Here is a 57,671-nt window from a genome sequence, read left to right on the forward strand (position 1 = left end):
TACACGAAGGTGATGCGATGAAGTTCGATTTTACTCAACTGGTTAAGCCAAACAACAAACTGCGCATATTTGGAAATTTGCCTTACAATATTTCTACGCCACTCATGTTTCACTTATTCGAATTTCATAAAGAAATTCAGGATATGCATTTTATGTTGCAAAAAGAAGTCGTTAATAGACTTGCAGCAGGACCGGGTACGAAAGCGTACGGACGCTTAACGGTTATGGCACAGTACTTCTGTAAAGTAACCCCAGTACTAGAGGTACCACCGACCGCATTTGTGCCGCCACCAAAAGTAGATTCTGCGGTTGTACGACTCTCTCCTTATGAAGAGTTACCTCACCCAGCGACCAGCTTGAAGTGGCTGGACAAAGTATGCCGAGATGGTTTTAATCAACGCAGAAAAACCGTAAGAAATTGCTACAAAGGCTTGCTGGATACTGAGACGTTGGAGAGCTTAGGCGTCAACCCATCAATGAGGCCAGAAAACTTAACACTTAAGCAGTTTGTCGATATGGCAAACTGGTTAGACGCAGACAGATAACAATCGAAACGTAATGAGGTTAACATGGATGTTACTCAGCCTTGTGTAAAATGTCAGGTTCATAGCAAGTATATAGCCGAGCAATCTCAACCAGATAAGAACCGCTATATATTCGCCTACATCATTACAATTAAAAACCTCAGCAATCAACAAGTTCAATTGATGGAGCGACGTTGGGTCATTACAGACTCTAACGGAAAGCAGCTAACGGTAGAAGGGGAAGGAGTGGTCGGACAGCAACCTATTATTGACGCATACGATGAATACACCTATACCAGTGCAACAGCCATTGAAACACCAGTAGGCTCCATGCAAGGGCTGTATGTTATGCAAGATCAACATGGCGAAGAGTTTAACTGCGTTGTAGAGCCATTTAGCTTAGCCATTCCCAATATACTTAATTAGCGATCACACTGTTAATCAGCGCTTAATCAAGCAACACACTTACCAGCAGATAGAGAGATACTGTGGCGAACTATATAGTCGGAGATATACAAGGCTGTTTCGATGAATTACAGCAACTACTAAAAAAAGCCGATTTTTCGCCAAAGCATGACACTATATGGTTTGCCGGAGATTTAGTCGCTCGAGGCCCTAAATCGCTAGAAACACTTCGATTTGTAAAGTCCCTTGGTCGCTCAGCCATTACTGTACTAGGTAACCACGATCTGCACCTGCTTGCGATTTCGTTAGGGATCCACCCTGCGAAGAAAAAAGACAAAACCGGAAATATTTTCTCTGCCGACGATAAAGACGAGCTAATGGATTGGCTTCGTAAGCAGCCTTTAATGGCTGAGCATGATGATTTTGTCGTCTGTCATGCAGGTATTTCACCGCAGTGGAATTTAAAACGAGCTCGGGCAGCTGCACAGGAAGTAGAAGAGATTCTAAAAGGTGACAATTGGCCAGCGCTTATTGCAGAGATGTATTCAAATACTCCAGATCTCTGGAGTAACAAGCTACAAGGTATTGAACGCCATCGCTATATCATCAACGCCTTTACCCGAATGCGATACTGCTTTGCAGACGGGCGTTTAGATATGCTCTGCAAACAACCTCCCAGCGAGATCAATAAAGATGAGCTGATTCCTTGGTTTAAAATTAAAAATAGGAAAAAGGTAAAGAAAACGATCTTATTTGGACACTGGGCTGCACTAATGGGCTGTCAGCGCAAAGACGTCATTGGATTGGACACAGGTTGCGTTTGGGGAGGCGAACTCACCATGATTCGCTGGGAAGACAAAACCTTTTTTACTCAACAAAGCTTACAGAAATAGTGTGTGACAACAGAACGTCGACACACACTCTCCATCGTATGCAGTAAACCGAGCTACTTCTTATCTAGAATAGTAAATCTCATATCGTAGCGATTTTTCTCATCCGCTTTATAGCACTCAGAGAAACTCTCACTCCAACTTTCTCCCCAGTCTGGAAATTGGGTATCACCGTTAACGTCCAAATCAATATGCGTCAAATAAAGTCGTTCTGCTTGTGGTAAACACGCTTGATAAATGGATCCTCCGCCAATAATCATCACTTCTTCAGCATCTCTAACCTGTTGAAAAGCATCTTCTATTGAAGCCACCATCATAACGCCATCAAATGTTAAATTAGCATCGCGGCTAATAACAATGTTATCTCTTCCTGGAAGTGGTCGCCCGATGGATTCAAACGTTTTTCGTCCCATAATGACAGGCTTACCTAAAGTACAACGTTTAAACCAAGCAAAGTCAGCGGGTAAATGCCAAGGCATTTGGTTATCGATACCAATAATGCGATTTTTGGCCATCGCAGCGATCATACTAATTTTCATTCACTTACCCTTTTCATTGACTCTAGCCGACAAATTGTCTTATCAAATTCCATCATACTACGGGACGACGACGGTAAAATAGCAGACCAGGCATTGCTAAACCAATCGCCAAACCCGCTATCATAAACATGGCTTTCAAAAAGTTTTCCATCAAAATAGACAGTAATTCAGGCGTGTAGCCTAAATGATTGATCTCCACCAGAGCAATCATAGCTTTAAAGGCATACACCCCGGGAATCATAGGAATTAATGCGGCGACAGTAAATACTTTTGGATGAGCTAAAAACTTATGAGACCAGTGCACACCAATCATACCGACCATTGTCGCGGCAAAAAAAGTCGCCCACTCAATCGGAATACCAAATTCCATCATCATAAACCGTGCGCCGTGTCCTAATGCGCCACCAACCGCGCAATAAATGAGCGCCTTTTGTGGAACATTAAAGACCAATGCAAACCCCACCGCTGGGATAGCGGCAAAAAACATATCGTTTATCAGTGCGAGTAATATTTCCATTAACTGACCCATCCCCATACACCCGCTAATGTCATTGCACCAACGATACCCAAGGAAGTCGCTAACGTCAGCATGCTCCCCATAACAAAACGCGCAATACCCATATTGATATACCCTTTAACAATGTCAGAGACAGAGTTAATCAAAGGAAAACCTGGAACCAACATTAATACCGACGACGCCATGGCGATAAACGGCTGATTGCCAATATCATAAATAACCGCCTGAGCAGAGATCAATGTCGTCACAAATGCAGTAACAGCGAAATTAAGCAGTGGATTGAAATGACGATGACCGATCTCTTGCCTAACGATCATACCGATAGAGGAAGCTAAAAATGTGACAGAAAAGACTGACCAATCTCCACCAGCTAAATGACTAAAACAGGCACACGATAAACCAATCATCACCACCACTAACCAACGGTTATACCGTTCTGGGTTTATTTGATTGAGACGGTTCGCCGCAAGAGCAGCGTTAAGCACGCCCTTTTCCATCATGATACAGATGCGTTGAATTTGGGTTATCACACGCATATTAATACCACGATCCGCACAGCGTCGCGTGGTTGTCATACAACGATCGTCAATAAAGGTCGTCACAACTAACGAACTCGCAGACAAGGAGACTTCAACCTCGTCCGCTCCTCCAGCTTTCCCCATACGGCACATAATATCATTGACCAAAGTACTCTCTGCACCATGAGCCAATAACATCTGTCCCGCTTGTGCGACCAATCGTGACAAGGTTCTCTGCTTCTCTTCCTGAGCTATTTGCTCTTCCATTAAGCCTCCCAACTCTCTGCACTTAACCAACTAATTTACTAACCTAGTTATCTAATTTAAACCGATGGACTCTATTCACTCTTCAGTCAATACAGAATCCTAATTCCATGAAAAGAAAGCGACCTGAGGATCAAACGCAAGTGGGCTAAGAGAACCATTTTCTAAGCGCTCCGGCTCTCTTAAGCGATTCGCCAATTCGAGTTCATACTGACCAGATAAGCCGTGCTTTAGGTTAAATAACCGATTGATTATATATAAATAAAAATAAAAAAACCGCAATGGATTATTGCGGTTTTTATCAATCTTATTTATCAGTCACGAACGTAGATAACGTGGCCGTCATCTTCATCGTCGTCATCCCAATCATCATCCCAGTCGTCTTCAGTAACCACATCTTTTCCAGACATCGCATCTTTATGATAATCATCCCACATAAAGTCGACTTTCTCTTCTTCAGACTGTTCTATCTCTTCTCTCGGAAGTGATTCCATAAAGTCAGCTAATTTGTAGCAAAGCTCTTTGGTACCTTGCTTATTCACAGCTGAAATTTTGAAGTAGCGATCTTCCCAACCTAGCGCTTCTATGATCTCATTGATCTTCTCATCAGCCTCTTCTTCAGGCATCAGGTCTGTTTTGTTAAATACTAACCAGCGCGGCTTTTGAGATACTTTTTCACTGTATTGCTCTAACTCGTCGATTATTGTTAGTGCATTTTGTACAGGATCACTGCCATCAATTGGCAAGATATCGATCATATGCAGCAATACTCGACAGCGCTCTAAGTGCTTTAAGAAACGGATGCCTAAACCCGCGCCATCAGCAGCACCCTCTATAAGTCCCGGAATATCCGCAACCACAAAACTCTTTTCAGGAACCACACTCACAACCCCTAAACTAGGAATAAGAGTCGTAAACGGATAGTCCGCTACTTTTGGCTTCGCTGCTGAAACAGAACGAATAAATGTTGATTTTCCAGCATTAGGCAGACCAAGCATACCGACATCAGCCAATAACAGTAGCTCCAAACGAAGTTCTCTAACTTCACCTTTTGTGCCTAAGGTTTTTTGACGAGGAGCACGGTTAACTGAAGATTTAAAGCGTGTATTGCCTAAACCATGCCAGCCACCTTTTGCGACCATAATTTTTTTGCCATGCTCGGCGACTTCGCCAACCACTTCATTGGTATGAATATCAACAGCTCGTGTACCTACGGGTACTTTCATGACGATATCCTGGCCGCGCTTACCTGTGCAATTACCACCGCTGCCATTTTTACCACGCTCAGCAGCATAAAAACGCTGAAAACGATAATCGATAAGTGTATTTAGGTTTTCGTCAGCGAGAATGTAGACATCACCACCATCACCACCATCACCACCATCAGGGCCGCCTTTGGTTATAAACTTTTCACGCCAGAAGCTAACAATGCCACTACCGCCATCACCCGCTTCTACTTTAACAACTGCTTCATCAACGAATTTCATTTTTTACTCCACACAGGGGGGCAGTATCACTCTCTTTTGATACTGACCAATCATTTCAGTTATTTGATCCACAAATAATCTGCCATGATCTAGATAACCTAATTTTAGCAGATCCAAACACCAATCAGATCGATCACCTGAGATCCAATGCTATCTGCCTAATAAAACATAAAGAAAGAGACGCGAATAGTATCTCTTTCTTTATGCTTTTGGTCTGTTTCAATAAAACCCAGCTCATATAAAAAAAACATCCTCCGGCATAGCCGGAGGTTTTTCATATGCGCCTATAAGGCTCTCCTACTGGCAGCGCCCTAACAGGCGCATAATGATCTGACATTTGCATATTACTGTTACTTGCGACCCGTAAACGGGCTACCTGAATACGGGATCGACAATTGCTCTCCCATTTTATCCTGCTCTAGTTGATGCTTTATGTAATCTTGTATCTTGCGGGTGTTTTTACCAGCTGTATCTACATAGTACCCTCGACACCAAAATTCTCGGTTTCTGTACTGGAACTTCATGTTTCCAAACCGCTCATATAGCATCAAACTGCTTTTTCCTTTTAAGTATCCCATAAACGATGAAACACTCATTTTGGGCGGTATTTCTAAAAGCATATGGATATGATCTGCACAACACTCTGCTTCAATAATGTTCACATTTTTCCATTCACATAGCTTTCTTAATATCTCTCCTATAACCCTTCGCTTTTCTCCATAGAACACTCGTCTTCTATACTTCGGTGCGAAGACTACATGATACTTACAATTCCAGCGCGTGTGCGCTAAGCTCTTTTCGTCCCCCATTGGGACCCCCTTTCAATTTTTGTTTAACTCTTGTAGTTGCCAGACCACAAGGTGTTTTTAACAAATTGAAAGGGGTTTTATAACTGACTTATAGCTGTAAGCTTAACGGAACCCCCAGCCTAGCTGGGGGTTTTCTATATACAATAAAAAACCCCGCCTAATCGGCAGGGCTTTTAAATTCAGCGTGAAACCAAATTACTCAGTTTCAATGCTTACGAACTTACGGTTTTTAGGACCTTTAACTTCGAATTTCACTTTACCTTCAGATAGAGCGAAAAGAGTATGGTCTTTACCGATACCAACGTTAGTGCCAGCGTGGAACTTAGTACCACGTTGACGAACGATGATGTTACCCGCTAGAACTGATTCACCACCGAAACGCTTGACACCAAGACGTTTACTTTCTGAATCACGACCGTTACGAGTAGAACCGCCAGCTTTTTTGTGTGCCATTGTATATCTCTCCTAACCGAATTAAGCGCTGATGCCAGTGATTTTCACTTCAGTGAACCACTGACGGTGGCCTTGTTGTTTACGAGAGTGCTTACGACGACGGAACTTAACGATTTTAACTTTATCGCCACGTCCGTGCTTAACCACTTCCGCAGTTACTTTACCGCCCTCAACAAGAGGTGCACCAACAGCGATTTCTTCGCCATTAGCAACCATAAGAACAGTATCGAACTCAACTGTTGCGCCAGTTTCAACGTCTAATTTTTCTAAACGAAGGGTTTGACCTTCGCTTACTCGGTGTTGTTTACCACCAGATTGGAAAACAGCGTACATTTTTTACTCCGCTTTTTCCGCACAGCCTTTTGCTATCAAATTCAAGCATTTCGGGTGTGCGCTAAACTAATCATCAATAGGGCGCAGATTCTACGTGAATGAACGTCCCATGACAAGCCATATTTTTAAAAAATTGGCGAAATGCTAATCGCCAATGGAAAGTGGGAGGATCATGCCTACGAATTATGTATTTATCAATGTTTTTTAGTGTAAAATCTATCAAAAATTACAATCACTAAAGCCTTATATAGGTTAACCTCAGCCGGAACTAACATGGATTTTAAAGCTATCCAAGCGCTTACAGCCAATGATATGGCAAAAGTAAATGAGATAATTCAAGCTCAACTTAACTCTGAAGTCACTTTAATTAACCAATTGGGCTTTTATATTGTCAGCGGTGGCGGAAAACGCCTGAGACCGCTTCTGGCGATTCTTTCTGCCAAAGCATTAGGTTACCAAGGAAAAGATCACACAATGGCCGCAGCTTTTGTTGAGTTTATCCATACCGCAACCCTTCTTCATGATGACGTAGTTGACGAATCGGATATGCGCAGAGGAAAAGCAACCGCCAATGAAGCGTTTGGTAATGCAGCAAGTGTATTAGTGGGCGACTATATATACACCCGCTCCTTCCAGATGATGACCAGCTTAGGATCTTTAAAGATCCTCGCGTTAATGAGTGAAGCAGTAAATGTCATCGCTGAAGGCGAAGTTCAGCAGTTGATCAACTGTAATGATCCTGATACTAGCGAAGAGAGCTATATGCAGGTCATCTACTCTAAGACCGCAAGACTATTCGAAGCCGCGACCCAAATTGGTGCGATATTGACGGACTCTTCAGAAGAAATAGAAGTCGCCTTACAAAACTACGGTAAATATCTTGGCACAGCATTCCAGCTTATTGACGATGTACTCGACTACACCGCGGATGGTAAAGAGATGGGCAAAAATGTTGGCGATGATCTGGCCGAAGGAAAACCTACTCTGCCTCTATTATACGCAATGAGAAATGGCAACGAAGAACAGCAACAGGTTATTCGTGAGGCGATAGAGAAAGCAAACGGTATGGATAAGCTGGATTACATTCTTAAAGCAATGGAACAAACAGGCTCACTGCAATACACCACCGAACTGGCTTATAAAGAAGCAGATAAAGCCATTGCTGAGCTGTCCGTCGTTCCTGACTCTGAATATAAAGAAGCCTTAATCGCTCTTGCACATTTGGCGGTTAAGCGAAATAAGTAGTAATAAATAAGCAGAGAACAAAACCAAAAAAGGTCAGACTATAAGCAGTCTGACCTTTTCTTTTAGATGGTAGATATTATTTCGCGAACTCTTCGCCTTTAACAATATCGCCGTTTAGAGTATCCATCATGCCATCAAGAGCATCTTTTTCAAATGCACTTAGCTCACCGTAGCTAAGTACTTCTTCAACGCCCTCTTTGCCTAATTTAACTGGCTGAGCAAAGAAACGAGTATGGTCTCCAGGGCCTTCAACATAAGCACACTCAACAACGTTCTCTTCGCCATTTAGTGCTTTCACCAATGAGATACCAAAACGACATGCCGCTTGACCCATTGAAAGTGTTGCAGAGCCACCGCCCGCTTTTGCTTCAACAACTTCGGTACCTGCATTTTGGATACGAACAGTCAATGCTGCAATTTCTTCATCGGTAAACTCTACGCCTTTAACTTGAGACAGTAGAGGAAGAATTGTCACACCAGAGTGACCACCAATAACAGGAACACGAATGTCACCTGGATCTTTATCTTTTAGTTCTGCAACAAACGTTTCTGAACGGATAACATCCAGAGTCGTCACACCAAATAGACGACGCTTGTCATATACACCCGCCTTCTTCAACACTTCTGCTGCAATAGGTACCGTTGTGTTTACTGGGTTAGTAATAATACCCACTAAAGCTTTTGGACATACCACTGCAATTTTTTCTGCCAAAGATTTAACGATGCCAGCATTCACATTGAACAGATCAGCACGATCCATTCCAGGCTTGCGAGCAACACCAGCAGAGATAAGAACAACATCTGCGCCTTCAAGGGCAGGTGATGGGTCTTCACCAGCGTAACCTTTGATAGAAACAGGCGTAGGGATATGGCTTAAATCAGCAGCGACACCCGGTGTTACAGGTGCAATATCATAAAGGGCTAAATCAGAACCAGCTGGCAAGCGATTTTTAAGTAATAAAGCTAATGCTTGTCCAATGCCTCCTGCGGCTCCAATAACGGCTACTTTCATAGTAGTTCTCCTTGAGATTTTAAGATTAAAGTTTGTGTAGGGTTTCTAATTCTTTTGTTTTACTTGCATAAGAAGAAATTAAATGAATCATGGTTTGATTACAATTAATTAACGTCAGCTTTGCGACGTCGCGCACCTCATCTAGTACGTGCTACAAAAGTCGCATTGAAATCTGAACCTTAGCTTGAAATACTATTGTAACAATTATGTTACGCAATCACGATTAACGAGTTGTCTGATCAGTGACAGGGGCAACAAATTTATGGTGAATATTTGCTGAAATTGCAACTAATGTGAGAAAATGCAAAAACCTCATTATTACCATTGAAACTATCGATCATGCGCAATACAGATAAACAAGATAATTTAGTTAGAGCCTTTAAAGCACTGCTAAAAGAAGAACGCTTTGGATCTCAAGGTGAAATTGTTGATGCCCTCAAACATGAAGGTTTTGAGAATATCAACCAATCCAAAGTCTCTCGAATGCTGACTAAGTTTGGTGCTGTTCGTACTCGAAATGCAAAAATGGAAATGGTTTACTGCCTCCCTGCAGAACTAGGTGTGCCAACAACATCTAGTCCACTACGTGAGTTGGTTCTTGATATCGACCACAACAATGCAATTGTAGTTATCCATACTGGGCCAGGAGCTGCCCAACTTATCGCTCGTTTACTTGACTCACTAGGTAAATCAGAAGGTATTTTAGGCGTCGTTGCAGGTGATGACACTATCTTCATTACGCCGACACTTAACGTTACCACCAAGCAACTATTTGATTCGGTTTGCACACTGTTTGAATACACCGGATAGAGCAAAAAAAGCGATTTTTCTTACAATTCAGAACTTCGTTTTTATTCCGTGATCAAATTCACAGAATCAATAATCGCTTTACAGAAATCAGTCATTTAAATAAGTGACTGATTTTTTTAACATTATTAACAAATTATTTCCTATATTAGACCTTAGTAGCCCAGTTGTTCCTCCTATCGATTCACGCTTTCATATAATTTCATGCCATTTTTTTGCTATTATGCGGCCACTTTTTCAAGATATGGATTGAAAAAGATGCCGTTTCCAAACAGGAAACTCCTGCATTTACTATGCTTAGTAAACAACGACGTATAGCTCGCTGCGGGGTTCACAATGAATATAAGGAAGGAAAGTTCATGGCATTTAAAAAATTTGTCCAAGTTGGCGCAATTGCCGCCGCAGTAATGGGAGCTGGAGCTGTTTCCGCTCAAGATTTCATTACCATCGGTACCGGTTCAGTAACTGGTGTCTACTACCCAACAGGTGGTGCAATTTGTAAGCTAGTAAATAAAGGCCGCAAAGAGCACAACATTCGCTGTTCAGTAGAATCAACTGGCGGTTCTATCTACAACATCAACACTATTCGTGCTGGTGAACTAGATTTTGGTGTTGTTCAGTCTGATTGGCAGTTCCACGGATACAATGGTTCAAGCAAATTTGAAGCTCAAGGTCCGTACAAAAAACTTCGTTCAATGTTCTCTCTTCACACAGAACCATTTAACATCATTGCTCGCGCAGATTCTGGTATTAACAACGTTGCTGATTTAAAAGGCAAACGCGTGAATATTGGTAACCCAGGTTCGGGTGACCGCGCTACAATGGGTGTTGTTATGGATGCATTTGGCTGGACCAATGATAGCTTTAAACTCGCTTCAGAGTTGAAAGGATCTGAGCGTTCACAAGCTCTTTGTGATAACAAAATTGACGCATTTATCTACATGGTTGGTCACCCAAATGGATCAATCAAAGAAGCAACAACCTCTTGTGATGCAAAACTTGTATCAGCAACAGGTGCTGAAATTGATAAAATCGTTTCACAAAACCCATACTATGCATACACATCTCTACCAGCAGGAACTTACCGCGGTACAGAAGGTGAAGTGAACAGCTTCGGTGTAGCAGCAACTATGGTAACAACAACTGACGTTTCTGACGAAGTAGCCTATAACCTAGCTAAAGCTGTTTTTGAAAACTTTGATACATTCAAACGTTTACACCCAGCCTTTGCTAACCTGAAAAAAGAAGAGATGGTAAAAGCAGGTCTTTCTATCCCTCTTCACCCAGGTGCAGAAAAATACTACAAAGAAGTTGGTTTACTTAAGTAATTGATTTATCAAATTATTGCTTATACTAAGGAGGCTAACGCCTCCTTATCAATTTATAGTAAGAGCAAAATAGCCGCTCTATAACACCATAATATTTTTCAGATTCTTCAACATTTAGTTTTATTCACAGCCAAAACAAACACGATAATTTAAGCGATACTGACAGGTCTATCCTAAAATTATCTATAGTTAATTTTTAAGTAATTTTGGTTTTCGGATAAACGACCATCAAATATAAGGATAAAGTACATGACGCAGACAACCAAACCGTCTCCCGATGTGCAAGAAATGGTGGCACAAGCTGACACTGGAGCCAGAAACCCTGCCGGTATCTCTGGACGTATTTTATGGTTTGTCCCACTTTGCTGGTCACTATTCCAACTTTGGTATGCCTCTCCGCTACCGTTTATTTTTGATTTTGGTGTCCTTAATGACACCCAAGCGCGATCTATTCACTTAACATTTGCTATTTTCTTAGCATTTACTGCCTATCCAGCGTTATCCAACTCCCCGAGGGACAAAGTTCCACTCATTGATTGGGCTCTAGCGCTTGCGGGTAGTTTTTCTGCAGCGTATATCTACATATTTTACGCCGAGCTCGCTGACCGTTCTGGTGCACCAACCACTCCGGATATTGTTGCTGCTGTTATCGGTATGATACTGCTATTAGAAGCAACACGCAGAGCTTTAGGGCCACCACTGATGGTGGTTGCTGCTGTATTCCTAACTTATACCTTTGCTGGCCCATACATGCCTGATGTTATCGCGCATAAAGGGGCAAGCCTAAATAAGGCCATGTCGCACTTATGGTTAACCACTGAAGGGGTATTCGGTGTTGCATTAGGCGTATCAACCTCGTTTGTATTTTTGTTTGTACTATTTGGTGCCATGCTAGAACGAGCAGGTGCCGGCGCTTACTTTATAAAAGTCGCATTTTCACTACTTGGACATATGCGTGGTGGCCCAGCAAAAGCTGCTGTTGTCGCTTCAGGTCTATCCGGCTTAGTTTCAGGTTCTTCCATTGCAAACGTAGTGACCACTGGTACCTTCACCATTCCGTTGATGAAGCGAGTTGGTTTCCCGGGAACCAAAGCGGGAGCTGTTGAAGTCGCCGCCTCTACAAATGGTCAGCTAACACCACCAATTATGGGAGCCGCAGCTTTCTTAATGGTGGAGTATGTCGGTATTTCCTATGTTGAAGTAATTAAAGCCGCCCTACTTCCTGCGTTAATTTCTTATATCGCTTTACTCTATATTGTTCACCTAGAAGCTTGTAAAGCAGGGATGACCGGTCTTCCTCGTCGTCATACACCTAAGTTTATTCATAGCTTGTTGTCTTTCAGTGGCACCATATTGGGACTGTGTGTAATAAGTGCCGCTGTATATTACGGTGTAGGTTGGACTAAAGACGTATTTGGTGCAGCAGCAACCCCAATTGTGACTGTCGCTCTGTTACTGGCATATATTGCTCTGGTTCGCATCTCTGCGGCTTACAGCGAGCATGCTCAAATGTCTATCGATGAAGAACTCATCGAAGTACCTGACGCAGGGCCAACCATCAAATCAGGTTTACATTTCTTACTGCCAATCGTGGTATTAGTCTGGTGTCTAACCGTAGAGCGCTTCTCACCAGGATTATCCGCTTTCTGGGCAACGGTATTTATGATCTTTATTTTGATCACTCAACGTCCGTTGTTGGCCTTTTTTGCTAAAGAAGGTGATTTAAAAACGGAGATAAAACGAGGATTTATCGACCTTTCTGAAAGCTTGGTTTCAGGTGCTCGTAATATGATCGGTATCGGGGTAGCAACCGCAGCGGCAGGAACCGTTGTTGGAGTAGTCACCTTAACGGGAATCGGCTTAGTGATGACTGACTTTGTCGAGTTTATATCCGGTGGTAGCGTTATTCTGATGTTATTGTTTACCGCCGTAATTAGCTTGGTTCTTGGTATGGGTTTACCCACTACCGCCAACTACATTGTTGTCTCAACGCTAATGGCCCCAGTCATTGTGACTCTTGGTGCTGCTCACGGGTTAATAATTCCGTTAATCGCCGTTCACCTATTTGTCTTTTACTTCGGTATCTTGGCGGATGACACGCCACCTGTTGGTCTGGCCGCTTTTGCTGCCGCAGCAATCGCAAAATCTGATCCAATAAGAACCGGTATTCAAGGCTTCACCTACGATATCCGAACCGCGATATTACCGTTCATGTTTGTTTTCAATACCCAGTTATTGATGATGGGCATTGATACTTGGTGGCACTTGCTGCTGACTGTACTGTCAGCCACCTTGGCGATGTTGATATTCTCAGCAGCAACACAAGGTTGGTGGTTCACTAAAAACAAATGGTGGGAAACGCTATTACTTCTTGCTCTCACCTTCACCTTCTTCCGTCCCGGTTTTTGGTGGGATATGCTTTATCCTGAAAAAGAACTTCATCCAGGAGTTGAGATAGCTCAAATTACTGAAAATCTCGATGTGGGACAATCACTTGAACTTCGTGTCTCTGGTGAAAACTTAGAAGGTAATTATCTAGAGAGAACGGTACTGTTACCATTTGATGATCATGCTGAAACAGCGGATGAACGGATATCTTCGATGGGGCTAATGCTACTAGAATCAGACGGCAAAATGATTGTCGATATGGTCGAGTTTGGTAGCCCTGCAGAGTCCGCAGGTATCGATTTTGATTGGGAGATTCAGTCTGTAATAATAGATGCAGAACGCCCAATGAAAGAGTGGGTATTTTTACCTGCAATGCTATTGCTCATTGGTCTAGGCTTTAATCAGAGACGTCGCGCAAGTAAGGATGAACTTCGCGCGTAGAAGGGGTTGGAACCAATAGTAACGATATTGGTTCCGCTATTTTACCGGAAAGGGATGCTTTAGAGCGAACCGCTCTTCCCCCCCATAATGAGAATATAAAAATGTATAAACAGATCCTTGTTCCAGTAGATCTTAATGATAAAGGCTTTTCAGATAGAGCTGTTGAGTTAGCAGTATGGCATGCAAAGAACTCCAATGCAGAAGTACATTTGCTCACAGTGTTACCGGGAATACATATGTCGATGGTTGCGACCTACTTCCCTAAAGATGCAGCAAAACAGATGAAAACGGATGTGAAAAATCAGTTACAAAAGTTTGCTGAAACACATATTAAAGAAGATGTTATCTATAAAACTCACGTAGCAGAAGGTAAGCCTTATGCCACCATTCTTAAATATGCGGTTAAGCTTGGCGCAGATCTTATCGTCATGCCTAGCCATAAGCGTTCTAAAGTGGACAAAGTCGTACTGGGGTCTGTTGCTAGCAAAGTGGTACAGAACTCACCGATCAACGTTTTGGTCGTTAAACCGCAAGGATAGATAGTGACACAGTGAGTACAACTACAGTTGTGCTAACTGTTTATAATCAGGCAGTGTTGCGGCAGAAGAAAAATGTTGCAACACTTCTGGCTTAGCTTGTTTGTAAAACTCACACTCGACAAACTGCACTGTTAACTGATCATTTTCCGGATGATAAAAACTCAACTCCGTAGAGTGTAACTGTAATCTTTCTGAATACTCCCTCGCCTCTTCATTGGCATAAAATTCATCACCGACGATAGGATAACCGAGCGCCATCATATGAACTCTTAGTTGATGCGAGCGTCCAGTAATGGGTAATAGACGAACCAAACTGGTCTCACCCTCTCTGCAAACGACCTGATAACGGGTTTGAGAAGGCTTACCATGCTCATAACACACTTTCTGTCTCGGTCTATTTGGCCAGTCACATATTAACGGAAGATCTATCAGTCCTTCGTCATTCTCTACCTCTCCCCATACACGGGCATAGTAGACTTTATGGGTTAGTCGATATTGAAACTGTTTTTTCAAATGACGTTCTGCATCTTTATTTAACGCCAACAGCATCAATCCTGACGTCGCCATATCTAACCGATGAACCACTTGAATGTTAGGGAAATCAACCAACAGCCGACTCCATAAACTGTCATAATGCTCTGCTAAACGCCCTGGTACAGAAAGTAATCCAGCGGGTTTATTAGCAACAAGAATTGCCTCATCTTGATAGCATATTTCAATCGGTGCGCCTGAAGGTTTGTAATCGATCATGGTAGAAAAAATTTCACTTTGTTAACAATAAAAAAGGGCCATCTCTATAGAAAGTAGCCCTAATAAAACAGACCCTAGTTATGGCTAACCACAATCACTCTCAATGAGTCCAACTGAATCTGCGCGTTATCAATGTAATCCGTCAACTGAGCAATTTGCTCATCAATGGCTTGTAGCTCTTCATCACGAATATTTGGATTCACCGCTTTTAGGGCTTGTAGACGCTCTAAATCGCCATTCAGTACTTGCATCATCTCCTGCTTAGCCGACTCTCTGACCGACTGGAGTTTTGCACCGATATGCTGTTCACCCGCGTCAATAAGCGTATGCAGATCATTTTGTACCGATGTCACTAACTTACTCGCAATATGTCGATTCACAGGGCTCAACTGACGGTTAAAGCTTTCAAATTCAACCTGTTCAGAAAGATCATTCCCCCGGCCATCAATCATTAAACGGATAGGTGTTCTAGGTAAGAATCGGTTGATCCCACTGCGCTTTGGTGCCTGAGCATCAACCGTGTATATCAGCTCCAGTAATAGCGTTCCAACAGGTAGCGCTTTATTTTTCAGTAACGACACCGCCGATGTCCCTACACCTTCGCTTAATAAAAGATCAATACCACCTTGAATCATTGGGTGTTCCCAACTGATAAAGTTCATATCTTCTCGAGATAGAGCGGTTTCACGATCAAAAGTGATCGTCGCACCATCATAAGGTAACCCGGGATAACTCGGTACCATCATATGCTCTGAAGGGGTCACGACTAATGCATTCTCTCCCTTGTCATCTTGATTTAATCCTATGGTATCAAATAGATTCAGTGCAAAGGTCACCAGTTGTGTGTCGCCATCTGTGGCCGATATTTTTTCAACAATCTGTTGTGCAGCATCACCACCGTTAGAGTGCATCTCTAATAGACGGTCTCTGCCCTGCTCCAACTGAGACTTCAACTGTTTATTCACTTTATTTGACTGTGTGATAACGTCATTCAATGCGTCATTGTCGCCGCTAGCCAGCATATCAATTAACGCATCAGAGAATTGATCATAAACCGCACGACCAGTTGGACACGTTTCGGAGAAGGCTTGTAACCCTTCTTCAAACCAACGAGCCAATATTCCCTGAGATGAACCTTGCAAGTAAGGGACATAAATGTCGATATCTCGCTGCTGACCAATTCTATCGAGTCGACCTATACGCTGCTCTAATAAGTCAGGGTTAAATGGAAGATCAAACATCACCAACTGATTTGCAAACTGGAAGTTACGCCCCTCTGAACCGATTTCTGAACAGATCAATAACTGAGCGCCACCCTCTTCTTGAGCAAAATAAGCAGCAGCTTTGTCCCGCTCTAAAATAGACATCCCTTCGTGGAACACTGTTGCTCTAATGCCTTCACGTTCACGCAACGCCTGCTCTAATTGCAATGCTGTTGCCGACCTAGAAGCAATCACCAAGATTTTTTCTGAACGTCTATTTTTTACTTTATCAATCAACCAATCGACACGAGAGTCAAACTGCCACCATGATGAGCTGCCACCTTCAAGCTCTTGGAAAATCTCTTCAGGGTAGAGCATTCTCATCGCTTTTGCTTCAACCGCTAAGTCCGCATCCAGCATCTTAGAAACACGCAAAGCTCGGCCATACTGTTCTGGCATCTCCATAGGTAACAAGTGCACGTTGCGCTTTGGAAAGCCTTTTATCGCCGATCGTGTATTACGGAATAGCACTCGCCCGGTTCCATGTCGATCCATTAGATTGTCGATTAGCTCAGAACGTGCTTTCAGTTTTTCATCTTCTTCAGCATCACTAGCAATAATTCGGAATAGCGGTTCAACATCCTGCTCCGATAGCAGTTCGCTAATTTGATTTTTTGCCCCATCAGGTAACAACTCACCACTAAACAAGGTACTTACCGCATCGGCAACCGGCTCATAGCTTTTCTCTTCTTCAACAAAAGCGTGATAGTCATAAAAACGGTCTGGATCAAGTAGGCGCAAACGGGCAAAGTGGCTTTCATGACCTAACTGCTCAGGGGTTGCCGTTAACAGCAGAACCGCCGGCGTTTTTGAGGCAATGCTTTCGACAACTTGATATTCACGGCTTGGATTTTCTAAGCTCCACTCAAGGTGGTGAGCTTCATCTACCACCAGTAGATCCCAATTGCCATCAACAATCTGTTCAAATCGACGTTGGTTTTTCGTTAAGAAGTCCAAAGAGCACAATACATACTGTGCGGTATCAAATGGATTGGCGGCATCCGCAAGAGACTCAATACAGCGCTCTTCATCAAAAATGGAAAAATGAAGGTTAAATCGACGCATCATTTCCACTAACCACTGATGCTGCAATGTTTCAGGCACAACGATTAATACCCGCTCTGCCGCACCAGATAAGACCTGCTGATGGATAATCATTCCGGCTTCAATGGTTTTACCTAAGCCTACTTCATCAGCCAGTAACACTCGTGGCGCATAGCGACGCCCAACTTCGTGAGCAATATACAGTTGATGAGGAATAAGCCCGGCACGCATACCGCATAAACCACGCATTGGGCTCTTATGCTGCTGATACTGATTGGTTAATGCGCTATAACGCAAAACAAAATTGTCCATACGGTCAATTTGTCCAGCAAACAGCTTATCTTGTGGTTTATTGAAACGAATTTGATTGCTCAAAAATATTTCTCTTAGCACCACCTCTTCTTCACCAGAATCTTGTCGTATTCCTGTGTAGGTTAGAAGCCCTTTCTCTTCAGCTACTTGCTCTATTTTTAACGACCAGCCTTCTTGACTATCGACAATATCACCTACGTGAAATATCACTCGGGTCACCGGTGCATCCTTCTGGGCATACACTCGATTTTCTTCAGATGCGGCAAACATAATCGTTACCGTACGAGCATCAAGCTCTACTACCGTTCCTAAGCCTAAATCACTCTCTGTGTCGCTTATCCAGCGCTGACCCAAAGCAAATGCCATAAAGTTGATTACCTCTTATTTCGTCATTCAGCCAATTAAATATCACCATGCTAGGGTCTACTGACCTAATAACAACTAAAATAGTCATGTTTGCATATAAAGCATAGTTTAATTGTAATCTTGTTTTAATCTTTCATCTCTCTTCGTAAAGGCACAAAAAGACCATTGCTCAGAAAGGGCGGCAATAGTACTTGATGCGGCAATACAGGTCACGGAGAAAGGTGAGATTTCACCATTCTTTTTTAACACTAGCGGCTAAAAGCACCTGCAAATAAAACGTGATTTAAATTTGCTCTTCAACACGCTTCATTTTCCGACTGCGCGAACGAATAGAGTGAATCATTGCTGATGCTGTTATGAGTGTCCACCAGCATGGACAAACTCATTGAGTAGCTCGTTATTATGATGATCCTGCAGTCTTGCTATTTTATCGCTCACCTGAACGTTACCTTGAGCTAAAAATACAAAATCTGAAGCAATTGAGAGCGCATCTGCTAGGTGGTGAGTCACCATTACAATGGTAATATCACGCTCTTTTGCTAGCTGTTTCACCAGTATTAGCATCTCTTCTCTTAATATAGGATCAAGAGCGGAAAAAGGTTCATCCAGTAACCAAATAGAATGGGGTTGAACAAAACAGCGAGCCAGAGCCACTCGTTGCTTCTGCCCACCAGATAACTGTTCTGGTTTTCTATCTAACAACTGTTCAAGCCCAACTTGTTGACTTGCCTCTAGCACTTGCTGCTGCTGTTGCGTTGACAGTTTTAATCCGGGATGAAGCCCTAACGCGATGTTCTCTCTTACGGTAAGGTGAGTAAAAAGATTATGTTCTTGAAACAGCATGGCAAAAGGACGTTGATGAGGCTCTTGAGCTAATATCGAATCACCATTCACTGTAATATCGCCTTTTTTCGGCAATATAAATCCTGCGATTAACGCCAGCAAGGTTGATTTTCCTGCACCACTTGGCCCCATCAATGCGGTAATGCTGCCTTTTTCAATAGAAGCATTAAATTGAAACAACTCTTGATGATACTGATAACTCACTTCATCAATATTTAGCATTAACTTCTCCTAAAAAAACGTTCTACCGCACTAAAACAACCTAGGCTTAGAATCAATAAACTCAAGGCAACAACCGCAGCCGCATCCATTTGATAGCTGCCTAATAACTGGAAAAGATATAAGGGCAACGTTTTGAACTCTTGGCTGCCAAATAGCGCAATAGCACTTAGATCCCCTACAGAGAACATAAAACTGATGGAAAAGGCATAAGCAATGGGCTTATGAAGCGCTCTCCACTCGAGTAAATAAAAGCGAGAAAACCCCTTCATTCCCAAACTTGCAGCCAATAGATGATACTGCTGGGCAAGATGCAGCATAGGCTGAGACAAGGTTTTAATCACATAAGGAAGCGCCATTAAACTGTTCACCACCACCACAATAATCGCTGCGTATTGAAATACATCTCCGAGGTAGCGTAGCAACAAAAACAATCCAACGCTGATCACTAAGCTGGGGGTCACCAGAATAATGGTCCCGACGAGCTCAATACCATCTGCGTGATGATGTTTGTTATTCATACGCCATGCTCGGCTGGTCATCAAAATAGCCATTCCGCTAGCCAAGGCTAGCACGGATGCCGCGAGTGCGATCAGTATTGAAGCGGTTAACGCTGACCAAAAATCACTGCTGGTTATGACGGTTACTAACTGTGAATTCATTCCGCTGATCACCACCATTATTAATGGTGGAATCACCAGTGTCACTGCGAACAGTATCCAAAATGCATCCCAACACTTAGCTTTAACATTATCTTTTGTTACCGCAATGTTTCCGCCTGAGTGGCTAGAAACAAAGGTACTAGACTTGGCTAACCGCTGGATAGACAAGGACAATAAGGCGCACAACAGCATCTGCCAGATCGCTAAGATAGCGCCAGCTTGCAGATCAAAATCAAATTTAATGGCCTGATAAATGGCCAACTCAATGGTGGTCGATTTAGGCCCACCACCTAGCGCCATCACGGTAGCGAAACTGGTAAAGCACAACATAAACACTAAGCCACAGACATGAGGAAGTTGTTGTCTTAGTCTTGGCCATTCAACCCATCTAAATTTGTACCAGTGGCTCATACCTAAATGCGCACACAGTTTATGCTGCTCCTCTGGGATAGATGCTAAAGAATGATATAAAAGACGACTAGCATAAGGAAGATTGAAGAATAGATGAGCAAGTAAAATGCCGTTTAAACCATAAATAGAAAATGGCAACTTACTATCAAACCAAACAAACAGTTCTGCCAATAAACCGCTATTACCATAAATAGCCAGCAGTCCAAACACCCCCACCAACACAGGCAAAACCAATGTAGTAGAGAACACTTTAAGCAAGATGGATTTACCGTAAAAATTCCGCCGAGAGAGGGAGTGAGCAACAGGAACAGCCAAGCCAACACTCAATAAAGTTGAGAGAAAAGCTTGGTAAAAGCTAAATACCGTGACATGGCGATAATAACTGTCTTGCCAAAAACCAGACACCTGAATGTCTGGAGTATAAAACAGCAGTGCGCTTAATGCGGAGAGCACAAAGGTTAAAATGATGATGGCAACAGCGACACCCAGCTTAGGAGTTTTCTGCATAGCAACTTATATCAACGACATTAATTATCTTGTAAAAATACATTCTGTTCCGGAAAACAACTAAGTACGGTACTACTCACCTCAATTCGAAATACACTAAGCCTCTCGTTAGCATTTTTTAGCGTCTAGGCCCATGACGATACGAGCGGTTCTAATTTTTTATCTCGACCTGAGGTTTTTAAAGCCATCACTAGGGTCTGTTGACTTTTCAAGTACAAATGTTGTTCAGTCTAAAAGCGTTTTGAGCAAGGCATGAGGAGAGTAGCATAGTTATTCTATGCCAACGACTCATAGCACAGCTCAAGGCGCTTTTAGATGAACCCTTCGGGCAGTATTTGTTGTCATTTTCTACTGCGTTACCGCCTGATTGCGTAGTTGACTACACGGCACTAGGCTTACATTACTTCGTTAATGCACTCTGCCATTCACGAATCCACGGTTTACGCATCTTTTCTACCTGTTGTGGTGTAAATGTAAGAGCTTGTTTTGGTACCGTTAGTGATTCAAACCCGTCTGGTAATGCCACATTCGTCACTGGATACATCCAGTTACCCGTAGGCATTACCGTTTGAAACTCATCTGACAAAATGAAGGCCATAAACTCATCGGCCAATGCTGTGTTTTTGCTGCTTTTCACTTTAGCCGCAACTTCTACTTGCATGTAGTGACCTTCGGCAAAATCTGCAGCCTTATATTTGCTCTCATTTTCTGCAATAAGGTGATAGGCCGGTGATGTGGTATATGAGAGCACCATGTCGGACTCACCTTTCAAAAACATAGAGTAAGCTTCAGACCAACCTTTGGTGACTGTGACTGTCTTAGCAGATAGCTTAGTCCAAGCTTCTGAGGCTTTATCGCCATATACAGATTTCATCCATAGCATTAAACCTTGTCCGGGAGTCGATGTTCTTGGATCTTGGTAGATCACTTTTAACTCATCATCTCTTTCAACCAGCTCTTTTAAACTTTTTGGCGGGTTAGTTAATGTCTCTTTGTTATAAACAAAGGCGAAATAACCGAAATCGAATGGTACGAAAGTTTGATCAGACCAACCATTTGGTAATGTAATGTTCGATGTATCTACGTTGTGTTGCTCAAGCAAGCCCGTATTGGTCGCTTCTGCCATTAAATTGGTGTCCAAACCAACAATAACATCCGCCTTGCTATTCTTTCCTTCTAATCGCAGACGATTAAGGATTGAAACACCATCATCTAAGGCGACAAACTGTAAATCACAACCACACTTTTCTTCAAACGCTTTTTCAATTTTCGGGCCAGGACCCCAATCAGAAGCAAATGAGTCGTAGGTATATACAGTTAAGGTTTGTTCTGCGGAGGCAGAAAACGATAGGGCTAGTGCAAGTGCGGAAATAGTATATTTCACTGGACGCTCTCCTTGTTATGAGCGGCACAGGGTTGAGTGAGGATAAACACAAACATCCTGCCTCAATTCCTACGCCAGTATTATCTGGTTCAGGTGTTCGGGTTCTAATTGCTTAATCTCAGCCACAAAAATTCTTTTTGCAGCACCCCGTTGAGTCAGAAAGATTGTAATCGGAATTGACGTCAGTAGCTATTGTTTACTGTGAAAACATCGCTAGCGATAATAACTGATACGATGATGAAATAGAGTTAACTCTGAAAAAACGCCTTTCATGGTTGATCGAATCCACTTACCTTTGATCGTATCCCCAGCGAGGAACCAGTCCTTGCTCCACACCTAAATGGTCTAGAATTCTGGCCACCATAAAATCCACCAAGTCATCAATGGTTTTAGGCTGATGATAAAAACCAGGAGCAGCGGGCATAATAGTGACTCCCATCTGAGACAGCTTGTGCATGTTTTCTAGGTGTAGTGTTGAAAATGGCGTTTCTCGCACAACCAATAACAACTGACCTCGCTCTTTAAGCACCACATCTGCTGCTCTTTCGATCAAGTTATCAGACATACCGTGAGCAATGGATGCCACACTACCTGCTGAGCAAGGGCAAACAACCATCTGTTTCGGTGCTGCACTCCCCGATGCAACCGGTGAAAACCACTCTTCTTTCCCACAAACAACAAGTTTCTCGGCATCACAAGACAGATGCTCAAGCAAAACATCTTTTGCCGCTTCAGGTGAAGCTGGCAACTTTAAGTTGTGTTCCGTCGCCATCACAACTCTGGCCGCCGATGAGATAAGTAAAAACACTTTATAGTCAGCCGCAAGCAAACACTCTAGTAGCCTCAATCCATAAGGCGCACCCGACGCACCGGTAAATGCCAGCGTGATGCATTTTTCTTTACTCATTGTAGTTTCGCCTTTTTATCTGCAAGTTTTGCTAACAACTTGTCATGAATGCCTTCAAAGCCGCCGTTACTCATGACTAGAATTTGATCCCCGCACTGAGCTTGTGAGACGATCTGTTCAACCAACTCATCAACACTAGCACCAACAGAAGTTGGCTGAGTACAATGTTGTGCCACCTCATCAACAGACCAAGAAAGCGTTTCTGGCTGGAAAAGGTAAACAGAGTCTGCCTTTGCTAACGAGTTAGCTAACGCCTCTTTATGAACACCCATTTTCATGGTTGCTGATCGTGGCTCAAGCACCGCAATAATATTTGCTGATGGCTTGTTATTTCTTAGGCCATCTAAAGTCAGCGCTATAGCGGTAGGATGATGAGCAAAATCATCGTACACAGAAACATCGCCAATCACCCCTTTTAACTCTAAACGACGCTTAGTATTAATAAATTTGCCAAGGGATTCACAAGCGAGATCAGGCGTGACTCCCACATGTCGAGCCGCAGATATCGCCATAAGAGCATTGCTAACATTATGGTCACCAACCAAGTCCCAATGAACTTCACCAACTTGTTCACCATTGAACAGCACCTTAAACTGGCTACCATCTTTCGTGATTTTCTCTACATCCCATTCAACATTATTACCCGAAAACTCAAGCTCACTCCAACAACCACGTTGTAAAACATCCTGCAACGCCTCATCTTGCTTCGGTGATAAAATACGACCATTACCCGGAACCGTTCGTACCAAATGATGAAATTGTTTTTTAATCGCTTCCAGATCATCAAAAATGTCAGCATGATCAAACTCAAGGTTGTTCATGACGAGTGTTCTAGGATGGTAGTGAACAAACTTAGAACGCTTGTCGAAAAAAGCACTGTCATACTCATCAGCTTCAACAACAAAAAACATGCTGTCTCCAAGACGAGCCGATACTCCAAAGTTCCCTAATACCCCGCCAACCAAGAAACCAGGCGCGTATCCACAATCCTCTAGAATCCATGACAGCATACTAGAAGTGGTTGTTTTTCCATGAGTTCCTGACACCGCAAGGACCCATCGGTCGTGCAATAAAAACTCCTGAAGCCACTGAGGTCCAGAGGTATATTTTAGGTTTTTGTTAAGAACATACTCAACACAAGGGTTGCCACGACTCATGGCATTACCAATGACAATCAAATCTGGAGCAGGCTCTAACTGCTTGGGATCAAAGCCTTCAATAATCTCTATTCCTTGGGATTCGAGTAAAGTGCTCATCGGAGGGTAAACATTCGCGTCACACCCCGTCACTTTATGCCCAAGTTGACGAGCAAGCACAGCTGCGCCTCCCATAAACGTGCCGCAGATACCCAATATATGAATGTGCATTAAAAACAGTTCCTAACTAAAATGATTGAAAACGTGATCTAATCCACGTCAATGCGTAATGCTCTACCTTCGTTTCAATTTAAATGTGATAAGTCACTAAAACAAATTGAATATCAGGGAGTTACTTCATTACTCTTAATAAGTTTAATGTCATACAATTCGTTATTATTCAACCTAATTAGATCTATTCGCTTAACTTATCATCAGGTTGGATAAGGTTACTCTGAAACTATAATAACGAACATATGTACATTGTAACCAAAACTCCCCCAAATAATCAGCAACGTTAAGGATATAACATGTCTGAATTTCGCACTCTTGGCGAATATATTGTAGAAAAACAGCACGACTTTCCACACGCAAGTGGTGAGTTATCTTCTCTTTTGGCTTCCATTCGTCTAGCCGCAAAAATTGTAAACCGTGAAATCAATAAAGCGGGTCTTGTTGATATTACTGGTGCAGTTGGCAGCGAAAACATTCAAGGTGAAGAACAGCAAAAGCTCGACCTCTACGCTAATGACAAATTTAAAGCAGCACTTGAAGCCCGAGATCAAGTATGTGGCGTTGCCAGTGAAGAAGAAGATGAAGCCGTCGCGTTTAATAAAGAACTGAATCAAAACGCAAAGTATGTGGTATTGATGGATCCATTAGATGGTTCCTCCAATATTGATGTTAACGTTTCGGTAGGGACCATCTTCTCTATCTACAGACGTGTTTCTTCAGTAGGCACACCGCCAACAGAAGAAGACTTCCTGCAACCAGGTGATAAACAAGTCGCTGCCGGATATGTCATCTACGGTTCATCAACAATGCTTGTATACACCACCGGGAACGGTGTTCACGGCTTTACTTACGATCCATCCATTGGTTCATTCTGCCTATCTCATGAAAATATGATGATCCCTGACGATGGAAAAATTTACTCCATCAACGAAGGTAACTATATTCGTTTCCCGATGGGAGTTAAAAAGTACATAAAATATTGTCAGGAAAGTGTGCCTGAAGATAACCGACCATACACGTCTCGTTATATTGGTTCTCTTGTGGCAGATTTCCACCGAAACTTACTTAAAGGCGGTATCTATCTCTATCCTAGTACAGAGAGTCACCCTAAAGGTAAATTGCGCCTATTATACGAATGTAACCCAATGGCATTCTTAATAGAGCAAGCAGGTGGTATAGCCTCTGATGGCAAAAATAGGATTATGGAGCTCAAGCCTACTGAGCTGCATGAACGCGTTCCGTTCTTTGTCGGCAGCACAGATATGGTTCGTAAAGTAGAAGAGTTTATTGAAAACAACCCTGAATAGTCTCTTTCAATAATAAAAACCTGCACTCATGACTGTGCAGGTTTTTTTATTTTCATACAACGAAGGGCCAAAGCCATCTCGCCATATTGACGGCAGCAGAGATTAGCTATGAATCACATCCGTTAAAATTTTTATATAAACCCACGCTAAGCCGTATGGTGTTTCTATCGACTCACGATGAAAATCAACAGAAACATCCTCTAAAACATCCAGCTTAGATAACACTTCATCATCAATTCTGTAGATTTCTCCCTCAATTCGGTTACTGCCATGGGCCAAACCCGGGTAGTCATCATGATCATAAAGTTGATAATTTGGTTCCGTTTCAAATAGCCCCAAATACTCGCATGAAGAGAGTAAGTGATGATTACAACCACCATCTCTTAATGTGCCGTAAACAAAAATTAGATGCTGCATCCTAGCCTCAATCAAATTCAAATTGGTATAAAAGGTCCACTGCGCCATTCACCCCAGAAACGGCTTCTAAATAAAGATCTTTCACTAACTGGTAACGAACGGTAAATTCCCCAAACGAATCAAAGATACCCACACCATATTGCACTTGCAGTTTAGGTGTCAGATAACCACTTACCGTGACTTGAGAATCATCTCCCGATCCCGCTGTATCTAATTGTAGGTCAGAAACTCCAAATGCTTCGCCTAGTTTTCCTACCACTCTACCGCTTTTCGCCAAACTCAAGCTTATGAGTGCCGTCGTCATGGCATTACCACCCGATTTCGCATCAATATTCTGTCCGCGAAGAAGATAGGATAAGGCGTTTGCCTGCGGCATTGCCGGCTCAGAAAAAATCGTAGTTACCGGTTCATTTACCGGCCCAGTGACTTGAATACCAGCAATAACATCATCTTGTGTATTCTCTGGATTACGAATCGCCTTCACCGCCAAATAGGGCTGATCGACCGGGCCATTCATCAAGATCTTACCTTCCTTGATAATCAAGTCTTGTCCAAAGGATGAATATTGGCCGTTCTTGATTTCTATCTCTCCAACAACATATGGGCCTTTATCTTTTTGCGCCACATTGAGTTGACCGTTTAAGTTGCCCGTTAAACCAAATGCCGACAATCGGAAATCATCACCAACATGAATGTTGACGTTGGTCTCCAACGCCATTGGCAATTCTCTGCTCTGCGGTTGAGGTTTATAATCTTCATTTAACATGATCTCATCGCTAGAGACACCGATGGCACTTGGCGGAAGTTCTGCAACACTTATTCTTCCCCAAGGTAAGTAAACATCCCCTTCAATTTTTGCCAACGTTGGTGTTAACGATATCTGCATATTTGGGCTTACTTTCGCCTTAATCATAGGCGGCACTTCAACCTTTAACTCTTCTGCGTGCACTTTAAGGTTACTGCTCCATGCACTGAGATCTTTCCAATTTGCATCACCATTGACTTCCAAAACGCCATCTTTACTGTTAATCGCCGCATCCAGCAGAGCTTGGTATCCATTAAACTGAACGGTTAACTCTCCCTTCTCTACCTGAATGGGTGTTATGTCTCCCAGCATGACCATTTCATCGATCACAAGTTGACCATTAACATTGGGGTGTTTTATCGGCCCTGACACCTTAATATCGGAGTTAATTAATGCCTCTATACGGCCATATTCACCGGCGATTGGTTTTAACATGTCTAAGTTTATATTTTTTAGCACTAAGGCAGCATTAAGCTCCTGCTTCTGCTGCTTTTGCAAAACATCATCAATCACAAGTTGACCAGAAATATCACCATTGTCCGTTAAGTTAATTCGCCACTCTCCTGATAGTTTGTCATCAACTAACCGCGCATCAAATGCCATATCTTGCCAGCCAACGGTAACTGGCTGGTCAATGGTTTGAATTAACTTCCCTTGTGGTAACTGAACAGAGACATCAACTTTAGGTTTACTGCCTGATCCCCAACGAACCAAGCTCTTCAAATTGATTTCACCAAATAGCTGAGTTTGCTTAGGGATAAATTTCTCAATCTGTTTAAAACTAAAGTGGTTAACTTCAATATTAGCAACCCCCGACTTTCCAGCTGTAAGGTCTTCCGTTAAACAGATATCAGAGTCAGCTTGGAGCCAGCAATGCGCCTGTACGTGAGCGATCTGTTCTTCGACTAAGAAACGAATATCAACTTTCTTATCTAATTGCCAAACACCTTGCTCGGTGGAGAGTTGGCCTTTATTTAATGCCCCTTTCCATTCCAGTTTAGGCTCTTTAGTCACTCCACCATTAACCTGTAAAGAGGTCGTTAATAGATCCGAGTTCACGGCCAAATTCAAGCTGTGCTTCGCTTCTGTTCCCGCTAACTGTACGTCCACTGACTGAATATCTTGATCTTGAATACGCGCTTTTTTAACAAATAGCTGTAACTTGCCTTTGGGAGAGGGGAGCGGAGACAAGTCAGCAGACAGGGTCAGTTTTGAGACTTGCAACTCATTTTTTACATCAAGTCGATTTGCCGCTAAATCGGCCACTATTTTCGGTTGTGCTAGCTCACCACGCAGTGACAAAGATCCTTTAATGTTGCCTTTCACATCAGCGATGCTTTTACTCAACTGTGGAAACTCAATACGCGTATCCAGATTCCACTCCTTATCAACTTGCCCCATCACTGTTATTCCATTGGGGCCATGTTTGACATTCAACCCTTCGGTCACCAACGAGATATCACCTTTCCCTTGGGGATCTTTCGCGTGTAAGTTGCCTTGCACATTAAGTGGATAGCCTCTAATCACCCCTTCAATATCTAAGGTAGGCAAGTCAACCTGCCAGCCACCACTGGCCAGAAGCTCACCTGAATTCACCAGTGAACCAGACAGTGAGCCTTCTGCTTGAGGCCATTGTAATCCGGGTTGAATATTGTCTAACTCAAGATTCGCGTGCCAATTAATCGGTGACTGCCAATTCGCCATCACTTGACCAGATACGCTTCCACCCAATGTTTGCATCAGCAAACTGGATAACTCTATCTGCGTTAAATCTCCTTTCCCAGCAAGAGATACCGCGACATTGGGAATAGCGTTTCCTGCCACTGACGTCTCTAAATTAAGCTGATAACCAGACAAGGAACCACTGCCTTTAAACTCAGAGATATCAACTTGATAATCAGAGTCTCCTTGCAGAGGCCATTGTAATTTTCCTTCGGTTAATAATAGAGAGAATGGCAAGTCAGAGTTTAAAGGCTGTAGCTCTCCGCTAAGCTTTGCGGCAGCAACACCTGACAACACGCTACTAAATGTTAAGTTAGTTAAGCTTCCAGACGTAGAAAGTGCGATATTCTGACCATTTAGAGGCGGTTGCTTAACCTTTACTTCTGCTTGTAAATTCAGTGGGTATTCTTGTCCCAGAGTAACATCGGTTTTAACAGATAGATCAGCCTGCTCGGTATTCAGTCGCAGATCTGAAATATTTACCTTCTGGCCAACCGCATGAGCCGAAATAGAAAACTGTGAAACAACAAAAGGCGACGCTCCCTTTAAAGTAAAGTCAACCACGTCAAACTGTTGTAGATCCACTTCCAGCGGAATGGTTACCTCCGGCAATACCATGTTGGACGGCGCTTTATCTTCTACAGCCGTTTTTTCATTTGCTGTAACGTCTTTGGCTATTGCCTCATCTTTTCCCGCATCATCATTTGTGGTCGCTAACTGCACATCAATGGTTTGTAGCTTAGTGGGAAAAAGGGTTAAAGTGCCTCCTTGCATAGCCAATGAGGAAGTAAACTGTTGCCAGTTCACTTTATTGCCTAGGATATCTAACGATACCGCTTCAAGCTCAATATTATTAAGCCGAATATCGACAGGAGTGGTGATTTCTGTCACTGGAGGAGTTTGAGAAACGTCATTTTCATTACTGGCAGTAGAGGCCGGCAAGGTGGGCAAAAGTAAAGTTAGCCCTTTAATTTTTAGCTGTTCCACACAAATTGAAGGCTGCAATAAACACTGGGCATCGATGGCAAGCGTCACTTCTTCACTATCTAATTGCAGTTGTAGTGCAGAATCATGGTAAGAGAGATTTTGAAGTGTAAATGAGGGAAATAGTGCGCCAGTTGCATTAGCTACTTTTAGTTGTGGTAACGCCTTTTCCGCTCCCCACAATACCGTTTTTAATCCAACATGGGTAAACAGCGCTGCAGCGACCATTGATACTACAAGCAAGAGCAAAACAAGAAGCGAAACCAGGCTTCTTTTTAACCATTTAATCATCGCAACACTCATAGCTCAGGCCCCAAAGTGAAGTGAATTTTAAACTCTTCTCCTGGTTCTTCATCCAGTCCCCAAGCAAAATCAAGTCTCACCGGCCCAACAGGAGAAGCCCAACGCACCCCTAAACCAGTACCGGTTTTCATTTTTGCCGTGTCATTCCATGCGTCGCCATAATCAACAAACGTTGCCAACCACCAGTCACTCACCAATCGATATTGGTACTCTAACGTGCTGGTTGCCATATATTTCGCACCAATTAACGCATTGGTTTCATCTCGTGGAGAGATGGATTCATAATCGTAACCTCTGAGATTATTGTCACCACCAGCAAAGAAACGAATGGACGGCGGAGCATCTTTAATATCATCCATTATGTTAGCTGATACTTCCAACCTAGCTAAACCTCGATGGTTTTGACCGAGACTTCTAATCCACGCGGTTTTGCCAAGTATTCTAGTGATACGAGCTCTAGAAGTGAGGTTTTCGTCAGAGTATTCTAGCGCAATAGACTGCTTATCTCCTCGCAAAGGCATAGCGCCGCCAGACGTGGTTGCTTTGGAAAAAGAGATGCCAGGTAGCAGCATGGTTAACTCGTCATCCTGTGCGCCTTGCTTAAAATCTTCATGAAGATAACGAACATACAGGTTGCGATGCCAACCCGACTCTAGCTGCCAATGCCGTTCAACCACCGTTGACGCTTTTAAGCTTTCAGTATCCTGCTTATTTTCATAGTTCATACCGTACTGAAAACGGTAGTACTCGTTCATTACATCTTCAAGAGGGATCTCATAACCCACAATAATGGTCTGCTCGGGTACTGAAAGAGAGAGACTAGAGTCAAAACTGTGGCCTCGGCTATTCACCCACGGCTTCTTCCATTTGAGCGTACCTTTAGGTCCTACATCTGTAGAGTAGCCTAAACCAGTTTCAATCTGATTCTTTGATTGCGGAGCTAAGTTTACCAACATAGGTAACTCATCTCCCTCATTTACCTTGCTTATATCCGGTTGCACGTATACTGATGAAAACCAATCCGTGTTTGATAGACGCTGGTTAAACACCCCCACGGTAGAGGCGAGGTAAAAATCCCCTTTTTCATAAGGAAGCAAAGAAGTGACTTTATCATCGTCTATTTGACTTCCGGTTATGAGCGTATCGCCAAACCGATAGCGGACACCACTGTCAAAATGTATAAAAATAAACGCCTGCTGTTTCTCTGCGGCAACGGCAATAACTGTTTTACTAAAATCTCCATTAAAATAGCCTTTCGACAAGGCTAAATTTCTGATACTCGATTTAAGCGCATCGTATTTGCTGTGGTTTAATATTGCCCCTTTCTCTAGCCCTGAGTTTGCAACTAATGCCAAGAAATCCTTGTCATCACTCGCGGCGCCAAGTAACTGAATATCTGACTTCTCTATCAGTACCGGAGGCCCAGGTTCTATCTCCACCGTGAGCGATGTTTGATCGTCTGCAATAACAAAATGAATGCTAGGTTGATAATAACCGAGCGCTTTCAAGGCCGTTGAAATGCTCTCTTTAAGTCGCGATTGAAAACGCAATGATGTGGAGTAGTCTTCTTCAGAAATAGCAGAAACATATGCATCAACATTTGCTTTAAGTTCGCCATCAAGACCATTGATAGTGAGTGATACATTTGCCCATGCACAAGAAGCAAACAAACCACAAACCAAAAAAATACATTTTTTAATCATGCGTAACCGTCAAAAAAACACGTTTTGAAAAAGAAGATATCACTCAATGTCCCTAGCTTTTAACTATTGAAGCCTCTAACCGTTGCTTTAGGTTATATTTGCTAAAACTATGAGTTCTACAACGCTAGCAGAAATACGCTTTTAACAAAAGCGTAACCAATCAGAGCGACAAAAATTACTGCTGTTGCAGAGCTTAAATTAGAGTATACCCTCAAATAGAGTGTCTCAGTTCATTCTCACTATTTTTGTTACAACAAATTCAAATATGCCAATCGGTGTTTAGAGTGAGAAGCTGGAGATGTGATTTAAGGCAATTGGGTAAGAAAACCAACATAGACCTATATAAACATTTCTTTGAAGATAGCGAAAAACAATATAAACAAAGCAGATAAAAGGCCTTTATACTCAACTGAGCTCAAATAGACTGAGAAAAACAATAAGGATAATCCATCATGCTCAACAAACAGACCTTAGTTACTGCCGAGACAGCTTTAAAAGGAAGAGAAACGGCCATTGCCATTACTCAGCCTCATTTTGTAAATCAAACAGATATCACTCTTGCGGCTACAGAGTCACAGCAAGAATTGTTACTTGGTATGGGATGTTTCTGGGGAGCTGAACGTCTGTTTTGGCAGCTAGAAGGGGTTATCTCTACCTCGGTTGGTTATAGTGGCGGTTTTACGCCTAATCCTAGCTATGATGAAGTTTGTTCGGGAAAAACAGGACATACAGAAGTCGTTAAAGTGATATTTGATCCTGCACTAATATCATTACAACAGCTACTCAATCTGTTTTGGGAAAGACACGATCCAACTCAAGGTATGCAACAAGGCAATGACATTGGCACACAGTACCGCTCTGCTGTTTATGTTTATACCGAACAGCAACTCACTATTGCATTAGAGAGCAAGCAGCAATACCAACAAGCATTAAGCATAGAAAACAGAGCCAACATCACCACTGAGATAAAGCAGGCAGAACCGTATTACTTTGCAGAAGAGTACCACCAGCAGTATCTAGCCAAAAATCCACAAGGTTACTGCGGTTTGGGCGGCACCGGAGTTTGCTTCCCAGCTTAAACTGAAAACAAAAATAACAAGATAGAACTGGATACAAGGATGTATTTTCTTGTATCCCTATTGTTTTACGCCAATCGCAATTGATTAAAAATAATACTATTTACTTCCTTCATAATGGTTAGCATCTTTTTATTCGAGACATCAGGCAACAACACTTTGCCTTGATCAAACGTAAAAATACCCACTCCATGAATAAAAAACTCACCTTTAAATAAGGTTTTTACAAACCGAGCTATTTGTATCGGACGATAAGTTTTAAACTCTCTAGGCATAGAAAAACCACCTTTTATAACATGTTAAAAAATGACGCATACTCAAATCACTTCAGAGCACTGAGTATATTGAGAATTAGCCAGCCAAAGTCATTGCCATGTAAAAATGATGTGAACAAAAATGCAAAATTGAAGCCAAGAATTACAAATTAGTGCCACTTTTTTAAGAATTGAACTAGGCTGTCTATGTTTGATGGAACGGCGGTTAATGTAGGTTCTCATCAACTTAAAAAACATAAGAAAAGGATTATTTCAATGAACGTAAAGTCTCTCATCGCTCTATTACTACTCAGCACACCTCTAACATTACAGGCGCATAACTTAACAACCGGCCAAACATTGCCTGCAGTAAGCGTCGAAAAACATGGCGAACTGTTATTGGAAAATAATGACATCGTCTATAAACCGTGGTCAGAAAGTCAATTAATTGGCAAAATTCGAGTCGTTCAAGCCATCGCTGGACGCAGCAGCGCCAAAGAAATGAACGCCGAGTTAATGAAAACCATCACAGCTTCTGAGTTCGATCAAAATAGTTACCAAACAACCTCCGTCATCAATCAAGATGATGCCATGTGGGGAACCAGCTCTTTTGTTAAGTCTTCAGCCGAAGACAGTAAGAAAGAGTTTCCATGGTCATCAATGGTGCTAGATAAAAATGGTAGCGTGGCAAAAAGCTGGCAGCTAAGCGAAGAGAGCTCCACTATCATTTTATTAGATAGAGATGGCGTCATTCAGTTTGTGAAAGAAGGGGCACTAACCTCAGACGAAGTGAATCAAGTGATCGATTTGATCAAAAGTAAGCTATAACGCATATCATTCTACGGCAAGAATCCGTAACACAGAGCAGGAGCCAATAAAACTCGACACTGTGGCTGTCATAGTAAAGTCATCACAAGATAGTATTTTATTAAGAGTGCCTGTTATTGCTTAACAGGCACTTTCAGTTTTCAGCGGGCAGTTAACAACGTCGCTCTCAACAGGAACTGCAAAACAACAATTGTTATATTATTACAATTAATTTATATTCTCGATGATGGCTTAATGACAAGTCGTCAATTTTTGTTTCTAAATGGCAGCGTTATCCTGATGAAATTATCTGCACATCAAACACATTCTACTCAATCTAGAATGTTCGCTTTTGCCTTAGCCATTGTGCTATGGGCGAGCTTTGCCTATGTAGAACATCAAGTAGACTTTGACCACTCTCACCATCAACAACATCAGTGTGAACTCTATGCTGCAGTCGGTAATGGCTTAAGTTTTGTTCCTGTTACTCTCCCTTTAGTACCACAACAGACAACCGCTTACTCCACAACCAGTATGCAGCGCACTGAGCGTTCAATTCCCACCCAAAAGGCTCGTGCCCCACCTCTATTATCATTAATAAGTTAGTCACCTATTCAGCAAAATTAATGACACCCAATCCGAGGTTTATATGCACCATTCATTTAAGTTATCGCTTATTTCATGCTTAATACTCTCTGCCCCTGTGATGGCAGAAGAATCATTTCGTCAACATGACGCTCACCTTCATGGCCATGTAGAGTTAAACATTGCACAAGACGGCAATGAGCTACTGGTAGAAATCACCGCTCCCGGCTCTGATATTGTGGGTTTTGAACATGCCCCTGAGAATGAAGCACAACATCAACAAATTGAAAATGCTGAAGCCCAACTAGCAAAAGCGACAGAAGTACTGATGCTGCCGGCGTCAGCGCAATGCCAAGTTGAACATGTGTCAATCAAGAACACGCTAGAGTCTCACGATTCTCATGACGAACACGCCCATGATGAAGACGATCATGACCATGACCATGACAAACATGATCACGACAAACACGATCACGACAAACACGATCATGATGATCACAAATCACACTCTGACGAGTCTGACAAAAAAGGTGGGCATGGTGAGTTTGCGGTGGAATATCATTTTGAATGCGCACAAATCAGCAAGATTACTGAGATCAAAACTCAATGGTTTGAGCTATTTCCTAACACTGAAGAAATCACGGTTAACTTGTTGACTGATACAGCTCAAACAACCATGGACTTAACCAGTAAACAGCCCGTTATTAAACTTTAACATTGAAAAGATAAACTGGATGTAAAAGTCCAGTTTATCACTAACAGTAGTGTAAATATGAATAGTGAAAATAGGGTTGTTTCTCTAACTGATATTTCGTTTAGCTGGAATGATCAACAGAGCCCAATATTAAAGTTCGATTCCCTACACATCGCTCAAGGTGAACATATTTTTGTTAAAGGCCCAAGTGGCAGTGGTAAATCCACTCTGCTCGGCTTGTTAACAGGAATCATCGCACCACAGAGTGGTGAAGTTAATATTCTGAACACCGATATCCATCGTTTAAGTGCCAGTGAAAGAGACTGCTTTAGAGCCAATCACATTGGTTATATTTTTCAACAGTTCAATCTACTTCCTTACCTATCAGTGATCGAAAATGTTGTGCTTTCTTGTCATTTTTCAAATCGACGAAAAGAAAAGACCTCTGGCACTTTAAAAGACAATGCTCGCCATCTGTTAAACCGACTGCATTTGGATAGCAGCCTAATTGATAAAGCCGTCACTGAGCTTAGCATTGGTCAGCAGCAACGTGTCGCCGCAGCAAGAGCCCTTATTGGTCAGCCGGAACTCATTATTGCCGATGAACCAACATCTGCGTTGGATTATGACAACCGAACAGCCTTTATTGAACTATTAATGGATGAAGCACAAAAAGCGCAATCGACACTTATTTTTGTTAGCCACGACCCAACATTAGAGAGCATGTTTGATCGCACGATTAATCTAACCGAACTCAACCAGCAAGTTTGTGGAGGCCATTTATGATTGCCATTGCTCACCTTGCGTGGAAAAGTGTTCTTAATCGCAAAACGACCGCTATTTTAAGTATTTTAACGGTAGCAATATCAGTGATCCTGCTTATGGGAGTAGAACGAATACGCACTCAGGCCAAGTCCAGTTTTGCCAATACTATTTCGGGTACTGACCTCATTGTTGGTGCTCGTTCTGGTTCTGTGAATTTGCTGCTTTACTCTGTGTTTCGCATTGGTAACGCTACCGCAAATATAGACTGGAAAAGTTATCAAGAAATCAGCCAAGATAGCTCCGTTGATTGGGCGATACCTATCTCTCTAGGTGACTCTCATCAAGGCTTTAGAGTCATGGGAACCAACCAAAGCTACTTTGAACACTTCAAGTATGGTCAAAAGCAGCCACTCACATTCCAACAAGGTCGTCCATTCAACGGACTATTTGAAACGGTTATTGGAGCTGACGTAGCCAAAGAGCTTAACTATAAAATAGGCAGTGAAATCATCATTGCTCATGGTATTAGCGATGTCAGTTTTAGCCGACATGACAAATTACCATTTACCGTTGTCGGTATTTTTAATCCAACTGGCACACCGGTTGATAAAACCGTTCATGTTTCTCTGCAAGCGATTGAAGCCATTCATGATGGCTGGGAGTCCGGCGCCAACTTGGGTGGAGAGAAAAGCCCTGAATATCTGGCGCAGAAAGAGTTTAAGCCTGAACAGATCACCGCCATTATGCTTGGGCTAAAATCTAAGATTCGCACCTTTGCGCTACAACGTAAAATTAATACCTATAAAAAAGAGCCACTTAGCGCCATTTTACCCGGTATAGCACTTCATGAGCTTTGGGGCATGATGTCCGTTGCTGAACAAGCTTTAATGGCGGTATCTGGTTTTGTTGTTGTGGCAGGTTTGCTTGGTATGTTGAGTAGCTTACTAACCAGTCTGCAAGAAAGAAGACGAGAAATGGCGATATTACGAGCCATGGGAGCTCGCCCTAAACACATATTTATGTTGCTGGTTAGCGAGGCTAGCGCACTCACCTTCATCGGTATTTTATTTGGTGTGTTATTGCTATATCTACTATTAATGATCATTCAACCCGTCATTCAGCAATGGTATGGTATCAATATCGTTTTATCCCCCCTTAGTTATTATGAATGGGAATTACTGGCTATAGTACAGCTGGCAGGAACAATAATCGGCTTTATTCCAGCACTTAGTGCCTATCGTCAATCGCTTGCCGATGGAATGACAATAAGAATTTAATCAATGGAAAACAGAATGAAAAACATAATAGCGCTGGTCGCTTGCTGCTTAGCTCTTTTTAATCCTTTAAGCACATTGGCGACAGAGAAGTCAGATGATGTATTAACATTAGAGTGGCTAGATTTGATCCCGATGGATGAACGTAATTTAGTAGACAGTGTTGGTATGCCTCTAAACCATGAATTGGATGCGCCGGAGCAATCTAAATTGGGAGGCGTTCGACAAGAACTCAATGGTAGCCAAGTAAAAATACCAGGTTTTGTTATTCCTTTGGAAGGTGACCAAGATGTTGTGACAGAGTTTCTGCTCGTTCCCTACATGGGAGCTTGCATCCATGTTCCACCACCACCACCGAATCAAATCATCTACGTTCGATTTGAAGGCGGAGCACCGATTCAGGATCTTTGGGATGTGGTAAATGTCATTGGTGAGCTAAAAACAGAAACGGTGAGTCATGAGCTTGCTGAAGTCGGATATGTTATTGAAGGGACAGCATTAGCTCCCTACGAAGACGAATAACTCTTTCTTGGCTTATCTGTTACACCAAGAAGTTTGACAGATAAGCCAATACTCCAACGTAAACAACTAACAGTAGAGTAACGGATAACTGCTTCTTAAAACGATTGTCCTCTGGCTGTGCCATGACACCCCTCAATTCCCTTAACATTTTTAACATTTCCTTATCAATCATACCAGATTATCGTAACAACACGAATACAAAGCGCAGATTTTAACCGAATTAGTGCAATAGACTTTGATTAATAACAAATTTATAACTATTTATATAAGTTATTTTTTCTAAAAGGTTATCAAGTTAAATGTATACCCAAGTAACACGATGTGATGAAAAATGAACAAATGAGACTTTCTGTTTAAAAAAACAAAAGCAAAACCATAAGCATTGAACTCATGTAACGATGGATCTATGCTATAACCACTGTTGCCAAAATGAAGAATTGTTTGCACCATCAATGAGTTCAGCAACAGCATTCTCTATGACTCAACTTAATCAATAGGCAATGGAATGGCAGGAAAAAGAGAAGCGGTAACGATTGATCAAAACAGCGCTTATTCACAAAAAAGTTACTCAGGAAACAAGTCTCACTATATTAAAGACAGTGGTAGCCGAGTAACTAATATAGCCACAACTTATGGCCTCGATGCCATGTTGCATTCCACCACACCTAAAAGCTCCTTATTGGAGCGATCATTAAGCCGAGATAAACAGAGAAGAGAACAGCGTCAAAAAAACTTAGAGAAAATCATTAAATTTGCCTACGGTTTTTGTAAAGATGAAACCGCAGGAGATCCCGACCAAGATTGGCTTTATCGATTTTTTGATATGGCTCAGGATATCCACAACAGTTCGATGCAACGCCTTTGGGCACAGGTATTAAAACTAGAAGTCACCAACCCTGGCGCTACCTCCATGAAAGCGCTGCAAGTTTTAAAAGATATGACACCAAAAGAGGCGCAATACCTACAAAAAGCCGCCTCCCTCTCTTGCAGTTTTGGTAGCGATAACAGCAAAAAATTACTTTATGGGTATAAAACTCAGGCGGGTATTTTTAGTTTAAATCGACGAGATAAAGAGAGCTCTGTTAACTTAGGCAGCCACAAACTTCCTTACTCCAGCCTATTAGTACTATTTGAATTAGGGCTAGTACTAAATACGGAACTGGAATCAGGTGAAATTGAATTTGATCCTGCATTGGTGATTGACTATCAAGGCGATATTTTCTCTCTACAGCCAATGAGTAAAGGCTCTCGCTTGCTTTATTATCGCTTTAGCCCGGTAGGAAATGAACTATGTAAACTGCTAGGTAATAAACCCAACATAGGTTACCACGATCAACTGGTTAGCCTACTTAGCCAAAAGTTTACGGTTCAAACTTCAGTAAAAGGCTCCATTGATCAAGTCGTGTAAATAGAAACGAGAAAAAAGCCGACGCATTGAAAGTGATACTCAATGCTTCAGTCACCTTTGCTCCTCTAACTAGAGAACTTTTAGCTCTATACTTTGTTAGCTCTATGCTTTGTTCCCGCCAACTAGAACGTCACCCTATTTGGTAATAATTCCGCTATCACGCAAATAGGTTAAACACTGTTCAAGCAAAATATCGATACTGGTATCGTTATTGATCAGTTCTATCTGTGGCTTCTCTGGTACCTGATAAGCCGAGTCGATACCAGTGAAGTTGCTTATCTCACCAGCCCTTGCTTTCTTATATAGGCCTTTAGGATCTCGTTGTTCGCACACTTCAAGGGAGGCATTAATATACACTTCAATAAACTCTCCTTCAGGCAGCAAAGAACGAACCAGCTCCCTCTCTTTTTTTTGCGGAGAGATAAATGCAGACAATACAATCAGCCCTGCATCTGCCATTAGTTTACACAACTCTCCTACCCGACGAATATTCTCTTTTCTATCCGCGTCACTAAAACCAAGATCTTGGCATAAGCCGTGTCGAACATTGTCTCCATCGAGCAAGTAAGTGTGGTACCCCTTACTTGCCAACGCTTGCTCTAACGCTCCGGCAAGCGTTGACTTACCCGAGCCTGACAGACCGGTAAACCACAATACCGCCGGCTTCTGTTGTTTCAACTCCGCTCGGCTATTTTTGTCTACCATATGGTGATGCCAGACAATATTTTCATCAACAGCCATCTGAGTACTCCTACAATCTTTAATAAAGGTAACTTGTAATTAAATCAGCTCGAAATTGATCATGATTTATCACAAAAATAAAAACTAAAATGGAAAAAAATAGGGAATTAAGACTAGCACCAGTGTCGAATAAACCAACGAAATTGGGATGCCAATTCGCAGATAATCGAGCAAACGATAGTTACCAACGCTGTAAACCAGCAAGTTAGTCTGGTAACCGTAAGGGGAAATAAAACTGGCACTGGCGCCAAACAACACCGCCATAATAAATGGCATAGGGTCAACACCATAACCAACTGCCATGCTATAACCCAAGGGAAAAGAGAGCGCGGCGGCAGCGTTATTGGTGATCAGCTCGGTCAAAATTAAGGTAAGGAAATAGGTGGCCACCAGAGCGCCAAACACTCCCCATCCATTTAGAGTTTCAATAAAAAACTGCCCCATACTTTCCGATACACCAGACGAGATCATCAGTTGTGCCACGGTTAATGCCGAACCAACAATCACCACGATATCGAGAGGAAATCGCCGTCTTAGCTCCGTAATGGAAATAATGCCCCCCAAGATCATAAATAGTAGGTAGCATGACAACCCTTTTACAATAGGAACAACATCAAACAGTGACAGCAAAATAACCGTCATAAAACCAAGCAACACAAGGTTAGAGCGAGTCACATCTAGCTTGGCACTGGAGTCCAAGTCATTCATCAACAAGAACTCGCGGTTATGTTGATTAAGTTGCTGCTCAAATCGTTTTCCAGGCACCAATATCAGAGTGTCACCAGCCGCGAGTTGAATATCACCAAGGCCACCTTCCAGTCGTTCGTGCCCCCGACGAATCGCCACCACAACTGCGTCAAACTTATCTCGAAATCGAGAGCTTATTAATGTCTTATTACAGATAGAAGCCGAAGAGCTGATCACCACTTCACGAAAGCTTTGGCCGTTTAGATGGTGTTGACCAAATAGAGTTAAGCCATTTATCTCTTGCAAAGTCGCAACACTTTCAATGTCACCACAAAACAGCAATCGATCTTTCGCCTGTAATATAAAATCAGGAGGAACAGAGACAATTCGCTCACCATTGCGTACAACTTCTGCAAGAAATAGCTTACGTAGTGAACGCAAACCGTTGGCACTAATACTTCTGTCCACTAACGGAGAGCCCGGCTCTACTTTCGCTTCAAGAAAATAAGAGAGCTCTTCCAACGACTGATCTTCTGTTTTAGGCAACAGATAACTTAGCGGGATAAGTACAAACAAGCCACCAACGAGCACCGCCAATCCAATGGCGCTGGGAGCAAAGAACCCTAAACTAGGCAACCCGACATCCACCACAAAACTATTAATAATCAAATTAGTAGAAGTGCCAATGAGTGTTAAAGTCCCGCCTAAAATTGCGGCATAAGAGAGTGGGATAAGCAGTCGAGAAGGCGAATGCTGCTGATTGCGCTTTATTGCCCCAATAAGAGACACTACAACCGCTGTATTGTTGGTAAATGAAGAGAGCACCGCAGTAGACAGACCGAGCTTTGCCACTACGGTTGCCAGTTTTCCTTCTGAGATTTGGTAACTTACCCAACCAATTAGGCGTGTTTTTTCCAAGGCCGCAGAGCTTAAAATCAACAACACTAATGTCAGCAACGAAGAGTTGGTGAAATTATTTGCGATACTCTGCAGCTCAATGGCACCGCTAATGAAAGCACTAAATGCCGCCGAAGCAAAAATAAAACTTGGCTTAATATTGGTCAGTAGCAAGCAGGCAATAACACCAAGTAATAGTGTTAAAACAAGTCCTTGTTCCCACATAGTGTCTCCTCCCTGCTCTGCTTGTTAAACTTCCAACCCATTAAAGAATAAGTACAGCAATTAAGTGGCATCATAGACCTTCCGTCTAGTTCACTCGACACCACTCAATCACCAGTGGACGATCAGTCGCTAAATTTTTGCATCCCAAGAAGGAAAATACTTCACAATCAATGCTTTTAGTTCCTGTTCAAACGCCGTTATATCCCCCACAGAATGGGTGTTGTTCTGATGATCTAACCGCTCTCTAACAAGGCCGGCACCTACGGTTACATTGGTTAATCGGTCAATAATAATAAAGCCACCGGTATCAATGGATTCACTATACTTATCGATAGCAATAGACTCTGTAAGTGACCACTCACACAGGCCAATACCATTTAGTGGCAAGCTATCTGTATCAAACCTTGAAAGGTTATTAATGTCATACTGATGGCGAATCACCTCTACTTGACCCAATGTTTTCTTACCCGCAATTTTAATATCATACTGTTGGTTCAGCTGTAGCGGTTGCTCAGTCATCCAGACAACATCGGCTAATACATGGTTACTCGACTCAATTGCAGCGCCGTCAGAAACGAGCAGGTCACCGCGACTAATATCAATTTCATCTTCCAGCGTTAACGTTATTGCCTGTCCCGCAAACGCCGTATCAAGCTCCTTATCAAAGGTCACTATCTTAGCGACTTTTGAGGTTTTGCCTGACGGCAAGGCTTTTATTTCATCACCAACAGAGATAGAGCCTGTGGCCAGTGTTCCACAAAAACCTCTAAAATCGAGATTCGGTCGGTTAACATACTGAACAGGGAATCGAACATCCTGATTCTCATTACCCACGTTTAGTTCAATATCTTCCAGCAAGCTGAGAATAGGCTCTCCTTGGTACCATGACATATTGCTGCTGTTCTCTACTACGTTATCGCCTTCTAAAGCTGACAAAGGAATCAACTGAATATCAATATCGCCTTTCAACTTTTCAGAGAATGCCAAATACTCATCGCGAATCTCTTCAAAGCGTTGTTGAGAGTAGTCAACTAAATCCATTTTATTAATTGCCACAATAAAATGACGAATGCCCAGTAGACTTGCGATAAACGAATGACGGCGAGTTTGATCCAGCACTCCTTTACGGGCATCCACTAAAATGACAGCCACATCACAAGTTGATGCTCCTGTTGCCATATTACGAGTGTATTGCTCATGCCCCGGAGTATCGGCAATAATAAACTTACGCTTTTGAGTCGAGAAATAGCGATACGCTACATCAATGGTAATCCCTTGTTCTCTCTCTGCTTGCAAGCCATCCACCAGCAAAGCCAAATCAGGTTTCTCTCCTGTGGTGCCCACCCGTTGACTGTCAGAATGAACCGCTGCTAACTGATCTTCATAAATCTGTTTAGAGTCATGAAGCAAACGACCAATCAAAGTACTTTTACCATCGTCGACAGAGCCACAAGTTAAAAATCTAAGTAACGATTTATGTTGATGTTGGCTTAAATATCCTTCAATACCCAACTCTTCTAATTGAGCTTCTACTGCACTATTCATATTCTTTCCTTAGCTTTCCTTGAACTAAAAGTACCCTTGACGCTTTTTAAGTTCCATGGAGCCTGACTGATCATGGTCTATCGCTCTACCCTGACGCTCGCTTGATGTCGCCACTAGCATCTCTTCAATGATTTCCGGCAATGTATTGGCGTTAGATTCAATCGCACCGGTTAACGGGTAACAGCCTAATGTCCTAAAGCGGACACTTTTATGCTCAACCACTTCACCTTCTTCAATCGGCATTCGGTCGTCATCCACCATGATGAGCATGCCATCTCTCTCAACCACAGGGCGCTTTTCTGCTAAATAGAGTGGAACAATCTCAATACTTTCGAGGTAGATATATTGCCAAATATCTAACTCGGTCCAATTGGAGAGAGGAAACACTCGAATACTCTCGCCTTTATTTACTTGTCCGTTATAGGTATGCCATAACTCTGGCCGTTGATTTTTAGGATCCCAAGTGTGGTTTTTGTCCCGAAATGAGTAGACACGCTCTTTGGCTCGTGACTTCTCTTCATCACGACGTGCTCCGCCAAATGCGGCATCAAAACCATATTTATTAAGCGCTTGTTTTAACCCTTGTGTCTTCATAATGTCGGTATGCTTCGAAGAGCCATGCACAAACGGGTTAATCCCCATATCCAAACCTTGTTGGTTTTTATGAACAAGCAGTTCAAATCCATACTTTTTCGCGGTTCGATCACGAAACTCAATCATCTCCTTAAATTTCCAATCGGTATCGACGTGGAGAAGAGGAAAGGGAATTTTGCCCGGATAAAACGCTTTTCGAGCTAAATGCAACATCACCGCCGAGTCTTTACCGATGGAATACATCATCACAGGGTTATCAAATTCAGCAGCCACTTCACGAATGATGTGGATACTCTCAGCTTCCAGCTGTTGTAAATGAGTAAATTTATCTTTATCCATTGGTTATTTCCTTTTGGCTCTTTGAACCTGTTATTACTCTGCGATCAACTATTTGCTAATCTGTTGTTAGTCGGTGATTTCTGGAGCAGCAACCTATCGCTATGCGTTACTCACTAACTGCTCTATTTGCTCATTACGGGTAAACCAACTTAGCTTCTTCGATAACCGAACTACTTCGCCTATTACAATAAGTGACGGTGATTCCGCCGTAGCAGCAAGTTCACTTAACTCAGCTAACTCACCTTCTATCACCCGTTGAGTGGCGTGTGTGCCTCGTTCAATGATGGCAACAGGCGTGTCAGCACTTCGACCATGAGTGATGAGCTGTTGTTGAATATGTTCGGATTTCATCAACCCCATGTAGATCACTAAGGTCTGGTTTTTTCTTGCCAGAGTGGACCAATCTTGCTGATCGCTATCAGCCTTTAAATGGCCAGTAATAAAAATGGCCGACTGAGCATAATCTCGGTGAGTGAGTGGAATACCAGCATAAGCGGTTGCCCCCGCCGCTGCGGTAATGCCCGGAATAACCTGAAAGGTAACATTGGCATCAACTAAAGCCTCTAGCTCTTCGCCTCCACGACCAAATACAAACGGATCTCCGCCTTTAATTCTGGCAACTCGGTAGCCTTTTTGAGCAAATTCAACCAGCAGGCGATTGGTTTCTTGTTGAGAAACACTGTGGTAACCGGCTCTTTTTCCTACGCAAATAGACTGAGTATCACTTGATAACAGAGAGATAATCTCATCAGAGACTAGGTAGTCATATAAAACCACATCCGCTTGCTGCAAAAATTTAAGCGCTTTAACTGTCAGCAATTCAGGGTCACCGGGACCGGCACCGATTAGAGCGACTTCACCAAATTGAAATAAACTCCGATTTAGAATGGGAGATGGATTAAAATTGACTAATCGAGGCTGTTTTTTTGAAAAATCCGATGATCTATCCATGCTTAATGTTCATCCATTCATTTGCGGGTACTGAATGCATTATGTACAGGGATTTATATTACTGGAAATTCTAAAAGTTTATTTTTTATTCTAAAAGCTACTAAGCAAGTATTCACGGGATTGATAGTCGACAGTAGAACGACAAAAAAAGACAAAAGTTAAACAATAAACAGTCGATCTATGTTTCAAAAATCGACATTCATCCATTTGATGTCACAGTTTTTATATTAGATAAACATGTTTTTCACATAAAATTGATACATTAAACGAAACAATACCCCCCCCCATAAAAATGGATTTGGAGTAATACAATGACAATCAAACCACTTTCAATTGCAGTATTAACTGGCATGCTAACCATGTCTGGCTCCGTAATGGCAGACACCATTAAACTGCGAATTGTCGAAACGACTGACCTGCACGCTAACGTAATGTCATATGACTACTACAAAGATAAACCTTCTAAAAAAATCGGTTTATCTCGCGCTGCAACATTAGTGAAAAAAGCCGAAGCCGAAGCTGAAAACTCAATTTTGGTGGATAATGGTGACCTTATTCAAGGTAGCCCAATGGGTGACTACATGGCATCTAAAGGGATAAAATCCGGCGAAGTTCATCCGATATTTAAAGCGATGAATACCTTAGACTATCAAGTAGGAAACTTGGGGAACCATGAATTTAACTACGGCTTAGAGTTCCTACGTGAGTCCATCAATGATGCTGACTTCCCGTATATCAATGCCAATGTTTATGATAAAGAGAGTGGCGAGAACTTCTTCACACCATACATCATTAAGCAGTACGTATTTAAAGATACCAACGGCTTCCCGCACACAATCCGTGTCGGTTATATCGGTTTTACGCCTCCTCAGATCTTAACTTGGGATAAGAAAAACCTAGAAGGCAAAGTCATCGCTAAAGATATTAAGCAAACAGCTGAGAAGTTTGTTCCTAAGATGAAAGCTGAAGGCGCAGATGTCATTGTTGCGATTCCTCACTCAGGCATCTCTACTGACCCATACAAAAAAGGGGCAGAAAACTCAGTTATTTACTTAACAGAAGTTGAAGGTATTGATGCGGTAGCATTTGGCCACTCACACTCTGTTTTCCCTGGAAAAGGCTTTGACGGAATCCAAGGGGTAGACAATAAAAACGGAACCATTAATGGTGTAACTTCAGTAATGCCAGGACGTTGGGGTAGCCACGTAGGTGTAATGGACCTCGTGCTAGACTTTGATGAGAAGAAAGGTGAATGGAAGGTTACAAGTGGCAAAGCAGAAGCTCGCCCTATCTACGACAGAAAAGCTAAGAAGTCACTTGCTGACGTTGATAGCGACGTAGAAAAAGCACTTGCTACCGCGCATAAAGAGACGCGTGATTTCGTGAACCAACCAATTGGTAAAGCGAATGACGTAATGTACAGCTACTTAGCGCTAGTGCAAGATGATCCAACCATTCAAATCGTCAATGCTGCTCAAAAAGACTATGTTGAACAGTTTATCCAAGGTGACCCAGATCTAGATGGTATTCCAGTATTATCAGCGGCAGCACCATTTAAAGCTGGAGGCCGTAAAAACGATCCTTCAGGCTACACCGAAGTAGAGTCTGGTCAGTTAACTTTCCGTAACGCAGCCGATCTATACCTGTATCCAAACACACTTGTTGCACTAAAAGTAACAGGTAAAGAAGTTAAAGAGTGGCTAGAGTGTTCTGCAGGACAGTTCCAGCAAATCGATACCAACAGTGAAGCTCCACAAACACTGATCGATTGGGATAACTTCCGTACTTATAACTTTGATGTTATTGACGGTGTTAACTATCAGATCGATGTGACTCAACCTGCTAAGTATGACGGCAGTTGTAAAGTGATTAACCCTGATTCTCAACGTGTGGTTAACCTAACTTTCCAAGGTAAGCCAGTGGATATGAAGCAAGACTTCATTATCGCGACAAACAACTACCGTGCCTATGGTAATAAGTTTGCAGGAACAGGCTCTGACTTTATTGCATTTGATGCACCAGATGAAAACCGCAGCGTATTAGCGGCTTACATCAGTGAAGTAAGTAAAGAGAAAGGCCAAGTAGAACCTAGTGCCGATAATAACTGGTCGTTCGCGCCAATTAGCAGCAACAAAGCTCTGGATATCCGCTTTGAAACATCACCAAGTGACAAAGCCGCCCAGTTCATTAAAGACAAGGGCCAATATCCAATGCAGAGAGTTGCAACGGACGAAGTTGGTTTCGCTGTTTACAAAATTGACCTACAAAAATAGTTGTAAAGTCAGTTAAAATACAAAAAAACACCACTTTTTAGTGGTGTTTTTTATATCCATAGCCTATCTGCTAGGTGAGCCATGTATCGGTGTAAACGCAAAATATTCGGGGAGTGACAATGGTCAATAACAGTACATTTGTGCAGCAGCTAAAAGAGGGTGGCTTTACCGAGCAACAGATTGCCGAGCTGGTAGATATCAGCTCTCCACTTGAACTACCTACCCGACATATTTTAGTGAATCAAGGTGAACTTACAGAGTCTGTCTATTTTGTATTAGATGGTCTTTGCCATGCCTGTTATTTAACTGAGGATGGCAAGCAGTACAGCAAAGAATTTTATTGGGAAAGTGACTGGATACTTGGCTTTGAAAGCCTGATTAACCACCAAGCTTCACCATTTTTATTAGAAACACTCACACCAGCTACCCTACTGTGCTTCCCAGTGGATACTCTCGCACACTGGCGCAAGCAAGGTAATCCTCTTTATATAAAACTATTAGAGACCCAACTGCTATATAAAGAGGCCAAGGAGCGCTTTATGTTGCTCTACTCACCACAGCAACGTTATCAACTCTTTTGTGACAATTATCCTCAACTGGAAAACCGACTAACTGACTACCAAATCGCCGCGTATTTGGGGATTAGTCATGTCAGTCTAAGTCGGATTAAATCTCGTTTAAAAGAGTAAAATTACCAATTACCCACTGCTCGGGACTATTTTAACCAGTGAGAAAAGTTGTAAGCCACACCAACAGTTACCCCCCAACCGTTATCTCGCTGAACAAGAGGGCTAGAGCTGTCGTGATGTTCAAACTCTGCTTTCACTAAAGCGATCCACTCTGGGGATATAGTATAGATACCAATTAATCCCGTTTGATAGCGCCATGAACTACCGGATTGATATGCGTTAACAGTCGAAGCCGCCGCTTCTTTGCTTGTCACGGTATACAAATGAGAGGACAACTTTTTATCACGATAGTCTGCTTCAATATAAGGAGTTAACGTGAAATCGTTAATCGCGGTGTCGAATGACCGTCCCAGGTGCAACTGAACTTCATAACCATCAGTCACGTTTGATACATCGTGTAGATATGTCAGCCTTGCCCCTACTGTTCCGATAGTGAAACCAAGCTCCGCATTACCATCTCTATCGTCAATGCCTGCTGGGATATCGTTCACGTCATCAGACACTTCAGCAAAACGCCATTGACCACTGATTCCCAACCAAGGAAGAATAGCGACATTAACTAAACTTCCATCAATAAACCCATAATCACCATTGTAAAAAACATTCGGCTCTAAGCTAAATTGAGGGCTGTCTTTTTCAGAAAAAACGGACTGGCCATATACGCTGCTGGCTCCAATAAATCCATAATTGCTATAGTCAGCGTCAGCCCACGCCATTGAAGAGGTTGATGCTATGCCTGCAAGCACAACTCTTTTCAATACCTTATTTGTCATCATTATTGCTCTCCTCATTATCGCTCTTCTCATCTGAAAGAAGGCATTTATCGTCTTCCATATATTTAATGATGCGTTGAGCTATAACATAGATGGTGAGATCGGTTTCTAGCTCAATAACCTGATAGATAAGAGCCGATAAAGACAATATTTCTTTCAACATTGATGAATTAATACTCTGAAAGCCGTTTAAAGCTTGTTTATTAGCGGTCAATCAAAGTTCTGTTTTGGATCCAACAACAATACGCTTATTTGATCTGTTTTTTATTTTTCATTATTTAACAATAGTTAACGAATCAGGCAGAGTTTATTGGTACAGTCGGACAAGAATTATTTTTTATATCGGAATTATTTTATGATCAACTGGCAAGTCGCTTCGCTTAATCAATTATCAACCATCCAGCTGTATCAACTGCTGAAGCTGAGAGTCGATGTTTTTGTGGTGGAACAGCAGTGTCCATACTCAGATTTAGATAACAAAGATATTAAAGACGGAGTGATGCACCTTGTCGGCTATTTAGATGATGAACTGGTTGCATGTGCCAGACTAATGGCTCCAGGAATCAATTACGACAATGTCAGTATTGGCCGTGTGGCAACTAAAGAGTCTCATCGCGGAAATGGCTTAGGACATGAGTTGGTTGTTGAGTGCTTAAAACAGTGCCAACGCCTTTGGCCTAACGCAACCATCGATATAGGAGCCCAACAGTACCTTTGCGACTTCTATCGACAACACGGTTTTGTCGCCATTTCCGATATGTATTTGGAAGATGATATTCCACATATAGATATGAGACTAGAAAAGTAACCATGGCAGCATGGTCCCCTGTTACTCTGGCGATTATAAGTTTGATTGTCGGCAACCTAATGGCGTCATTAAGTGATGTGGCAGTAAAATTATTGGAGGGTGACGTTTTTGCTTTTCAATATATTTTTATTCGACAATCTATCGCGACATTGTTAGTGGCACCTTTTTATTTTCGTCAACATGGTAGCTTTAGCACTAAAGGACTCAACTGGCGCATTACTGCAGTACGGGCAAACCTGATTATTATTGGGGCAGCCTGCATGGTTGTCGCAATTACTCACTTACCATTAGCGACTGCCAATGCGATCTTCTATGCTGCGCCATTGATAATGTTACCTTTGTCTTGGTTCATTCTAAAAGAGCGAGCGACAAAAAAGCGCATCATTGCTTCTTTGATCGGTTTTTTAGGGGTGTTGATTGTATTGAGGCCGTCGCAATTTCACTGGGCAGCGTCCTTTGCCGTTGGCACAGCTATCACCATCGCGCTTTTTTCTGTATTGGTTCGCAAGCTACCAAGCGAACACAATGTTCTACATACTCTGTTTTGGACCAGCCTGTTCTCACTCCCCATCTCTGGCGGCTTAGCGCTGTTCAATTGGCAAGATCTCGATTGGTCTCAGTCAGGTTGGATAATACTCAGTTCCGTATCCGTATTGGCTTATAACGGCTTATCGGTTTTTGCTTATAAGAAAGCCCCCGCAAATCAAATTGCGTTGTCTGAGTACACAGGATTGATATTTGTCACTCTATTCGGAGTATGGTGGTTTAATGAAGTGCCTGACCTATTAACGGTATTTGGGATCAGTATGATTATCTTGCCGTTGCTACCAATAACTCGTTTAAGGATAAAAGCTCGCGCTATGATAGAAAACAGGCAATGAGCAGCGCATGGGTCGTTACACTTTAGCAGTCAGAACTACTTACTTCTTCCAAACCCGCCACCAGACAAACGGAAAAACATGACGGCATCATTTTTCTTCTCTAACTGAAGAATGTCCAAGTCGCCATTGGCGGTTAACTTATAGCGAATAAGTTGACCTTGTTTGATCTTACTTAGCGGCTTATCTAAACCTTCTACTTTCACCAACTCATTGAAGTCCGTCATTGATAGCTGATTGGTACGAAATACTTTCGCTAATGTGTCACCTGATTTGACCTGATACTCTTGCCAGTCTTCAGATTTTGCTACAAATTTTTTCTCTTCATTATCAACAGAGCTTAAGTCGGTAGTATCGACGGATATCTCTTTGCGCTCACTCTCGGTCGCGGCAATAGACTCTTCATCGTTTTGGGGAAAAGGAATCATAATTAACACTATCAATAGTGGTGTGATAACCATCAGCGCTTTTTGATGAAATTTGGGTAGATCTCGCCACATTTGTAGATATTTTTGGACACTTATAGAGCTTAGTGATGAACGTATATCATCGAGCACGCTAGCTTGTTTCTTATTTCTTTTGCGACGATCCATAAATGGCGGTTCCTTGAGTGCGACTATTACTTAGAGTATAAAATTTATTGCGCTAGGTACATAGCGATTAGCAATTGCTTTCATCCTTATGACATTCGACCTTTCACTACCATGATTCAGCCGTTTATTTGTACGTTATTATACGCAGCACCTTGATGAGTTGCCGTCTACATCAATTAGCTATACCGCACGCTCCATGCCTTGCGAAGGTGACTTTCAGATTGAACAAAATTTCGCTTGAAAGATCAACACACCTTGACACAAGTTAACTTTAATAATGTTTCTTCGCGTTGCTAATGCTGCTATGCTTTGGCCTTTATTTAACGAAATAATGAAGAGTTATAAAATGTCTGATATTAAATTAGAAACTGTAGAGCACAAAGCAAGCTACGGTATCGGTTTACAAATGGGTCAACAACTAGCGGGTAGTGGCCTTGAAGGTTTAAACGTAGACGCGATTGCTAAAGGTATCGCTACTGCACTAACAGGTGCTATGCCTGAGATCGAAGTTGATGAAATCAACAACGCTCTACAAGAAATTCATTCACGCGCAGAATCTGCTCGTGCAGAGTTAGCAAAAGTTGCCGCTGCTGATGGCGAAGCATTTTTGAAAGATAACGCTCTTCGTTCAGAAATCACAGTTACAGAGTCTGGTCTTCAGTATGAAGTTATCACAGAAGGTACTGGCGAAATCCCAACATCTGACAAACAAGTTCGCGTTCATTACCACGGTGAACTTACTGACGGTACCGTTTTCGACAGCTCTGTTTCTCGCGGTCAACCTGCTGAGTTCCCTGTAACTGGCGTTATTCAAGGTTGGGTTGAAGCTCTTCAACTTATGCCTGTTGGTTCAAAATGGAAACTTTATATCCCTCAAGATCTTGCTTATGGTGAGCGCGGCGCAGGTGCAGCAATTCCTCCATATGCAGCGCTAGTATTTGAAGTTGAGCTATTAGCAATTCTTTAATATTATTAGCTTTGTCTGATAAATAAAGCGGTGATTATCACCGCTTTTTTTTGCATGCAGCAAACTGAATTTACGACTATTCTTGTAAAGCCAATAACAATCTCCATCAAAGGAAAGGTATATGAAAAAAACAACAGGGCTGTTGGCGATTATTGCGCTAACCACGTCACTTTCGAGCCACGCTTTTTTAAGCCTAAAATCCGATGACAGCGCAAAAACAAGCGCTTCAATCTCTTCTTTAACTGGTGCTTTAGATGGGCAGGTGTCATCTCAAGTTAGCTCACCTATCGTTGACGCACTTACGAGTAAACTGAACGTTTCTCCTGAACAAGCGACCGGTGGTGCAGGTGCGTTACTTGCTCTTGCGTCTAACTCGCTTTCATCCAGTGAAAATAGCGAGCTAGGAGAGTTAATTCCTTCTATGGGTTCATTACAAAGCGCCGTACCAGGATTGATGCAGATGGCAACAAGCAATAGCGCGGTGACCGATGTCTTCTCCACTTTAGGTTTGGATCCATCTATGGTGGCACAGTTCGCTCCTATTATTCTCCAGTACCTAACTTCGCAGAATGCATCAAGTGGCCTTATTGGTTCACTTTCTAGCCTCTGGAGTTAACTCAGTTCTCTCATTGTATAAAGGTGCCGCTGTCGATAAAGCCTCGATAGCTTACTTCGAGCAGCGCTTATCCTATCTGCTTTGTGCAAATAGTTATAGAAAATGACAAGTGCTTATATATAAGACCTTGTCTAATTTGCACAAAATATGACATGCTGTTGTTTTGTTCATGGATGAGAGAAATATAATGAGAGACGAAACCCTTGCAATACATTTTGGTTATGAGACGGACCCAACAACCAAATCAGTTGCTACACCAATCTATCAAACCGTCGCCTATGAGTTTGATAACGCCCAACACGGGGCCGATCTATTTAACCTAGAAGTTCCAGGTAATATTTACACCCGTATCATGAACCCGACCAATGATGTGTTAGAGAAGCGCATGGCAGCGTTAGAGGGCGGTATTGCCGGATTGGCAGTGAGTGCTGGCAGTTCAGCAATTCACTACGCCATACTCACACTGGCGCAAGCTGGGGATAACATTGTATCTACGCCTCAACTCTATGGTGGCACCTACACCCTATTCGCTCACATGTTCCCTAGCCTTGGTATTGAAGTGAAGTTTGCCAAAGACGATTCACCGGAAAGCTTAGCTGAACTGATCGATGATAAAACCAAAGCGGTATATTGCGAATCCATTGGTAACCCTGCTGGTAATATCGTCGATCTAGAAGCTATTTCGACGCTGGCTCATGCCCAAGGCGTTCCTGTCGTCGTTGACAATACCGTTGCGACTCCCGCGGTCTGCAAGCCAATCGAGTTTGGAGCAGATATCGTTGTTCACTCATTAACTAAGTACGTTGGTGGGCATGGAACCACGCTAGGTGGCATAATTATCGACTCGGGTAAGTTCCCATGGGCAGACCATAAAGAACGTTTCCCGGTATTTAATTCACCAGAGCCCTCTTATCACGGTGTTGTTTATGCGGAAGCATTTGGCCCTGCCGCATTTATTGGTCGCGCTAGAACAGTACCTCTGCGTAATACAGGCTCTGCGTTATCGCCAATGAATGCCTTTATGCTTATGCAAGGATTAGAAACCCTTAATTTGCGCATGGAACGCCATTGCGACAACGCACTGAAGGTAGCAAACTACTTACAACAACATGAGAAAGTGAGTTGGGTTAGCTATGCTGGCTTAGAAGAGTCTGAGTTTTATCCGTTGGCACAAAAATATATGAAAGGAAAACCTTCGGCCATTTTGTCATTCGGGTTAAAAGATGGTTATGACGCGGGTGTGCGTTTTTATGATGCGCTACAGATATTTAAACGTTTAGTAAATATTGGTGATGCAAAATCACTGGCTTGCCACCCTGCATCGACGACTCACCGTCAACTAGACGAAAAAGAACAGAAGCAGGCGGGTGTATCTCCAGAAATGATTCGCTTGTCGGTAGGTATCGAACATATCGACGATATCATTGCAGATTTGGAGCAAGCTCTGAGTAGCTAGTCACTTTTATTTCAAACACAAAAAAGCCGAGCATAATTCAATGCTCGGCTTTTGTTTTAGTAGAACGTTACTTATTCAGCAGCAGCTTCTTCAGATGCTTCTGGGCGATCTACAAGCTCAATGTAAGCCATTGGAGCTTTATCACCTGTACGGAAACCACATTTAAGAATGCGAGTATAACCGCCTTGACGGCTCGCAAAACGTGGACCTAGTTCATTAAATAGTTTTGCTACAACTTCGTTATCACGAGTGCGAGCAAATGCTAGACGACGGTTAGCAACACTGTCTGTCTTAGCTAGTGTAATCAAAGGCTCAATTACGCGACGTAGTTCTTTTGCTTTAGGCACGGTAGTTTTAATAACTTCGTGACGAACAAGAGAGCTAGCCATGTTGCTGAACATCGCTTTACGATGACTGCTGTTGCGGTTGAGTTGACGACCACTCTTACGATGGCGCATGACCTAATCCTTCTAACTAGTATTGATTAATCTTCAGCGATGGACGCTGGCGGCCAATTTTCTAGGCGCATGCCCAGAGAAAGACCACGTGAAGCAAGAACATCTTTAATCTCTGTAAGAGATTTCTTACCAAGGTTTGGCGTTTTAAGTAGCTCAACCTCAGTACGCTGTACAAGATCACCAATGTAGTGAATCGCTTCTGCTTTCAAACAGTTAGCAGAGCGAACTGTTAGTTCAAGATCGTCTACAGGACGCAGTAGGATCGGATCGAATTCTGGTTTCTCTTCCTTCTCCTCAGGTACACGTACATCACGAAGATCTACGAACGCATCCAGTTGTTCAGCTAAAATAGTAGCTGCACGACGGATTGCTTCCTCAGGTTCCAGAGTGCCATTCGTTTCCATATCGATAACAAGCTTGTCTAAGTCAGTACGTTGCTCAACACGTGCAGCTTCAACTGAGTAGGCAATTTTGTCTACTGGGCTGTAAGTTGCATCGACAAGCAAACGACCGATTGGACGCTCATCTTCTTCGGTATGAATACGAGCAGAAGACGGAACATAACCGCGACCACGTTCTACTTTGATGCGCATAGCGATCTCAGCACTATCATCAGTTAGATGACAGATAACGTGTTCAGGGTTAGCGATCTCTACATCACCATCATGGGTGATGTCACCTGCAACAACAGGGCCTGAGCCTGATTTATTCAGTGTAATAAACACTTCATCTTTGCCTTCAGCTACACGTACAGCCAAACCTTTAAGGTTTAAAAGGATTTCAAGAATGTCTTCTTGAACGCCTTCTTTTGTGCTGTACTCGTGCAAAACGCCTTCAATCTCAACTTCTGTCACCGCGCAACCTGGCATAGACGAAAGTAGGATACGACGAAGCGCATTACCTAGAGTATGGCCAAAGCCACGCTCTAATGGCTCAAGAGTTACTTTTGCGTGTGTCGTGTTAATCTGTTCGATGTCAACAAGACGTGGCTTAAGAAATTCTGTTACAGAACCCTGCATTGTGTCCTCTCTTTAGTTTAAACCTTACTTAGAGTAAAGTTCGACGATCAAGTGTTCGTTGATGTCAGCTGATAAGTCAGAACGTTCAGGCATACGCTTGAATGTACCTTCCATTTTGCCAGCATCTACTTCAATCCAAGTTGGTTTTTCGCGTTGTTCTGCAACTTCTAGAGCCGCTTTAATGCGAGATTGCGTTTTAGCTTTCTCACGAATAGAAACAACATCGTTAGCCGAAACTTTAAATGAAGGAACGTTTACAACTTTACCGTTTACTAGAATAGCTTTGTGGCTAACCAATTGACGGGCTTCTGCGCGAGTTGCGCCAAAACCGATGCGGTAAACTACGTTATCAAGACGACCTTCAAGAAGCTGAAGCAGGTTTTCACCTGTATTGCCTTTAAGGCGTGCAGCATCTTTATAGTAGTTACGGAATTGCTTTTCTAGAACGCCATACATACGACGAACTTTTTGCTTCTCACGAAGCTGAACGCCATATTCAGATAGACGGCCTTTGCGAGCGCCGTGCACACCTGGTGCGTTATCAATTTTACACTTGGTATCAATCGCGCGGACACCAGACTTAAGGAATAAGTCAGTACCTTCGCGGCGACTAAGCTTCAGCTTAGGACCCAAATATCTTGCCATGATTCTTCTCCAATATTCCTAGAAACGTAACGTTATACGCGACGTTTTTTAGGTGGACGACAACCGTTATGAGGGATCGGAGTTGCATCTACAATATTTGTAATGCGGTATCCAGCAGCGTTTAACGCGCGGATAGTTGACTCACGACCAGGACCTGGGCCCTTAACCATAACTTCCAAGTTCTTTAAACCGTACTCTTTAGCCGCTTCGCCTGCGCGCTCTGCTGCAACCTGTGCTGCGAACGGAGTAGACTTACGAGAACCACGGAAACCTGAACCGCCTGCAGTAGCCCAAGCTAGTGCGTTACCTTGACGGTCTGTAATCGTAACGATTGTATTATTGAAAGAAGCGTGGATGTGCGCTACGCCATCAGCTACTTGCTTGCGTACGCGCTTACGAGCGCGTGTTGGTTGTTTTGCCATTGTACTCTCTACCTTATCCGATTATTTTTTGATCGGCTTGCGCGGACCCTTACGGGTGCGAGCGTTGGTTTTAGTACGCTGTCCACGTAGTGGTAGACTGCGACGATGACGAAGTCCACGATAACAACCAAGGTCCATAAGACGTTTGATGTTCATCGAAACTTCACGACGTAGATCACCTTCTACAGTGTACTTGGCGACACCATCACGCAGTTGATCAATCTGCTCTTCAGTTAGTTCACTGATCTTAACACTTTCAGCAATACCCACGTCAGCTAGAATAGCTTGAGCGCGTGTTTTACCAATACCGTAAATAGCAGTTAATGCGATTACGGAATGTTTTTGATCAGGAATGTTAATGCCAGCTATACGGGCCACTATTCACTCCTAGTACTTTATAAGAAATTATCCGCAGCAAAGCCCGTACAGGATACGCTGCGGTTTACTACTTCTTTTGCACGCAAAAGGTAGGCCGAGCAATATACTCGACCAACTCTCACATTTCAAGTAAAAATTTCTGCTTAATTAACCTTGGCGTTGTTTATGCTTTGGTTCACTGCAAATTACGCGAACGACACCGTTGCGCTTAATTACTTTACAGTTACGGCAGATTTTTTTAACGGAAGCACGAACTTTCATTGCTAAACTCCGTAAATGGGAATCTGTATTAAATGGTTAGGCGCTAAATTAGCGACCATAACCTTTCAGATTCGCTTTTTTCAACACAGAATCATACTGTTGTGACATCAGATGAGTCTGTACCTGTGCCATGAAATCCATGATAACAACCACTACGATTAGTAGTGATGTGCCGCCAAAATAGAACCTTACGTTCCAGGCGATCATCATGAACTCTGGGATCAGACAGATAAAGGTAATATATAGAGCGCCCGCTAAGGTCAATCTCGTCATCACTTTATCAATGTATTTCGC

At 42.6% G+C, this 57,671-nt stretch carries 58 protein-coding genes and 1 riboswitch (2 of these 59 only partly in view); of the genes, 24 read left to right on the top strand and 34 right to left on the bottom strand.

What is annotated here, in order from left to right; translation table 11 throughout:
• The 3 genes from rsmA to CHJ_RS13135 form a co-directional block, all read left to right on the top strand.
• Positions 1-545: the 3' portion of a 16S rRNA (adenine(1518)-N(6)/adenine(1519)-N(6))-dimethyltransferase RsmA gene (rsmA, locus tag CHJ_RS13125; protein ID WP_171754234.1), read on the top strand. Its footprint begins 259 nt before the window's first position; 545 of the gene's 804 nt are visible here — the last part of the coding sequence; the start codon falls outside the window, past its left edge; the stop codon is at positions 543-545.
• Positions 546-569: 24 nt separating this feature from the next.
• The gene (gene apaG / locus CHJ_RS13130) at positions 570-950 is read left to right on the top strand and encodes a Co2+/Mg2+ efflux protein ApaG (RefSeq protein WP_317917890.1); all 381 of its coding nucleotides are present in this window, start codon (positions 570-572) and stop codon (positions 948-950) included.
• 62 nt (positions 951-1,012) lie between these two features.
• Positions 1,013-1,822: a symmetrical bis(5'-nucleosyl)-tetraphosphatase gene (locus CHJ_RS13135; protein WP_317917891.1), complete on the top strand. Its 810-nt coding sequence runs from the start codon at positions 1,013-1,015 to the stop codon at positions 1,820-1,822.
• Positions 1,823-1,875: 53 nt separating this feature from the next.
• Here CHJ_RS13135 and folA read toward each other — a convergent pair whose 3' ends face one another.
• From folA to rplU, 7 genes are all read right to left on the bottom strand, one after another.
• On the bottom strand, positions 1,876-2,358 hold the full coding sequence (gene folA / locus CHJ_RS13140; protein ID WP_317917892.1) for a type 3 dihydrofolate reductase: 483 nt from the start codon (positions 2,356-2,358) through the stop codon (positions 1,876-1,878).
• Positions 2,359-2,410: 52 nt separating this feature from the next.
• Entirely contained in the window at positions 2,411-2,893 is a 483-nt protein-coding gene (locus CHJ_RS13145) for a threonine/serine exporter family protein (RefSeq protein ID WP_171754230.1), read from the bottom strand.
• Positions 2,875-3,660: a threonine/serine exporter ThrE family protein gene (locus tag CHJ_RS13150; protein ID WP_317917893.1), complete on the bottom strand. Its 786-nt coding sequence runs from the start codon at positions 3,658-3,660 to the stop codon at positions 2,875-2,877. Before CHJ_RS13150 ends, CHJ_RS13145 begins: the two co-directional genes overlap by 19 nt.
• Before the next feature lie 311 nt (positions 3,661-3,971).
• The gene (gene cgtA, locus CHJ_RS13155; protein WP_317917894.1) at positions 3,972-5,144 is read right to left on the bottom strand and encodes an Obg family GTPase CgtA; all 1,173 of its coding nucleotides are present in this window, start codon (positions 5,142-5,144) and stop codon (positions 3,972-3,974) included.
• Between the two features lie 350 nt (positions 5,145-5,494).
• Entirely contained in the window at positions 5,495-5,953 is a 459-nt protein-coding gene (tnpA, locus tag CHJ_RS13160) for an IS200/IS605 family transposase (RefSeq protein WP_317917278.1), read from the bottom strand.
• Positions 5,954-6,148: 195 nt separating this feature from the next.
• Positions 6,149-6,406 (bottom strand): 50S ribosomal protein L27, encoded by a 258-nt coding sequence (gene rpmA / locus CHJ_RS13165; protein WP_171754227.1) that lies wholly within the window; start codon positions 6,404-6,406, stop codon positions 6,149-6,151.
• Between the two features lie 21 nt (positions 6,407-6,427).
• A complete protein-coding gene (rplU, locus tag CHJ_RS13170) occupies positions 6,428-6,739 on the bottom strand; it encodes a 50S ribosomal protein L21 (protein ID WP_171754226.1) in 312 nt (103 codons plus the stop codon).
• Positions 6,740-7,012: 273 nt separating this feature from the next.
• On the opposite strand from rplU, the gene ispB reads away from it, so the two are divergent.
• Positions 7,013-7,984: an octaprenyl diphosphate synthase gene (ispB, locus tag CHJ_RS13175; protein WP_171754225.1), complete on the top strand. Its 972-nt coding sequence runs from the start codon at positions 7,013-7,015 to the stop codon at positions 7,982-7,984.
• A gap of 76 nt (positions 7,985-8,060) precedes the next feature.
• Here the strand turns inward: ispB and mdh are convergent, their stop codons facing one another.
• Complete coding sequence (gene mdh / locus CHJ_RS13180; RefSeq protein WP_171754224.1) at positions 8,061-8,996, bottom strand: malate dehydrogenase; 936 nt, start codon at positions 8,994-8,996, stop codon at positions 8,061-8,063.
• Between the two features lie 339 nt (positions 8,997-9,335).
• Between mdh and argR the strand changes: the two genes are divergently transcribed.
• From argR to CHJ_RS13200, 4 genes are all read left to right on the top strand, one after another.
• Positions 9,336-9,806, top strand: coding sequence for a transcriptional regulator ArgR (gene argR, locus CHJ_RS13185; RefSeq protein ID WP_171754223.1), 471 nt, complete (start codon positions 9,336-9,338; stop codon positions 9,804-9,806).
• Between the two features lie 356 nt (positions 9,807-10,162).
• Positions 10,163-11,131 (top strand): TAXI family TRAP transporter solute-binding subunit, encoded by a 969-nt coding sequence (locus tag CHJ_RS13190; protein ID WP_171754222.1) that lies wholly within the window; start codon positions 10,163-10,165, stop codon positions 11,129-11,131.
• Positions 11,132-11,380: 249 nt separating this feature from the next.
• Positions 11,381-13,960, top strand: a complete 2,580-nt coding sequence (locus CHJ_RS13195; RefSeq protein ID WP_317917895.1) for a TRAP transporter permease — start codon at positions 11,381-11,383, stop codon at positions 13,958-13,960.
• A 101-nt stretch (positions 13,961-14,061) separates the two neighbouring features.
• Positions 14,062-14,499: a universal stress protein gene (locus tag CHJ_RS13200; RefSeq protein ID WP_171754220.1), complete on the top strand. Its 438-nt coding sequence runs from the start codon at positions 14,062-14,064 to the stop codon at positions 14,497-14,499.
• Positions 14,500-14,520: 21 nt separating this feature from the next.
• Here the strand turns inward: CHJ_RS13200 and CHJ_RS13205 are convergent, their stop codons facing one another.
• From CHJ_RS13205 to mpl, 7 genes are all read right to left on the bottom strand, one after another.
• The gene (locus CHJ_RS13205) at positions 14,521-15,249 is read right to left on the bottom strand and encodes a pseudouridine synthase (RefSeq protein ID WP_317917896.1); all 729 of its coding nucleotides are present in this window, start codon (positions 15,247-15,249) and stop codon (positions 14,521-14,523) included.
• 74 nt (positions 15,250-15,323) lie between these two features.
• Positions 15,324-18,233 (bottom strand): RNA polymerase-associated protein RapA, encoded by a 2,910-nt coding sequence (gene rapA, locus CHJ_RS13210; protein WP_317917897.1) that lies wholly within the window; start codon positions 18,231-18,233, stop codon positions 15,324-15,326.
• 354 nt (positions 18,234-18,587) lie between these two features.
• Positions 18,588-19,298 carry a thiamine ABC transporter ATP-binding protein gene (gene thiQ, locus CHJ_RS13215; protein WP_317917898.1) on the bottom strand — a complete coding sequence of 237 codons (711 nt, stop codon included), beginning with the start codon at positions 19,296-19,298 and terminating at the stop codon, positions 18,588-18,590.
• Complete coding sequence (thiP, locus tag CHJ_RS13220; RefSeq protein ID WP_171754216.1) at positions 19,298-20,875, bottom strand: thiamine/thiamine pyrophosphate ABC transporter permease ThiP; 1,578 nt, start codon at positions 20,873-20,875, stop codon at positions 19,298-19,300. The genes thiQ and thiP overlap by 1 nt, the downstream gene beginning before the upstream one ends.
• Before the next feature lie 400 nt (positions 20,876-21,275).
• On the bottom strand, positions 21,276-22,259 hold the full coding sequence (thiB, locus tag CHJ_RS13225; RefSeq protein ID WP_171754215.1) for a thiamine ABC transporter substrate binding subunit: 984 nt from the start codon (positions 22,257-22,259) through the stop codon (positions 21,276-21,278).
• A 49-nt stretch (positions 22,260-22,308) separates the two neighbouring features.
• Positions 22,309-22,419, bottom strand: a riboswitch (TPP riboswitch).
• 129 nt (positions 22,420-22,548) lie between these two features.
• Positions 22,549-23,166, bottom strand: coding sequence for a flavin prenyltransferase UbiX (locus CHJ_RS13230; protein WP_171754214.1), 618 nt, complete (start codon positions 23,164-23,166; stop codon positions 22,549-22,551).
• Positions 23,163-24,533, bottom strand: a complete 1,371-nt coding sequence (mpl, locus tag CHJ_RS13235) for a UDP-N-acetylmuramate:L-alanyl-gamma-D-glutamyl-meso-diaminopimelate ligase (RefSeq protein WP_317917899.1) — start codon at positions 24,531-24,533, stop codon at positions 23,163-23,165. Before mpl ends, CHJ_RS13230 begins: the two co-directional genes overlap by 4 nt.
• A gap of 299 nt (positions 24,534-24,832) precedes the next feature.
• Between mpl and fbp the strand changes: the two genes are divergently transcribed.
• On the top strand, positions 24,833-25,843 hold the full coding sequence (fbp, locus tag CHJ_RS13240; protein WP_171754212.1) for a class 1 fructose-bisphosphatase: 1,011 nt from the start codon (positions 24,833-24,835) through the stop codon (positions 25,841-25,843).
• A 102-nt stretch (positions 25,844-25,945) separates the two neighbouring features.
• Here fbp and CHJ_RS13245 read toward each other — a convergent pair whose 3' ends face one another.
• From CHJ_RS13245 to CHJ_RS13255, 3 genes are read right to left on the bottom strand one after another with little or no spacing between them, the layout of a single operon-like run.
• Positions 25,946-26,260 carry a gamma-glutamylcyclotransferase gene (locus CHJ_RS13245; protein WP_171754211.1) on the bottom strand — a complete coding sequence of 105 codons (315 nt, stop codon included), beginning with the start codon at positions 26,258-26,260 and terminating at the stop codon, positions 25,946-25,948.
• Between the two features lie 7 nt (positions 26,261-26,267).
• The gene (locus CHJ_RS13250) at positions 26,268-30,062 is read right to left on the bottom strand and encodes a translocation/assembly module TamB domain-containing protein (RefSeq protein ID WP_317917900.1); all 3,795 of its coding nucleotides are present in this window, start codon (positions 30,060-30,062) and stop codon (positions 26,268-26,270) included.
• 8 nt (positions 30,063-30,070) lie between these two features.
• Positions 30,071-31,777, bottom strand: a complete 1,707-nt coding sequence (locus tag CHJ_RS13255; RefSeq protein ID WP_317917901.1) for an autotransporter assembly complex protein TamA — start codon at positions 31,775-31,777, stop codon at positions 30,071-30,073.
• A 452-nt stretch (positions 31,778-32,229) separates the two neighbouring features.
• Here CHJ_RS13255 and msrA point away from each other — a divergent pair, with 452 nt between their 5' ends.
• Positions 32,230-32,856 carry a peptide-methionine (S)-S-oxide reductase MsrA gene (gene msrA, locus CHJ_RS13260; RefSeq protein WP_317917902.1) on the top strand — a complete coding sequence of 209 codons (627 nt, stop codon included), beginning with the start codon at positions 32,230-32,232 and terminating at the stop codon, positions 32,854-32,856.
• A 65-nt stretch (positions 32,857-32,921) separates the two neighbouring features.
• Here the strand turns inward: msrA and CHJ_RS13265 are convergent, their stop codons facing one another.
• Positions 32,922-33,128 (bottom strand): DUF1107 family protein, encoded by a 207-nt coding sequence (locus tag CHJ_RS13265; protein WP_171754207.1) that lies wholly within the window; start codon positions 33,126-33,128, stop codon positions 32,922-32,924.
• Between the two features lie 255 nt (positions 33,129-33,383).
• Here CHJ_RS13265 and CHJ_RS13270 point away from each other — a divergent pair, with 255 nt between their 5' ends.
• From CHJ_RS13270 to CHJ_RS13300, 7 genes are all read left to right on the top strand, one after another.
• Positions 33,384-33,935: a YtfJ family protein gene (locus CHJ_RS13270; RefSeq protein ID WP_171754206.1), complete on the top strand. Its 552-nt coding sequence runs from the start codon at positions 33,384-33,386 to the stop codon at positions 33,933-33,935.
• A 234-nt stretch (positions 33,936-34,169) separates the two neighbouring features.
• On the top strand, positions 34,170-34,520 hold the full coding sequence (locus CHJ_RS13275; protein WP_317917903.1) for a DUF2607 family protein: 351 nt from the start codon (positions 34,170-34,172) through the stop codon (positions 34,518-34,520).
• 43 nt (positions 34,521-34,563) lie between these two features.
• Positions 34,564-35,214, top strand: coding sequence for a zinc uptake protein ZrgA (zrgA, locus tag CHJ_RS13280; protein WP_317917904.1), 651 nt, complete (start codon positions 34,564-34,566; stop codon positions 35,212-35,214).
• 57 nt (positions 35,215-35,271) lie between these two features.
• A complete protein-coding gene (locus CHJ_RS13285; RefSeq protein ID WP_317917905.1) occupies positions 35,272-35,979 on the top strand; it encodes an ABC transporter ATP-binding protein in 708 nt (235 codons plus the stop codon).
• The gene (locus CHJ_RS13290; RefSeq protein ID WP_317917906.1) at positions 35,976-37,235 is read left to right on the top strand and encodes an ABC transporter permease; all 1,260 of its coding nucleotides are present in this window, start codon (positions 35,976-35,978) and stop codon (positions 37,233-37,235) included. The genes CHJ_RS13285 and CHJ_RS13290 overlap by 4 nt, the downstream gene beginning before the upstream one ends.
• Before the next feature lie 15 nt (positions 37,236-37,250).
• Positions 37,251-37,754: a DUF3299 domain-containing protein gene (locus CHJ_RS13295; RefSeq protein WP_171754201.1), complete on the top strand. Its 504-nt coding sequence runs from the start codon at positions 37,251-37,253 to the stop codon at positions 37,752-37,754.
• 505 nt (positions 37,755-38,259) lie between these two features.
• Positions 38,260-39,162 carry a TIGR03899 family protein gene (locus CHJ_RS13300; RefSeq protein ID WP_171754200.1) on the top strand — a complete coding sequence of 301 codons (903 nt, stop codon included), beginning with the start codon at positions 38,260-38,262 and terminating at the stop codon, positions 39,160-39,162.
• A gap of 135 nt (positions 39,163-39,297) precedes the next feature.
• On the opposite strand, the gene cysC is transcribed toward CHJ_RS13300, so the two are convergent.
• The 5 genes from cysC to cobA all read right to left on the bottom strand — a co-directional run bounded on the left by cysC (position 39,298) and on the right by cobA (position 45,141).
• On the bottom strand, positions 39,298-39,903 hold the full coding sequence (gene cysC, locus CHJ_RS13305; RefSeq protein WP_317917907.1) for an adenylyl-sulfate kinase: 606 nt from the start codon (positions 39,901-39,903) through the stop codon (positions 39,298-39,300).
• Positions 39,904-39,987: 84 nt separating this feature from the next.
• Positions 39,988-41,712 (bottom strand): SLC13 family permease, encoded by a 1,725-nt coding sequence (locus CHJ_RS13310; RefSeq protein WP_317917908.1) that lies wholly within the window; start codon positions 41,710-41,712, stop codon positions 39,988-39,990.
• 129 nt (positions 41,713-41,841) lie between these two features.
• The gene (gene cysN / locus CHJ_RS13315) at positions 41,842-43,257 is read right to left on the bottom strand and encodes a sulfate adenylyltransferase subunit CysN (protein ID WP_317917909.1); all 1,416 of its coding nucleotides are present in this window, start codon (positions 43,255-43,257) and stop codon (positions 41,842-41,844) included.
• A gap of 24 nt (positions 43,258-43,281) precedes the next feature.
• The gene (gene cysD, locus CHJ_RS13320; protein ID WP_171754196.1) at positions 43,282-44,190 is read right to left on the bottom strand and encodes a sulfate adenylyltransferase subunit CysD; all 909 of its coding nucleotides are present in this window, start codon (positions 44,188-44,190) and stop codon (positions 43,282-43,284) included.
• Positions 44,191-44,289: 99 nt separating this feature from the next.
• Positions 44,290-45,141 carry a uroporphyrinogen-III C-methyltransferase gene (gene cobA / locus CHJ_RS13325; RefSeq protein WP_317917910.1) on the bottom strand — a complete coding sequence of 284 codons (852 nt, stop codon included), beginning with the start codon at positions 45,139-45,141 and terminating at the stop codon, positions 44,290-44,292.
• A 311-nt stretch (positions 45,142-45,452) separates the two neighbouring features.
• Here cobA and cpdB point away from each other — a divergent pair, with 311 nt between their 5' ends.
• Together cpdB and CHJ_RS13335 are read left to right on the top strand one after the other, a co-directional pair.
• Positions 45,453-47,414: a 2',3'-cyclic-nucleotide 2'-phosphodiesterase gene (gene cpdB / locus CHJ_RS13330; protein WP_171754194.1), complete on the top strand. Its 1,962-nt coding sequence runs from the start codon at positions 45,453-45,455 to the stop codon at positions 47,412-47,414.
• A 119-nt stretch (positions 47,415-47,533) separates the two neighbouring features.
• Positions 47,534-48,103, top strand: coding sequence for a Crp/Fnr family transcriptional regulator (locus CHJ_RS13335; protein ID WP_171754193.1), 570 nt, complete (start codon positions 47,534-47,536; stop codon positions 48,101-48,103).
• 26 nt (positions 48,104-48,129) lie between these two features.
• Here the strand turns inward: CHJ_RS13335 and CHJ_RS13340 are convergent, their stop codons facing one another.
• Positions 48,130-48,876 carry a MipA/OmpV family protein gene (locus CHJ_RS13340; RefSeq protein ID WP_411861565.1) on the bottom strand — a complete coding sequence of 249 codons (747 nt, stop codon included), beginning with the start codon at positions 48,874-48,876 and terminating at the stop codon, positions 48,130-48,132.
• Entirely contained in the window at positions 48,866-49,039 is a 174-nt protein-coding gene (locus CHJ_RS13345) for a hypothetical protein (RefSeq protein ID WP_171754191.1), read from the bottom strand. Before CHJ_RS13345 ends, CHJ_RS13340 begins: the two co-directional genes overlap by 11 nt.
• Before the next feature lie 192 nt (positions 49,040-49,231).
• On the opposite strand from CHJ_RS13345, the gene CHJ_RS13350 reads away from it, so the two are divergent.
• Together CHJ_RS13350 and CHJ_RS13355 are read left to right on the top strand one after the other, a co-directional pair.
• Entirely contained in the window at positions 49,232-49,684 is a 453-nt protein-coding gene (locus tag CHJ_RS13350) for a GNAT family N-acetyltransferase (RefSeq protein WP_171754190.1), read from the top strand.
• 2 nt (positions 49,685-49,686) lie between these two features.
• Entirely contained in the window at positions 49,687-50,565 is an 879-nt protein-coding gene (locus CHJ_RS13355; RefSeq protein WP_317917911.1) for a DMT family transporter, read from the top strand.
• Between the two features lie 35 nt (positions 50,566-50,600).
• Here CHJ_RS13355 and CHJ_RS13360 read toward each other — a convergent pair whose 3' ends face one another.
• Positions 50,601-51,155, bottom strand: coding sequence for a LysM-like peptidoglycan-binding domain-containing protein (locus CHJ_RS13360; RefSeq protein WP_317917912.1), 555 nt, complete (start codon positions 51,153-51,155; stop codon positions 50,601-50,603).
• A gap of 346 nt (positions 51,156-51,501) precedes the next feature.
• On the opposite strand from CHJ_RS13360, the gene CHJ_RS13365 reads away from it, so the two are divergent.
• The 3 genes from CHJ_RS13365 (at position 51,502) to CHJ_RS13375 (ending at position 54,194) form a co-directional block, all read left to right on the top strand.
• Positions 51,502-52,122, top strand: a complete 621-nt coding sequence (locus tag CHJ_RS13365) for an FKBP-type peptidyl-prolyl cis-trans isomerase (protein ID WP_171754187.1) — start codon at positions 51,502-51,504, stop codon at positions 52,120-52,122.
• A gap of 121 nt (positions 52,123-52,243) precedes the next feature.
• Entirely contained in the window at positions 52,244-52,738 is a 495-nt protein-coding gene (locus CHJ_RS13370) for a DUF2780 domain-containing protein (RefSeq protein WP_171754186.1), read from the top strand.
• A 187-nt stretch (positions 52,739-52,925) separates the two neighbouring features.
• Positions 52,926-54,194, top strand: a complete 1,269-nt coding sequence (locus CHJ_RS13375) for an O-acetylhomoserine aminocarboxypropyltransferase/cysteine synthase family protein (protein WP_171754185.1) — start codon at positions 52,926-52,928, stop codon at positions 54,192-54,194.
• A 71-nt stretch (positions 54,195-54,265) separates the two neighbouring features.
• On the opposite strand, the gene rplQ is transcribed toward CHJ_RS13375, so the two are convergent.
• The 7 genes from rplQ to secY all read right to left on the bottom strand — a co-directional run.
• Positions 54,266-54,652 carry a 50S ribosomal protein L17 gene (rplQ, locus tag CHJ_RS13380; RefSeq protein ID WP_171754184.1) on the bottom strand — a complete coding sequence of 129 codons (387 nt, stop codon included), beginning with the start codon at positions 54,650-54,652 and terminating at the stop codon, positions 54,266-54,268.
• A 26-nt stretch (positions 54,653-54,678) separates the two neighbouring features.
• Complete coding sequence (locus CHJ_RS13385; RefSeq protein ID WP_171754183.1) at positions 54,679-55,671, bottom strand: DNA-directed RNA polymerase subunit alpha; 993 nt, start codon at positions 55,669-55,671, stop codon at positions 54,679-54,681.
• A gap of 24 nt (positions 55,672-55,695) precedes the next feature.
• Entirely contained in the window at positions 55,696-56,316 is a 621-nt protein-coding gene (rpsD, locus tag CHJ_RS13390) for a 30S ribosomal protein S4 (RefSeq protein ID WP_171754182.1), read from the bottom strand.
• A gap of 32 nt (positions 56,317-56,348) precedes the next feature.
• Entirely contained in the window at positions 56,349-56,738 is a 390-nt protein-coding gene (gene rpsK, locus CHJ_RS13395; protein WP_171754181.1) for a 30S ribosomal protein S11, read from the bottom strand.
• Between the two features lie 21 nt (positions 56,739-56,759).
• A complete protein-coding gene (gene rpsM, locus CHJ_RS13400; RefSeq protein ID WP_171754180.1) occupies positions 56,760-57,116 on the bottom strand; it encodes a 30S ribosomal protein S13 in 357 nt (118 codons plus the stop codon).
• A gap of 147 nt (positions 57,117-57,263) precedes the next feature.
• Positions 57,264-57,377, bottom strand: a complete 114-nt coding sequence (gene rpmJ / locus CHJ_RS13405) for a 50S ribosomal protein L36 (protein WP_000868186.1) — start codon at positions 57,375-57,377, stop codon at positions 57,264-57,266.
• 48 nt (positions 57,378-57,425) lie between these two features.
• Positions 57,426-57,671 carry the end of a preprotein translocase subunit SecY gene (gene secY, locus CHJ_RS13410; RefSeq protein WP_171754179.1) on the bottom strand. Its footprint extends 1,089 nt past the window's final position, so 246 of the gene's 1,335 nt are visible here — the last part of the coding sequence; the start codon falls outside the window, past its right edge; the stop codon is at positions 57,426-57,428.

Source organism: Vibrio sp. MACH09, from assembly GCF_033238805.1.
Taxonomy (GTDB): Bacteria; Pseudomonadota; Gammaproteobacteria; order Enterobacterales; family Vibrionaceae; genus Vibrio.

What these genes read in the sequence shown, in the direction of transcription:
- apaG (WP_317917890.1), top strand. Translation starts at nt 570, where the DNA reads ATGGATGTTACTCAGCCTTGTGTAAAATGTCAGGTTCATAGCAAGTAT.
- folA (WP_317917892.1), bottom strand. Translation starts at nt 2,358, where the DNA reads ATGAAAATTAGTATGATCGCTGCGATGGCCAAAAATCGCATTATTGGT.
- CHJ_RS13145 (WP_171754230.1), bottom strand. Translation starts at nt 2,893, where the DNA reads ATGGGGATGGGTCAGTTAATGGAAATATTACTCGCACTGATAAACGAT.
- CHJ_RS13150 (WP_317917893.1), bottom strand. Translation starts at nt 3,660, where the DNA reads ATGGAAGAGCAAATAGCTCAGGAAGAGAAGCAGAGAACCTTGTCACGA.
- cgtA (WP_317917894.1), bottom strand. Translation starts at nt 5,144, where the DNA reads ATGAAATTCGTTGATGAAGCAGTTGTTAAAGTAGAAGCGGGTGATGGC.
- tnpA (WP_317917278.1), bottom strand. Translation starts at nt 5,953, where the DNA reads ATGGGGGACGAAAAGAGCTTAGCGCACACGCGCTGGAATTGTAAGTAT.
- rpmA (WP_171754227.1), bottom strand. Translation starts at nt 6,406, where the DNA reads ATGGCACACAAAAAAGCTGGCGGTTCTACTCGTAACGGTCGTGATTCA.
- rplU (WP_171754226.1), bottom strand. Translation starts at nt 6,739, where the DNA reads ATGTACGCTGTTTTCCAATCTGGTGGTAAACAACACCGAGTAAGCGAA.
- ispB (WP_171754225.1), top strand. Translation starts at nt 7,013, where the DNA reads ATGGATTTTAAAGCTATCCAAGCGCTTACAGCCAATGATATGGCAAAA.
- mdh (WP_171754224.1), bottom strand. Translation starts at nt 8,996, where the DNA reads ATGAAAGTAGCCGTTATTGGAGCCGCAGGAGGCATTGGACAAGCATTA.
- argR (WP_171754223.1), top strand. Translation starts at nt 9,336, where the DNA reads ATGCGCAATACAGATAAACAAGATAATTTAGTTAGAGCCTTTAAAGCA.
- CHJ_RS13190 (WP_171754222.1), top strand. Translation starts at nt 10,163, where the DNA reads ATGGCATTTAAAAAATTTGTCCAAGTTGGCGCAATTGCCGCCGCAGTA.
- CHJ_RS13195 (WP_317917895.1), top strand. Translation starts at nt 11,381, where the DNA reads ATGACGCAGACAACCAAACCGTCTCCCGATGTGCAAGAAATGGTGGCA.
- CHJ_RS13200 (WP_171754220.1), top strand. Translation starts at nt 14,062, where the DNA reads ATGTATAAACAGATCCTTGTTCCAGTAGATCTTAATGATAAAGGCTTT.
- CHJ_RS13205 (WP_317917896.1), bottom strand. Translation starts at nt 15,249, where the DNA reads ATGATCGATTACAAACCTTCAGGCGCACCGATTGAAATATGCTATCAA.
- rapA (WP_317917897.1), bottom strand. Translation starts at nt 18,233, where the DNA reads ATGGCATTTGCTTTGGGTCAGCGCTGGATAAGCGACACAGAGAGTGAT.
- thiQ (WP_317917898.1), bottom strand. Translation starts at nt 19,298, where the DNA reads ATGCTAAATATTGATGAAGTGAGTTATCAGTATCATCAAGAGTTGTTT.
- thiP (WP_171754216.1), bottom strand. Translation starts at nt 20,875, where the DNA reads ATGCAGAAAACTCCTAAGCTGGGTGTCGCTGTTGCCATCATCATTTTA.
- CHJ_RS13230 (WP_171754214.1), bottom strand. Translation starts at nt 23,166, where the DNA reads ATGAGTAAAGAAAAATGCATCACGCTGGCATTTACCGGTGCGTCGGGT.
- mpl (WP_317917899.1), bottom strand. Translation starts at nt 24,533, where the DNA reads ATGCACATTCATATATTGGGTATCTGCGGCACGTTTATGGGAGGCGCA.
- fbp (WP_171754212.1), top strand. Translation starts at nt 24,833, where the DNA reads ATGTCTGAATTTCGCACTCTTGGCGAATATATTGTAGAAAAACAGCAC.
- CHJ_RS13245 (WP_171754211.1), bottom strand. Translation starts at nt 26,260, where the DNA reads ATGCAGCATCTAATTTTTGTTTACGGCACATTAAGAGATGGTGGTTGT.
- CHJ_RS13250 (WP_317917900.1), bottom strand. Translation starts at nt 30,062, where the DNA reads ATGATTAAATGGTTAAAAAGAAGCCTGGTTTCGCTTCTTGTTTTGCTC.
- CHJ_RS13255 (WP_317917901.1), bottom strand. Translation starts at nt 31,777, where the DNA reads ATGATTAAAAAATGTATTTTTTTGGTTTGTGGTTTGTTTGCTTCTTGT.
- msrA (WP_317917902.1), top strand. Translation starts at nt 32,230, where the DNA reads ATGCTCAACAAACAGACCTTAGTTACTGCCGAGACAGCTTTAAAAGGA.
- CHJ_RS13265 (WP_171754207.1), bottom strand. Translation starts at nt 33,128, where the DNA reads ATGCCTAGAGAGTTTAAAACTTATCGTCCGATACAAATAGCTCGGTTT.
- CHJ_RS13270 (WP_171754206.1), top strand. Translation starts at nt 33,384, where the DNA reads ATGAACGTAAAGTCTCTCATCGCTCTATTACTACTCAGCACACCTCTA.
- CHJ_RS13275 (WP_317917903.1), top strand. Translation starts at nt 34,170, where the DNA reads ATGACAAGTCGTCAATTTTTGTTTCTAAATGGCAGCGTTATCCTGATG.
- zrgA (WP_317917904.1), top strand. Translation starts at nt 34,564, where the DNA reads ATGCACCATTCATTTAAGTTATCGCTTATTTCATGCTTAATACTCTCT.
- CHJ_RS13285 (WP_317917905.1), top strand. Translation starts at nt 35,272, where the DNA reads ATGAATAGTGAAAATAGGGTTGTTTCTCTAACTGATATTTCGTTTAGC.
- CHJ_RS13290 (WP_317917906.1), top strand. Translation starts at nt 35,976, where the DNA reads ATGATTGCCATTGCTCACCTTGCGTGGAAAAGTGTTCTTAATCGCAAA.
- CHJ_RS13295 (WP_171754201.1), top strand. Translation starts at nt 37,251, where the DNA reads ATGAAAAACATAATAGCGCTGGTCGCTTGCTGCTTAGCTCTTTTTAAT.
- CHJ_RS13300 (WP_171754200.1), top strand. Translation starts at nt 38,260, where the DNA reads ATGGCAGGAAAAAGAGAAGCGGTAACGATTGATCAAAACAGCGCTTAT.
- cysC (WP_317917907.1), bottom strand. Translation starts at nt 39,903, where the DNA reads ATGGCTGTTGATGAAAATATTGTCTGGCATCACCATATGGTAGACAAA.
- CHJ_RS13310 (WP_317917908.1), bottom strand. Translation starts at nt 41,712, where the DNA reads ATGTGGGAACAAGGACTTGTTTTAACACTATTACTTGGTGTTATTGCC.
- cysN (WP_317917909.1), bottom strand. Translation starts at nt 43,257, where the DNA reads ATGAATAGTGCAGTAGAAGCTCAATTAGAAGAGTTGGGTATTGAAGGA.
- cysD (WP_171754196.1), bottom strand. Translation starts at nt 44,190, where the DNA reads ATGGATAAAGATAAATTTACTCATTTACAACAGCTGGAAGCTGAGAGT.
- cobA (WP_317917910.1), bottom strand. Translation starts at nt 45,141, where the DNA reads ATGGATAGATCATCGGATTTTTCAAAAAAACAGCCTCGATTAGTCAAT.
- cpdB (WP_171754194.1), top strand. Translation starts at nt 45,453, where the DNA reads ATGACAATCAAACCACTTTCAATTGCAGTATTAACTGGCATGCTAACC.
- CHJ_RS13335 (WP_171754193.1), top strand. Translation starts at nt 47,534, where the DNA reads ATGGTCAATAACAGTACATTTGTGCAGCAGCTAAAAGAGGGTGGCTTT.
- CHJ_RS13340 (WP_411861565.1), bottom strand. Translation starts at nt 48,876, where the DNA reads ATGACAAATAAGGTATTGAAAAGAGTTGTGCTTGCAGGCATAGCATCA.
- CHJ_RS13345 (WP_171754191.1), bottom strand. Translation starts at nt 49,039, where the DNA reads ATGTTGAAAGAAATATTGTCTTTATCGGCTCTTATCTATCAGGTTATT.
- CHJ_RS13350 (WP_171754190.1), top strand. Translation starts at nt 49,232, where the DNA reads ATGATCAACTGGCAAGTCGCTTCGCTTAATCAATTATCAACCATCCAG.
- CHJ_RS13355 (WP_317917911.1), top strand. Translation starts at nt 49,687, where the DNA reads ATGGCAGCATGGTCCCCTGTTACTCTGGCGATTATAAGTTTGATTGTC.
- CHJ_RS13360 (WP_317917912.1), bottom strand. Translation starts at nt 51,155, where the DNA reads ATGGATCGTCGCAAAAGAAATAAGAAACAAGCTAGCGTGCTCGATGAT.
- CHJ_RS13365 (WP_171754187.1), top strand. Translation starts at nt 51,502, where the DNA reads ATGTCTGATATTAAATTAGAAACTGTAGAGCACAAAGCAAGCTACGGT.
- CHJ_RS13370 (WP_171754186.1), top strand. Translation starts at nt 52,244, where the DNA reads ATGAAAAAAACAACAGGGCTGTTGGCGATTATTGCGCTAACCACGTCA.
- CHJ_RS13375 (WP_171754185.1), top strand. Translation starts at nt 52,926, where the DNA reads ATGAGAGACGAAACCCTTGCAATACATTTTGGTTATGAGACGGACCCA.
- rplQ (WP_171754184.1), bottom strand. Translation starts at nt 54,652, where the DNA reads ATGCGCCATCGTAAGAGTGGTCGTCAACTCAACCGCAACAGCAGTCAT.
- CHJ_RS13385 (WP_171754183.1), bottom strand. Translation starts at nt 55,671, where the DNA reads ATGCAGGGTTCTGTAACAGAATTTCTTAAGCCACGTCTTGTTGACATC.
- rpsD (WP_171754182.1), bottom strand. Translation starts at nt 56,316, where the DNA reads ATGGCAAGATATTTGGGTCCTAAGCTGAAGCTTAGTCGCCGCGAAGGT.
- rpsK (WP_171754181.1), bottom strand. Translation starts at nt 56,738, where the DNA reads ATGGCAAAACAACCAACACGCGCTCGTAAGCGCGTACGCAAGCAAGTA.
- rpmJ (WP_000868186.1), bottom strand. Translation starts at nt 57,377, where the DNA reads ATGAAAGTTCGTGCTTCCGTTAAAAAAATCTGCCGTAACTGTAAAGTA.